General features: G+C 72.2%; 49 protein-coding genes and 2 pseudogenes (1 of these 51 cut by a window edge). 35 read left to right on the plus strand and 16 right to left on the minus strand.

The window, feature by feature from the left end; all coding sequences use genetic code 11:
* Both DVH02_RS04840 and DVH02_RS04845 read right to left on the minus strand, forming a co-directional pair.
* Positions 1–759 (minus strand): TetR/AcrR family transcriptional regulator (locus DVH02_RS04840; RefSeq protein WP_147286000.1); only part of this gene is annotated, 759 nt, incomplete at its 3' end.
* 4 nt (positions 760–763) lie between these two features.
* Entirely contained in the window at positions 764–1,807 is a 1,044-nt protein-coding gene (locus DVH02_RS04845) for a medium chain dehydrogenase/reductase family protein (protein ID WP_114622422.1), read from the minus strand.
* A gap of 111 nt (positions 1,808–1,918) precedes the next feature.
* On the opposite strand from DVH02_RS04845, the gene DVH02_RS04850 reads away from it, so the two are divergent.
* From DVH02_RS04850 to DVH02_RS04860, 3 genes are all read left to right on the plus strand, one after another.
* A complete protein-coding gene (locus DVH02_RS04850; protein ID WP_114622423.1) occupies positions 1,919–2,581 on the plus strand; it encodes a TetR/AcrR family transcriptional regulator in 663 nt (220 codons plus the stop codon).
* A 208-nt stretch (positions 2,582–2,789) separates the two neighbouring features.
* Positions 2,790–3,308, plus strand: coding sequence for an LLM class flavin-dependent oxidoreductase (locus DVH02_RS04855; protein WP_267899046.1), 519 nt, complete (start codon positions 2,790–2,792; stop codon positions 3,306–3,308).
* A gap of 84 nt (positions 3,309–3,392) precedes the next feature.
* Positions 3,393–4,088, plus strand: coding sequence for a GntR family transcriptional regulator (locus DVH02_RS04860; protein ID WP_114622424.1), 696 nt, complete (start codon positions 3,393–3,395; stop codon positions 4,086–4,088).
* Here DVH02_RS04860 and DVH02_RS04865 read toward each other — a convergent pair.
* Entirely contained in the window at positions 4,076–6,862 is a 2,787-nt protein-coding gene (locus DVH02_RS04865) for a glycosyl hydrolase family 65 protein (protein ID WP_114622425.1), read from the minus strand. The two genes, DVH02_RS04860 and DVH02_RS04865, sit on opposite strands and share 13 nt — an antisense overlap.
* A 165-nt stretch (positions 6,863–7,027) precedes the next feature.
* On the minus strand, positions 7,028–8,152 hold the full coding sequence (locus DVH02_RS04870) for a pyridoxal-phosphate dependent enzyme (RefSeq protein WP_114622426.1): 1,125 nt from the start codon (positions 8,150–8,152) through the stop codon (positions 7,028–7,030).
* A gap of 132 nt (positions 8,153–8,284) precedes the next feature.
* Between DVH02_RS04870 and DVH02_RS04875 the strand changes: the two genes are divergently transcribed.
* The 5 genes from DVH02_RS04875 to DVH02_RS04895 all read left to right on the plus strand — a co-directional run bounded on the left by DVH02_RS04875 (position 8,285) and on the right by DVH02_RS04895 (position 13,226).
* On the plus strand, positions 8,285–9,037 hold the full coding sequence (locus tag DVH02_RS04875; protein ID WP_114622427.1) for a GntR family transcriptional regulator: 753 nt from the start codon (positions 8,285–8,287) through the stop codon (positions 9,035–9,037).
* Positions 9,038–9,366: 329 nt separating this feature from the next.
* Positions 9,367–9,546 carry an SPOR domain-containing protein gene (locus DVH02_RS04880; protein ID WP_114622428.1) on the plus strand — a complete coding sequence of 60 codons (180 nt, stop codon included), beginning with the start codon at positions 9,367–9,369 and terminating at the stop codon, positions 9,544–9,546.
* 45 nt (positions 9,547–9,591) lie between these two features.
* On the plus strand, positions 9,592–9,993 hold the full coding sequence (locus tag DVH02_RS04885) for a (deoxy)nucleoside triphosphate pyrophosphohydrolase (RefSeq protein ID WP_114622429.1): 402 nt from the start codon (positions 9,592–9,594) through the stop codon (positions 9,991–9,993).
* A 69-nt stretch (positions 9,994–10,062) separates the two neighbouring features.
* Entirely contained in the window at positions 10,063–10,521 is a 459-nt protein-coding gene (locus DVH02_RS04890) for an ATP-binding protein (RefSeq protein WP_114622430.1), read from the plus strand.
* Positions 10,522–10,667: 146 nt separating this feature from the next.
* Complete coding sequence (locus tag DVH02_RS04895) at positions 10,668–13,226, plus strand: SpoIIE family protein phosphatase (RefSeq protein WP_114622431.1); 2,559 nt, start codon at positions 10,668–10,670, stop codon at positions 13,224–13,226.
* Positions 13,227–13,256: 30 nt separating this feature from the next.
* Here the strand turns inward: DVH02_RS04895 and DVH02_RS04900 are convergent, their stop codons facing one another.
* Positions 13,257–13,688: a hypothetical protein gene (locus DVH02_RS04900; RefSeq protein WP_114622432.1), complete on the minus strand. Its 432-nt coding sequence runs from the start codon at positions 13,686–13,688 to the stop codon at positions 13,257–13,259.
* A gap of 128 nt (positions 13,689–13,816) precedes the next feature.
* Here DVH02_RS04900 and DVH02_RS04905 point away from each other — a divergent pair, with 128 nt between their 5' ends.
* The 3 genes from DVH02_RS04905 to DVH02_RS04915 are packed head-to-tail and all read left to right on the plus strand — an operon-like array spanning position 13,817 to position 16,438.
* Positions 13,817–14,299, plus strand: coding sequence for a MarR family winged helix-turn-helix transcriptional regulator (locus DVH02_RS04905; RefSeq protein WP_114622433.1), 483 nt, complete (start codon positions 13,817–13,819; stop codon positions 14,297–14,299).
* Positions 14,274–15,845: an MFS transporter gene (locus tag DVH02_RS04910; RefSeq protein ID WP_407697591.1), complete on the plus strand. Its 1,572-nt coding sequence runs from the start codon at positions 14,274–14,276 to the stop codon at positions 15,843–15,845. The genes DVH02_RS04905 and DVH02_RS04910 overlap by 26 nt, the downstream gene beginning before the upstream one ends.
* A gap of 38 nt (positions 15,846–15,883) precedes the next feature.
* A complete protein-coding gene (locus DVH02_RS04915; RefSeq protein ID WP_114622434.1) occupies positions 15,884–16,438 on the plus strand; it encodes an isochorismatase family protein in 555 nt (184 codons plus the stop codon).
* Positions 16,439–16,542: 104 nt separating this feature from the next.
* On the opposite strand, the gene DVH02_RS04920 is transcribed toward DVH02_RS04915, so the two are convergent.
* The 4 genes from DVH02_RS04920 to DVH02_RS04935 all read right to left on the minus strand — a co-directional run bounded on the left by DVH02_RS04920 (position 16,543) and on the right by DVH02_RS04935 (position 20,578).
* Positions 16,543–17,328 carry a succinate dehydrogenase/fumarate reductase iron-sulfur subunit gene (locus DVH02_RS04920; RefSeq protein ID WP_114622435.1) on the minus strand — a complete coding sequence of 262 codons (786 nt, stop codon included), beginning with the start codon at positions 17,326–17,328 and terminating at the stop codon, positions 16,543–16,545.
* Positions 17,325–19,274, minus strand: a complete 1,950-nt coding sequence (locus DVH02_RS04925; protein WP_114622436.1) for a fumarate reductase/succinate dehydrogenase flavoprotein subunit — start codon at positions 19,272–19,274, stop codon at positions 17,325–17,327. Before DVH02_RS04925 ends, DVH02_RS04920 begins: the two co-directional genes overlap by 4 nt.
* A 114-nt stretch (positions 19,275–19,388) precedes the next feature.
* Positions 19,389–20,231, minus strand: coding sequence for a hypothetical protein (locus DVH02_RS04930; RefSeq protein WP_114622437.1), 843 nt, complete (start codon positions 20,229–20,231; stop codon positions 19,389–19,391).
* Positions 20,232–20,326: 95 nt separating this feature from the next.
* Positions 20,327–20,578 (minus strand): hypothetical protein, encoded by a 252-nt coding sequence (locus DVH02_RS04935; RefSeq protein ID WP_114622438.1) that lies wholly within the window; start codon positions 20,576–20,578, stop codon positions 20,327–20,329.
* A gap of 319 nt (positions 20,579–20,897) precedes the next feature.
* Between DVH02_RS04935 and DVH02_RS04940 the strand changes: the two genes are divergently transcribed.
* From DVH02_RS04940 to DVH02_RS04995, 12 genes are all read left to right on the plus strand, one after another.
* Positions 20,898–23,351: an ABC transporter family substrate-binding protein gene (locus tag DVH02_RS04940; protein ID WP_114622439.1), complete on the plus strand. Its 2,454-nt coding sequence runs from the start codon at positions 20,898–20,900 to the stop codon at positions 23,349–23,351.
* Positions 23,352–23,693: 342 nt separating this feature from the next.
* Complete coding sequence (typA, locus tag DVH02_RS04945) at positions 23,694–25,568, plus strand: translational GTPase TypA (RefSeq protein ID WP_114622440.1); 1,875 nt, start codon at positions 23,694–23,696, stop codon at positions 25,566–25,568.
* A 476-nt stretch (positions 25,569–26,044) separates the two neighbouring features.
* Positions 26,045–27,664: a peptide ABC transporter substrate-binding protein gene (locus DVH02_RS04950; RefSeq protein WP_114622441.1), complete on the plus strand. Its 1,620-nt coding sequence runs from the start codon at positions 26,045–26,047 to the stop codon at positions 27,662–27,664.
* A gap of 129 nt (positions 27,665–27,793) precedes the next feature.
* Positions 27,794–28,723, plus strand: a complete 930-nt coding sequence (locus DVH02_RS04955; protein WP_114622442.1) for an ABC transporter permease — start codon at positions 27,794–27,796, stop codon at positions 28,721–28,723.
* A complete protein-coding gene (locus tag DVH02_RS04960) occupies positions 28,716–29,678 on the plus strand; it encodes an ABC transporter permease (protein WP_114622443.1) in 963 nt (320 codons plus the stop codon). The genes DVH02_RS04955 and DVH02_RS04960 overlap by 8 nt, the downstream gene beginning before the upstream one ends.
* An 11-nt stretch (positions 29,679–29,689) precedes the next feature.
* Positions 29,690–30,748: an ABC transporter ATP-binding protein gene (locus DVH02_RS04965; protein ID WP_114622444.1), complete on the plus strand. Its 1,059-nt coding sequence runs from the start codon at positions 29,690–29,692 to the stop codon at positions 30,746–30,748.
* Entirely contained in the window at positions 30,741–31,889 is a 1,149-nt protein-coding gene (locus tag DVH02_RS04970) for an ABC transporter ATP-binding protein (protein WP_114622445.1), read from the plus strand. The genes DVH02_RS04965 and DVH02_RS04970 overlap by 8 nt, the downstream gene beginning before the upstream one ends.
* 214 nt (positions 31,890–32,103) lie before the next feature.
* Positions 32,104–33,741, plus strand: coding sequence for a peptide ABC transporter substrate-binding protein (locus tag DVH02_RS04975; RefSeq protein WP_114622446.1), 1,638 nt, complete (start codon positions 32,104–32,106; stop codon positions 33,739–33,741).
* A gap of 64 nt (positions 33,742–33,805) precedes the next feature.
* The gene (locus DVH02_RS04980) at positions 33,806–34,729 is read left to right on the plus strand and encodes an ABC transporter permease (RefSeq protein WP_114622447.1); all 924 of its coding nucleotides are present in this window, start codon (positions 33,806–33,808) and stop codon (positions 34,727–34,729) included.
* Complete coding sequence (locus DVH02_RS04985) at positions 34,722–35,714, plus strand: ABC transporter permease (protein WP_114622448.1); 993 nt, start codon at positions 34,722–34,724, stop codon at positions 35,712–35,714. The genes DVH02_RS04980 and DVH02_RS04985 overlap by 8 nt, the downstream gene beginning before the upstream one ends.
* 11 nt (positions 35,715–35,725) lie before the next feature.
* Entirely contained in the window at positions 35,726–36,700 is a 975-nt protein-coding gene (locus tag DVH02_RS04990; RefSeq protein WP_114622449.1) for an ABC transporter ATP-binding protein, read from the plus strand.
* Positions 36,693–37,784 (plus strand): ABC transporter ATP-binding protein, encoded by a 1,092-nt coding sequence (locus tag DVH02_RS04995; RefSeq protein ID WP_114622450.1) that lies wholly within the window; start codon positions 36,693–36,695, stop codon positions 37,782–37,784. Before DVH02_RS04990 ends, DVH02_RS04995 begins: the two co-directional genes overlap by 8 nt.
* A 242-nt stretch (positions 37,785–38,026) precedes the next feature.
* On the opposite strand, the gene DVH02_RS05000 is transcribed toward DVH02_RS04995, so the two are convergent.
* On the minus strand, positions 38,027–40,165 hold the full coding sequence (locus DVH02_RS05000; RefSeq protein WP_114622451.1) for a prolyl oligopeptidase family serine peptidase: 2,139 nt from the start codon (positions 40,163–40,165) through the stop codon (positions 38,027–38,029).
* A gap of 435 nt (positions 40,166–40,600) precedes the next feature.
* Between DVH02_RS05000 and DVH02_RS05005 the strand changes: the two genes are divergently transcribed.
* From DVH02_RS05005 to DVH02_RS05035, 6 genes and pseudogenes are all read left to right on the plus strand, one after another.
* Positions 40,601–40,795: a DUF2304 family protein gene (locus DVH02_RS05005; RefSeq protein WP_114622452.1), complete on the plus strand. Its 195-nt coding sequence runs from the start codon at positions 40,601–40,603 to the stop codon at positions 40,793–40,795.
* 175 nt (positions 40,796–40,970) lie between these two features.
* Positions 40,971–41,876 (plus strand): N-acetyl-1-D-myo-inositol-2-amino-2-deoxy-alpha-D-glucopyranoside deacetylase, encoded by a 906-nt coding sequence (gene mshB / locus DVH02_RS05010; RefSeq protein ID WP_114622453.1) that lies wholly within the window; start codon positions 40,971–40,973, stop codon positions 41,874–41,876.
* Complete coding sequence (locus DVH02_RS05015) at positions 41,873–42,280, plus strand: DUF6113 family protein (RefSeq protein ID WP_114622454.1); 408 nt, start codon at positions 41,873–41,875, stop codon at positions 42,278–42,280. The genes mshB and DVH02_RS05015 overlap by 4 nt, the downstream gene beginning before the upstream one ends.
* A 266-nt stretch (positions 42,281–42,546) precedes the next feature.
* Positions 42,547–44,631: a peptidoglycan binding domain-containing protein gene (locus tag DVH02_RS05020; RefSeq protein ID WP_199566170.1), complete on the plus strand. Its 2,085-nt coding sequence runs from the start codon at positions 42,547–42,549 to the stop codon at positions 44,629–44,631.
* A 163-nt stretch (positions 44,632–44,794) separates the two neighbouring features.
* Positions 44,795–45,925 (plus strand): annotated as a pseudogene (locus tag DVH02_RS05025) (sensor histidine kinase); the annotation flags it as partial.
* A 179-nt stretch (positions 45,926–46,104) separates the two neighbouring features.
* Positions 46,105–46,729 (plus strand): annotated as a pseudogene (locus DVH02_RS05035) (response regulator transcription factor).
* 36 nt (positions 46,730–46,765) lie between these two features.
* Here DVH02_RS05035 and DVH02_RS05040 read toward each other — a convergent pair.
* Positions 46,766–47,614: a transglutaminase-like domain-containing protein gene (locus tag DVH02_RS05040; RefSeq protein WP_114622455.1), complete on the minus strand. Its 849-nt coding sequence runs from the start codon at positions 47,612–47,614 to the stop codon at positions 46,766–46,768.
* A 17-nt stretch (positions 47,615–47,631) separates the two neighbouring features.
* A complete protein-coding gene (locus tag DVH02_RS05045; protein WP_114622456.1) occupies positions 47,632–48,660 on the minus strand; it encodes a GNAT family N-acetyltransferase in 1,029 nt (342 codons plus the stop codon).
* Between the two features lie 140 nt (positions 48,661–48,800).
* On the opposite strand from DVH02_RS05045, the gene fdxA reads away from it, so the two are divergent.
* Positions 48,801–49,121, plus strand: coding sequence for a ferredoxin (gene fdxA / locus DVH02_RS05050; RefSeq protein ID WP_114622457.1), 321 nt, complete (start codon positions 48,801–48,803; stop codon positions 49,119–49,121).
* Positions 49,122–49,283: 162 nt separating this feature from the next.
* A complete protein-coding gene (gene dapC, locus DVH02_RS05055; protein ID WP_114622458.1) occupies positions 49,284–50,390 on the plus strand; it encodes a succinyldiaminopimelate transaminase in 1,107 nt (368 codons plus the stop codon).
* Positions 50,391–50,564: 174 nt separating this feature from the next.
* Here the strand turns inward: dapC and DVH02_RS05060 are convergent, their stop codons facing one another.
* Positions 50,565–51,005, minus strand: coding sequence for an ATP-binding protein (locus DVH02_RS05060; protein ID WP_114622459.1), 441 nt, complete (start codon positions 51,003–51,005; stop codon positions 50,565–50,567).
* 365 nt (positions 51,006–51,370) lie between these two features.
* Positions 51,371–52,345 carry a hypothetical protein gene (locus DVH02_RS05065; protein ID WP_199566171.1) on the minus strand — a complete coding sequence of 325 codons (975 nt, stop codon included), beginning with the start codon at positions 52,343–52,345 and terminating at the stop codon, positions 51,371–51,373.
* 201 nt (positions 52,346–52,546) lie between these two features.
* Here DVH02_RS05065 and dapE point away from each other — a divergent pair, with 201 nt between their 5' ends.
* Both dapE and DVH02_RS05075 read left to right on the plus strand, forming a co-directional pair.
* Positions 52,547–53,650 carry a succinyl-diaminopimelate desuccinylase gene (gene dapE, locus DVH02_RS05070; protein ID WP_114622460.1) on the plus strand — a complete coding sequence of 368 codons (1,104 nt, stop codon included), beginning with the start codon at positions 52,547–52,549 and terminating at the stop codon, positions 53,648–53,650.
* Positions 53,651–53,975: 325 nt separating this feature from the next.
* A complete protein-coding gene (locus DVH02_RS05075; RefSeq protein ID WP_114622461.1) occupies positions 53,976–54,725 on the plus strand; it encodes an LOG family protein in 750 nt (249 codons plus the stop codon).
* A 101-nt stretch (positions 54,726–54,826) separates the two neighbouring features.
* Here the strand turns inward: DVH02_RS05075 and folP are convergent, their stop codons facing one another.
* Positions 54,827–55,696, minus strand: coding sequence for a dihydropteroate synthase (gene folP / locus DVH02_RS05080; protein ID WP_114622462.1), 870 nt, complete (start codon positions 55,694–55,696; stop codon positions 54,827–54,829).
* Positions 55,697–55,813: 117 nt separating this feature from the next.
* Here folP and DVH02_RS05085 point away from each other — a divergent pair, with 117 nt between their 5' ends.
* Both DVH02_RS05085 and DVH02_RS05090 read left to right on the plus strand, forming a co-directional pair.
* Complete coding sequence (locus tag DVH02_RS05085; protein WP_114622463.1) at positions 55,814–56,167, plus strand: hypothetical protein; 354 nt, start codon at positions 55,814–55,816, stop codon at positions 56,165–56,167.
* Positions 56,164–56,772 carry a DNA-3-methyladenine glycosylase I gene (locus DVH02_RS05090; RefSeq protein WP_114622464.1) on the plus strand — a complete coding sequence of 203 codons (609 nt, stop codon included), beginning with the start codon at positions 56,164–56,166 and terminating at the stop codon, positions 56,770–56,772. Before DVH02_RS05085 ends, DVH02_RS05090 begins: the two co-directional genes overlap by 4 nt.
* Before the next feature lie 40 nt (positions 56,773–56,812).
* Here the strand turns inward: DVH02_RS05090 and chcB are convergent, their stop codons facing one another.
* Positions 56,813–57,478 carry the 3' portion of a 2-cyclohexenylcarbonyl CoA isomerase gene (gene chcB, locus DVH02_RS05095; protein WP_114622465.1) on the minus strand. Its footprint extends 138 nt past the window's final position, so the window shows 666 of its 804 coding nt (coding positions 139–804); its start codon lies off the right edge, out of view; it ends in the stop codon at positions 56,813–56,815.

Here is a 57,478-nt window from a genome sequence, read left to right on the forward strand (position 1 = left end):
GGCGAGGGGCGGGCCGAGGCGCGACAGCGAGGCCACGATGGGCCGTACGAGATCGGCGGGCCATGGGAAGGCGTGGGCCGTGGCGCGCTGGTGGGCGAGTCCGTGCAGGCCGAGCCAGAGCGCGATCGCGTCGGCGCAGGGGTCGGTGCTGGTCGAGTATCCGGCGGTGACGCAGTCGGTGAGGGCGTCGGACAGGACGCGCAGGGCGTCCGCTCCGAGGGCGGTCAGATCGTCGCCGACGCCCGCGTCGCCGCCCATGGGATGCGTCGGCTCGCCGAACATGGCGCGGTAGCGCTCGGGGTGGGCGGTGGCGAAGTCCAGGTAGGCCAGGCAGGCGGCGTACAGACGCCGCGGGGCCCTGGCATCGGCGGCATCGGCATCGGCGGCATCGGCGTCGGCGTCGGCGGCGCCGGTGGTGTCCGTGGTGTCCGTGCTGTCCGTGGCGTACGTGCTGTACGTGGTGTCCGTGCCGTCCACGGCGTCGACTGCTGCCCCGAGGCGGCCGGACAGTTCGGCGAAGGCTTCGCCGACGACGGCGAGCATGATGGCCGATCGGCCGGGGAAGTGCGGGTAGATCGAGGGCGCGGCGATCCCGGCCCGCCGCGCCACAGCCCGCAGGGTGACGGCTCGTTCGTCGCCGTGGTCGAGCAGGTCGGTCGCGGCGGCCAGGATGTCGGCCCGCAGGTGGCCGCCCTCGCCCCGGCGGTTGCGCGACCGTGGGGCGCGGCGGGGCTCGGACGCGGCGGTGGCGCGGGGCATGCCGTCACGTTCCGGGGACGAGGACGACCTTGCCGAGTACGGTGCGGGACTCGGCGAGCGCGAGGGCGGAGGTGGCGTCGGCCAGCGGGATCTCCGCGGCGATCTGCGGGACCACGGCGCCCTCGGCCACCAGCCGCAGCACCTGAGTCAGGTCCTCGCTCAGCCGCTGCTGCCACACCGCGCGGCGCTTGCCCGCCCAGAGGTTGTAGAAGTGCGCGCTCTTGCCGTTGGGCAGGGCGTTCCACGCCGCCAGTCGCGCGAAGACCTTCAGTACCGGAAGCTGCGAGTTGCCTTCCTCGTCCTTCGTCGCCGCCGTGCCGTACGAGACCAGCGTCCCGCCGCGGCGGAGCAGCTGCCACGACTGTTCGAGACCGGCCCCGCCGACGTGGTCGAAGACCGCGTCCACACCGTCCGGTGCCAGCTCCCGGATCTTCGTGTACATGTGCGGGTCGCGGTAGTCGACGGGGGTCGCGCCGAGTGCGCGTACGGCGTCGTGGTGGCGGGGGGACGCCGTGCCGATCACGGTGATGCCCGCGTGCCGGGCCAGTTGGACGAGGAGGGAGCCGACGCCGCCGTTCGCGCCGAGCACGACGACGGTCCCGCCGGTGCGCACCCCGGCCGTCCGGTGCAGCATCTGCCAGGCGGTGATCCCGTTGACGAGGACGGTCTCCGCGGCGGCCGAGGACACCCCGTCGAGCACGGGCACCAGCTCCGCCGCGTCGATCAGCAGATCACTGGCCCACGCGCCGATCTTGGTGACGGCGGCGAACCGGTGTCCGACCAGCCCGGCGTCCACGCCGGGGCCGGTGGCGGTGACGGTGCCCACCACGTCGTAGCCGGGCACGAAGGGGAAGGGAGGCTGGTCGTAGTACTTGCCGCGGCGCATCTGCTGCTCGGCGAAGCAGACCCCGGTCGCCTCCATCCGCAGCGCGACCTGTCCGGGACCCGGCGCCGGAAGGTCCCGGACCCGGACTTCGAGCCCGTCCGGCTCGACCTCGCCGGGCAGGACGATCTCGGTGGCGCGGATGGTGGCGGTGCTGTTGGTCATGGCTGCTCCCTTGGTCTGCACTCGTTCGCTTACGTTCGTAACGCTACAGGTGTAAGTCATGGACGTGCAAGAGGGCTACGCCCATAAACTTCACGGCGTAAGGTGACGGGTATGGAAAACGTCGGAACAACAGCCTCGGCCGCACCGAAGAAGGGCCGCGCGCGCAACCGCCGCGGCGAGGGCGGGCGGCTGCGCGAGGACATCGTCGCCGCCGCGGTGGAACTCCTCGACGAAGCGGGCGACGAACGCGCGATCACGCTGCGTTCGGTCGCCCGCCGGGTCGGCATCGCCGCACCCTCGATCTATCCGCACTTCCCCGACCAGCCGGCCATCATGCTCGCCGTCGTGCAGCGGGAGTTCGCGGAGCTGCGCAACAGCCTGCTCTCCGCCGTGGAGAAGGCCGGGGCCGACCCACGGCGGCGGCTGTACGCCGTCTGTGACACCTATCTGGATTTCGCCCAGGCCCATCCCGAGCGCTACCGCACGATGTTCGGCGGCCTCTGGATGCCGGACCTGGACGCCAGTTCACTGACCGAGGCGGATCTGGCCGCGCTCGGCAACGAGACGATGGGGATCCTCGTCGAGGCCCTTGACGCGTGCGCCGCTGCCGGACAGTCCACCAGCGCCGACCCGCGGGGCGACGCGGTCGCGCTCTGGCTCGGCCTGCACGGACTCGCGCACCAGCGCGCCGTGTCCCCCGCCTTCCCGTGGCCGCAGGACATCGACGGCCGCATCATCGTCGCGCTCGCCCGCTTGACCGAGCCGCCCGCGTGACCGAGCCGCCCGCATGGCCGAGCCGCCCCCGTGAGCGACTCGCCCCCGTGCGCACTTCGGCGGACGACGGGACGAACCGGCCGCCCGGGGGAGCGGGCACCCCGGGCGGTCGCGCTCAGCCCCGCCCGGCCAGGTCGGCCGCGCGGTCGGTGCGGTCGGTGCGGTCGGCCGCGCCGCCCCGGTCGTCCCCGTCACGGGGGAGTGCGCGCTGCTCGACGTGATCAGCGACGGCCGCATGGAGGTCGGGATCGCGCGGGGCGCCTACCAGATCGAGTTCGACCGGCTCGCCGACGGACTCGCCGCCGCCGACGGCGGCAAACACCTGCGCGAGCTGGTGCCCGCCGTCCGCGCGCTCTGGCAGGGCGACTACGCGCACGACGGCGAGATCTGGCGGTTCCCCACCTCCACCAGCGTGCCCAAGCCGGTCCAGCGGCCGACCCCGCCGATGTGGATCGCCGCCCGCGACCCCGCCTCGCACGACTTCGCGGTCTCCCAGGGCTGCAACGTGATGGTCATCCCCCTCATGAAGGGGGACGAGGAAGTGGTCGCGCTGAAGGACAAGTTCGACACCGCGGTGGCGCACCACCCCGAGGTGGCCCGCCCCGACCTCATGGTGCGTCGTCCCGGCCTCCCGGTGACCGGCCCTCCCGGTGACCGGCCCTTCCCCCGACAGCGCCCGGCGTTCGCGGGGATACGCGGGACACCCGGAGTACGGGGGAGTATATGAAGGTCCTTGCATGGCAGATCGAGCCGGTGCGGGCGCTCACGGCCGATTGACGCCCCGCATGCCCCCGCACTAGGTTCACGTGCCATGCAAGAACCCGCTCGACCGTCGCGCAGGCCGCTGGAGCAGACCAGCATGCAGGCCAAAGTCGCCCAGGAACTGCGCCAGATGATCATCAGTGGGGAGCTGCCGCCACGCTCCAGCCTCTCCGAGATGGCCCTTTCGCAGACCTTCGGCGTCAGCCGCACCCCCATCCGCGAAGCCCTCAAGCAACTCCAGATCGAGGGGCTGGTGGAGGTGCGGCCCCGGGTCGGCACGTTCGTCGCCGTCCCGTCCCGCCGCGAGATCACCGAGCTGTTCCAGATGAAGGAGCTGCTGGAGGGCGCGGCGGCCCGGCTGCTCGCCTTCCGCGGCAGCGTTCCCGTGGTGGACCAGCTCTCCGCCACCATGGCGGCGGCCGACGCCGCCGTGCGCGCGGGCGACTCCGAGCGGTACGAGGAGCTGGTCCACGAGTTCCACGACCTCATCGTGGTCGGAGCCGACAACTCCAAGCTGGAGGCCCACTACCGCACCCTCATGAACCAGCTGGCGTACGCGCGTCTGGTCCGTACGTCCCTGGCGCAGCCCGGCCGCCTCAGCGAGTCCGACCGCGAGCACCACCGGGTCCTCGACCTCATCCTCGCCAAGGACGGCGACGGCGCGGAGCGCGTGATGCGCGAACACGTCCGCCGCAGCCACCAGGCCCTCATGGCGGGCATGGACCACGACCGCTACCACGACTGACCCGGGGTCCTCCGTCCGGCAGACCCCGGCCCTTCCTCCTCCCGTACGGTCAGTCCGGTGATCCCCGCCCGGCGCTGCCCGGCGGGCGCGCGGAGCGTCACCCGGACCAGGCGGGCCTCCGCGCCCGGCTTCAGGGGCTGCCAGCGGGCCGCGTCCGCGGCGGTCGACGTGGACGTCTCGATCTCGTACGCCGCCGGGCGCGTCCGCGTCCACCGGGGTGTCACCGAGCCGACCCTCGCCGTGCGGCCCAGATCGACCGTGAGCGCGGCGGTGGCCTCGGCCGGGACCCAGGCCGTCGCCGGGCTGCCGTCCACGGCGGCTGCCGCGTACTGGCCCGGCTCCTCGGAGGTGGCGCTCGCCGGGCGGCAGCGCGCCACGTCGGGCGTCGGGGCGAGATCGGGGCGGCGGGTGGGCAGCGTGAGCGTGCCGGTCAGCGTGCGCGCGCCGCCCGGCGTGTGCACCGTGAACGGCGCGCCCGAGGTGAGCCGTACCGTCGTCTCCCGCGCGCCGAGCGCGACCTCGTACGTACGGCCCTGCCAGCGCAGCCCCCGCAGCGTCACCCCGCGCGCCAGCTGGGGCGGCAGCGTGGGATCGAGCCGTACGCCGTCCTCCCGCAGCCGCAGCCCCGTCAGACCGTGCGTGAAGACCTGCAGGAATCCGCCCTGCCCCGTCAGGAAGTCCTGCGCGGGCGAGCCGGAGAGCGGGTCGTCCGCGCCCGCCTTGTCGCCGCGCGCCTCGGAGAAGAGCGCGAACGGCCCGCGCGTGAAGGGCCGTACGGACCGCTGGAGATACGTGTACGCCGAGCAGCCCGGTTCCCCGATGGCCGCCGCGTCGATCGCGTGGATCGCGTCGGTCATCGCGGGCCCGTCCGGGTCGGTGCGCTCCGCGTAGTAGTCGAGTGTCGCGGCGGCGGCGCCCTCGGGCATCGGCCACTCCAGCGGATAGGTCAGCAGGACGGCGTCCGCCTGTTTGATCCGCGCGCCGTCGTACCCCGCGTACTGGAGGTAGACCTTGCGCCGTGGGTCGTAGGGGATACGGAGCCGGTCGGCGATCCGCGTCCAGGCGGCGGGCGCCTCCTCGCCGACGAGCGCGGCGGCGCGTGCCGCGTGGCGCAGGACGGTCGCGGCGCCCGCGTTGGTGAAGACCCCGTCGGTGACCCCGTTGCTGTACTCGTCGGGGCCCGCCACCTCCTTGACCGAGTAGCCGCCGTCCGCGTCGGCGCTCACCCGCGAGGCCCAGAACTCGGCGATCCCGCGCAGCAGCGGCCAGCCGCGCTCGCGCAGCCACTCCCGGTCGCCGGTGGCCAGGTAGTACTGCCAGACGGCGAGCGCGATATCGCTCTGCAGATGGATCTGCGTGACGCAGTGCGGCGGGTTCCAGCTCTGGCACTCCGACCAGAGACGGCCCTCGCCGCCGCTGGTCCACGGGTAGAACAGCCCCTTGAAGCCGAGCTTCGCGGCGTTGCGCGCCGCCGCCGCGCGGGTGCGGTAGCGGTACTCGACGACGGAGCGCGCCAGCTCCGGCCGGGTCGCCAGCAGCCCCGGGTACAGGAAGACCTCGGCGTCCCAGAAGACGAGCCCCGCGTAGTTGTCGCTGCTCAGTCCGGTCGGCGCGATGCTGTCGGCGGCGCCGGGACGGGTGGCGGTCAGCAGCCCGTACCGCGCGGCGCGCAGCCACGCGCGCAGCTCGGCCTGTTCCCGCCCGGCGCCCGCCACCTCCACCTCGCCCTCCCACAGAGGCGCCCAGGCATCCGCGTTCGCCGCGAAGACCCGCTGCCAGCCGCGCGCGGCGGCGCGCCGGGCCGCCGCGAGGGCCGCGGCGCGCGGGTCGGGGGAGGTGAGGGCGGTGTCGACGCCGACGTACTTCTCGACGGTGTACGTACGGTCCGCGCGCACCGCGAACGCGCCGCCCGCGACGCTGCCGTCCCTGCTGTCCCTGCCGTCCTTGCCATCGCTGCTGTCCTTGCCATCGCTGCCGTCCCTCGCGTCCCTGCCGGCCTTCGCGTCCCTCGGGGACGACCGCAGGACCGAGGCGAGGGCGCCGGTCGTCTCCGTGCCGCGGGTACGGAAGGTGGCGACGGCGCCGTCCCGCGTGCGCGCCTCGCCGGTCCGGGTGATCCGGCGCGCTCCGCGCCAGTCGAGATCCCCCGTCACGGCCGCCTCGCCGCTCCAGCGCGGGGTGAGGCGCAGCCGTACGGCGCCGGTGTGCGGGTCGGAGCGGTCGGTGAGGACCTCGTAGGTCAGATCGGTGACGCGCCCCTCTGACGTGGTCCAGCGCAGGCTGGTGACGACCACCGCGCAGTGCGCCAGCAGGCTCTGGCGGTAGCGGGAGATCCGGCCGCCCTCCCCGTCCCCGAACGTCTCGTCACCCACGCGCAGGCTCAGCGCCGTCCAGCCCGGCAGCGCGGCGAGGACCTGGCGGTCGGCAGTCGTCTCCGGCTCGTGCGCGTACAGCCCGGCCACGAAGGCGCCGTCGTAGCGCGGGGTGAACAGCGGCCAGCCGGTGGCGGCGCCGCTCTCGGCGTATCCGGCGCCGGTGGGCGGCACGCGGGTGCCGAGGTAGCCGTTGCCGGTGTACGCGTGGTGGCTGTCGGCGGGGTCGATCCGGGTCGCGGTGGCGGGCCCGCCGGGGCCGGACTCCGTTCCGCAGGCGGTCGCGTGGGCCGGCCGCTCCGCCGGGTCCTCGCCGCGCCGGTCGTACGGGGGCGGTGGCGCCGCCGCGAGCAGCGTGCCGACGACGAGCGGGGCGAGGAGGCGCGTACACGGGAGGCTCACGCTCAGGACCGTACGAACGGAGGCGCGGCGGTCCGGGCGCGGCGCGCGTGGTGAACGGCTGATTCCGGCGCGGCAGGGACCGGGCGCCCAGGGCCTTAGCCCGCACCGGCGCCCTGATCGGCGCCCGGCCTCCCGCCCGGCCTCCCGCCCGGCCTCCTGAGCGCCTCAGGCGCTCAGCCCGGTCTTCGCGCCCGCGCCGCACAGCGGCACCACCGCGGGTCCGTCCGTCCAGCCGCTCATGGCCGCCCAGCAGGCGACGCCCGTCGGCTCCACGAAGAGCCCGCGGGCGGCCAGGTCCCGCTGCGCGGCGCGCAGTTGGTTCTCGGTCACGGTCAGGAAGGTGCCGCCGGAGTCGCGGACCGCGCGCAGGATCTGGCGGGCGCGCGGCGGGCGCGGGATGGCGATGCCCTCCGCCAGCGTGGGCGCGGTCGCGGTCGCGGTCTCCCGCCGCGGCGGGAGGTCGTCGGCGCCCGCGTGGAAGGCCGTCGCCAGCGGGGAGACGGCCTCCGCCTGGACGGCGACCAGGGCGGGGCGCTCGCCGATGAGCCCGTTTCCGTACAGCTCGGCGACGGCGAGGGCGGCGCCGAGCAGCAGCGTGCCGTTGCCGACCGGTAGGGCGAGCGTCTCGGGGAGCCGGCCCCCGTACTCCTCCCACAGCTCGTAGACGTAGGTCTTCGTACCGTGCAGGAAGTACGGGTTGTGGACATGGCTCGCGTAGAAGGTGCCCGGTTCGTCCGCGGCGGCGCGGGCGGCCAGCGCGGTGGCCTCGCGGTCGCCCGCGACGCGCTCCAGGCGGGCGCCGTGGGCGCGGATCTGCTCGGTCTTCTTCGGGGAGGTGGCCTCCGGCACGTAGACGACGCAGGGCAGCCCGGCCCGCGCGCAGTACGCCGCGACGGCCGTCCCCGCGTTGCCGCTGCTGTCGGCGATCACCCTGCGTACCCGCTCGGGCCCGAGGCGCCGCGCCAGCTCCACGAGCATGACGGCGCCCCGGTCCTTGAAGGAGAGCGTCGGCATGAGGAAGTCGAGCTTCGCGCTCACGGAGGGCGTCAGCGCCACGAGCGGGGTGCGCCCCTCGCCGAGGCCCGCCGACGGGGGGCCGAGCGGCAGCGCCTCCGCGTAGCGCCACAGCGAGTCGACCCGGTGGGGCAGCGCGGCCAGCTGTACAGAACCGGCGTCGAAGTCGAGATCCCAGGGACCGCCGCAGCGGGGGCAGCACCAGGGGGCCGCGTCGACGGGTGCGCGGGCGCCGTCGGCCGGGCATCGATACGTCGTGGTCATGGGCGTCAGCATGGCAGCAGTTACAGCATGGGTGACTGTGTAAACCCATGATCATCACTTCGAGTGAAACCCTGGCCCACGCTTGCGGTGATGAACCCACGGTTGCCAGGCTGTTGCTGTCTGTCAAGCTGATGGGAGTGGCCCGTGGCCTTCGGTGAGCAGCCCGCCTATCTGCGCGTTGCGAGCGACCTTCGCGAGAAGATCGTCAATGGTGCCTTGCCGCCGCACGCCCGGCTGCCCTCGCAGGCCCGTATCCGCGAGGAGTACGGCGTCTCGGACACGGTCGCGCTGGAGGCGCGCAAGGTGCTGATGGCCGAGGGGCTCGTCGAGGGCCGCTCCGGCTCCGGCACCTACGTCCGTGAGCGCCCCGTGCCGCGCCGTATCGCCCGCTCCGGCTACCGGCCGCCGTCCGGCTCCAGCCCGTTCCGCCAGGAGCAGACGGAGGCGGGAGCGCGGGGCACCTGGGAGTCGCGCAGCGAGCAGGAGGAGGCGAGCGCCGAGATCGCCGAGCGGCTCGGGATCGAGCCGGGGGAGCGCGTGATGCGCACGCGCTACGTCTTCCGGGACGGGGGCGAGCCCATGATGCTCTCCACCTCCTGGGAGCCCCTCACGGTCACCGGGCGCACCCCGGTGATGCTCCCCGAGGAGGGGCCCCTCGGCGGCTGCGGGGTGGTCGAGCGGATGGCGGCCATCGACATCGTCGTGGACAACGTCCTGGAGGAGGTCGGGGCGCGTCCGGGGCTGGCGGAGGAGCTGATGGCGCTGGGCGGCGTGCCCGGCCATGTGGTGATGGTCCTGGAGCGGACGTACTTCGCCTCCGGCCGGGCGGTGGAGACGGCGGACGTGGTGATCCCCGCCGACCGGTACCGCATCGCGTACCACCTCTCCGTCAGGTGACGCACGGTCAGGTGACTCGTATCGGACGTTCTGGTCCGCCCATGTGATCCCGAGCCGGTCGTCGGCCGGGCGTGGGATGTCCGTTTTCGCGTCGCTCGTACGGACTTGGCGGGGCGTACGGGACGGCTGATCGCGGGGTGCGACGGTGCCGGGGGGCGTGAACAGCGAGTTTCCGCCCCCCTCTTTTCGGCGCTTTGTTGGCCGGATGCGTACCTCTTCGTGAAAAGACATAACCGCTCCGTAAGGGTCAGGCGTACGCTCGGGCATATGCGTATTGCGGTTTCCTGGGGATCATCGGAGAGATGCGGGCCGGCGGCGGGAGAAGTGCGATGAACGAGAGCGGGACCGCGCTTCCCTGGCTGGTGATACGGCAGGACGACAATGGTGCGCGCTACCGCGTCGGGCGGTACGCGACACAGGACGAGGCACAGAAGATGGCCGACACGCTGCACGGGCGGGGTCACCAGCAGCTCTACTCGGTGGAGCGGGCCGGTCCGTCCGTCCGGTAGGACCCGTCCGGCGGGGGCGCCCGCCGGACGGTTACGCTCCGGCGCATGACTGATCGGGTAGTGGTGGCGGGCGCGGTGTACGACCGGGGGCGGCTGCTGGCCGCCCGCCGGAGCGCGCCGCCCGAGCTGGCGGGGCGCTGGGAGCTGCCCGGCGGAAAGCTGGAGCCGGGCGAACGGCCCGAGCAGGCCCTCGTCCGCGAGCTGCGCGAGGAACTCGGCGTGGAGGCGCGGCCGGTGGAGCGGATCCCCGGCGAGTGGCCGCTGATGCCCGGCCTCGTGCTCCAGGTCTGGACGGTCCGGCTGCTCTCCGGCGAGCCCCGGCCGCTGGAGGACCACGACGAACTGCGCTGGCTCGGCCCCGAGGAGATCCACACGGTGGACTGGCTCGACCAGGACCGCCCGGCGGTCGCCGAGGCCGCCCGTCGGCTGCCCGCCCCGGGGCGGTAATTGTCCCGGTTATCGGGTATGTGACCTTTACCGCCCCATACGGCGCGGGTCCCCCGTCGGTTCCGGGATGTGGTCGGCTTGATCGACACGGAGAGCGGTGCGTGCGCCGAGTGGACCTTCCCCGCCGAGCCCGACGCCGTGCGCACCGCCCGCCATGTCGTGCGCGAGGCGCTGCGCGCCCGTAGCCTGCCCGTCGCGGTGGCGGAGATGGCGGTCCTGCTGGTCAGCGAGTTGATGACCAACTCCCTGCGGTACGCGTCCGGGCCGATCGGAGTGCGGCTGACGATCGGCGGCGGGCCCGCCGCCGCACCGGCCGGTGCGGTCGAGCCGCCCGAGCCGCCCGAACCGCCCGCGCTGCTGGTCGAGGTCTCCGACCCGCTCGCCGACCTTCCCGTCGAACGCACCCCGGGACCCGACGACGAACGGGGCCGTGGGCTGCGCCTCGTGGCCTGTTCCGCACGTCGTTGGGGGACGCGACGTGGGAAGACAGGTAAGACCGTGTGGTTCGAGCTGCCCCTCTCTGGTTAGAAGTGTGAAGGGACAACGATCACGCCCGACTCGGCTCAAAAAGAGCGAGACTGTGCTGTGATCGTGAACGGCGTGCCGGCCGGGGCCGTAGTGCTGAATACTGCGGGCAAGGCCGGTCCGGTGCGTGAGCTGGAGGGGACGGTCGCGTGAGCGAGATATCTGGGGCGGCGGGCGACGTCGTATGGCAGAGCAGTCCGCCCGGCTCGATCTATGACTACATCAAGGCCGCTTCGTTCTCGATCGGCCCCGATGGGCTGGTCGATCAGTGGAGCCAGCGGGCCGCCGAGCTGTTCGGCGTGGCCGCGCACGAGGTCAGGGGCAAGGACCCCGTTGAGGTGCTCATGCCTGCCGACCTGCGGTCGCGCGGGCGCCGCAAGGTGCGCGAGATCCTCGACGGCAAGGAGTGGACGGGGCTGCTCCCCTTCCGGGTGCCCGGCGAGAGCGGGGAGACCGGGCTCGCCGAGGTCTATGTGATGCCCAGCGAGACGGAGAGCGGCGAGCGGGCCGCGCTCTGCATCGTCGTGGACGTCCGCGCGCTGCGCCGGATCGAAACCGACCTGGCCTCTTCGCAGGCCATTTTCGGCCAATCTCCCTTCGGTTTCCTCCTGTTCGGCACCGACCTCAGAGTGCAGCGCGCCAACCAGCGCTTCGCCACCGTCTTCGGCGGCGGGGTCGGCGACCACCGGGGCCGTACGGCCTACGACTACCTCTCCCCCTCCGAGGCCGACCGGCTCACCGCCGCGCTGCGCCGGGTCCTGGAGACGGGGGAGTCCGTCACCGACCTGCCGATCGTCGGCGTCAGGCCGGCCGACGACGAGCGCCGCAACTGGTCGCTGAACCTCTACCGCGTCCACAGCGGCTCCGGGAGCGTCCTCGGTATCGCCGGGGTCGGCACCGATGTGACGCACCGGCACGCCGCCGCCCGGGAGGCCGCCAGCGCCCGGCGCAACCTCGCGCTCCTCAACGAGGCCAGCGCCCGGATCGGCAACTCGCTGGACCTGGAGACCACCGCCCGCGAACTGCTCGACGTCGCCGTGCCCGGCTTCTGCGACCTGGCCTCCGTCGACCTGTACCAGTCGCTGCTCACCGGCGAGGAGGCACCGCCGGGGCGCGGGGAGTCCTCCGGTGCCGGGTCGGGCGGCGGCAGCGCCCGGCTGCGCCGGGTCGGCTTCGCGAGCGCCGTCTCCGACGGGCCGCTGGCGGCCCCCGTCGGCAGCGGCGACGAGGGGTACGTGCCGCCGGACGTCGGCGCCGTCCACCGCTTCCCGTTCAGCTCGCTCAGCGCGAACGCCCTGCGCACCGGACAGGTGCAGACCATTCCGGGCGAGCCGGGCGGCCTGGTCCAGTCCGGCTTCGCGGTCCCGATGGTCGCGCACGACACCGTCATCGGGCTGGTCCAGTTCTCCCGTACGAAGGGCAGCGAGCCGTTCGGCGAGCGGGACCGGTTCCTGGCCGTGGAGCTGGCCGCGCGCGCCGCCGTCTGTATCGACAACGCCCGCCTCTACCGCCGGGAGCACGAGCGCGCGCTGATCCTCCAGCGCAGCCTGCTGCCGCCCGGCGACCCGGAGGCGGCGGGCCTCGACATCGCCTGCCGCTATCTGCCGGGCACCACGGCCACCGAGGTCGGCGGCGACTGGTTCGACGTCATCGAGCTGCCGGGCCACCGCACCGCGCTGGTCGTGGGCGACGTGATGGGGCGCGGTCTGCGCGCCGCGGTCGCCATGGGCGAACTCCGTACGGCCGTACGCACCCTGGCGCTGCTCGACCTGGAGCCCGCCGAGGTGCTCTCCGCGCTGGACGAGATCGCCCGCGGCCTCGGCACCCCCAGCGGGGCGCAGCAGGCGTCGCGCGTCGCCCACAAGTCGCGCGACGCGGACCTCTCCGAGGTCTACCTCGCCACCTGCGTGTACGCGGTCTACGACCCGGTCACCCGGCGTGCCACGTTCGCCAACGCCGGGCATCTGCCGCCCGCCGTGGTGGAACCCGGCGAGGACGCGCTGATGCTCGACGTACCGCCGGGGATGCCGCTCGGGGTCGGCGGGGAGCCCTTCGAGCAGGTCGAGGTGGACCTGGCGGAGGGGGCGCTCCTCGCGCTGTACACCGACGGTCTCGTCGAGTCCAGGGAGCAGCCGCTGGACGAGGGGCTGGGCGCGCTCAGGGCGGCCCTCGCCAACCAGGGCCGGCCCCTGGAGGACGTCTGCGACCACGTGCTGAACACGCTGGAGACCTCGCACGGCGAGGACGACATCGCCCTGCTGATGGCCCGTATCCAGGGACTGCCCGCCGAGGCGGTCGGTGACTGGCGGCTGCCGCGCGAACCGCGCTCGGTCGGCCGGGCCCGGGAGCTGTCCCGGACGCAATTGCTCGCCTGGGATCTCGAACCCCTGGTCGACACCGTCGAACTGCTCGTCAGCGAGCTGGTCACCAACGCCCTGCGCTACGGCGAGGGCGAGATCAGGCTGCGGCTGCTGCGCGACCGCACCCTGGTCTGCGAGGTGTGGGACGCGGGCCTGGTGCAGCCCAGGCGCCGCAGGGCGCGCGACACCGACGAGGGCGGCCGGGGGCTCCAGCTGGTCGGGCTGCTCAGCGCGGCGTGGGGCTCGCGGCGTACGCCGCGCGGCAAGACGGTCTGGTTCGAACTCGCCCTGCCCGACGGGCGGGCGGCGGCGGAGCCGACGGCGGAGCAGCTGCTGAGCATGTTCTGACGGCGCGGAGCCGGCCGGGCGGGCACGCTCTCACCGGGCCCGGCCGTCGCCCCGGCCCCCGCCCCGGCCGCCGCCCGGTGTCGTGCGGCGCGCCATCCGCCGCTTGCGCTTGGTGTACGTGTAGGCGGCGACGCCCGCGGCGCCGAGCACCACGGCGACGGGCAGTACGAGATTGGCCGCCGCGCCCTGGTCGGCCGGGCCCCTGTGCGGACCGCGTACGTCCCCCGCGGACAGCCGGACGCGGTCGCGCGCGTGCGGCCGGTCGAGTGCCCGGCCCGCCCCGGCCCGGTCGTCGCCGAGCGCACCCGCCTTGTCGGTGATCCGCCCCTGCTTGCCGAGCGTCACCGGCCCCTCGGCCCGCGCGCCCTCCGTACCCGGTCCCGCCGGCCAGCACGCCAGGACCAGCAGCGCGAGCAGGGTCCGGCCGGCTATCCGGATCCGGGTGCCGCGCGCGGAAGTCATCACAATCGGGAGATTATGTCCCGATAAGGGGGTGCGCGACCGGACCGTACGGCGGGTACGGGGGTCTTCCGGACGGGAGAAGACAGGCAACCTTGCAAGGTTGCCTGTCCATCTTCTACGGTGACCGGATGACCGAACAGCCCGTGGGCCCGGCGGAGGCGCCCACCGCCGAGCGCCTCGCCGACGACGTCACCGCCGTGGTCGGCAGACTGGCACGGCGCATGCGGGTGGCCGCGGGCCACGACAGCCGCCTCACGCCCACCCAGCGCACCGTTCTGGCGCGACTGGAGGCGGAGGGCCCCGCCACGACGGCGGCCCTGGCCCGCGCCGAGTACGTACGCCCGCAGTCCATGCGGCTGACCCTGGGCGCCCTGGAGGAACAGGGCATGATCGAGCGGACGCCCGACCCCGACGACGGCCGGCAGTCCGTCGTGTCGGCCTCCCGCACCGGCCTGACCACGCTCGCCGAACTGCGCGCCGCCAAGCGGGGCTGGCTGACCGAGGTCATGGCCCGCGAGCTGGACGCCCCGGAGCGCCGTGTGCTGGCCGAGGCCATGGTGCTGCTGGAGCGGCTGGTCGAAGGGGGTGACTCGGACGGAGGCCGGCGATAGCCCGACGGGCCGTGCCACGCGTGGCACGGGCGTCGGAACACAGGCGCCCGCCGACCCCGGCACCGACGCCGCCGGAGAGCCGGTCCAGCTCCCGGCCCCGGCCCCGGCCCCGGCTGCGGCTGCGGCTCCCGAGTCCCCGGCCGTCGGCCCGTCCCCGGCCGTCCCCGGGTTCAGCGCCCGGCTGACCGCGCCGCTGCTCCTCGGCTCGGTCCTCAACCCGCTCAACACCACCATGATCTCCACCGCGCTGGTGGCGATCGGGCACCACTTCGGGATCGGCGCCGCCGACACCGCGTGGCTGATCTCCGTGCTCTATCTCGCCAGCGCCGTCGCCCAGCCCGTCCTCGGCAAGCTCGCCGACACCCTCGGCGCGCGCCGGATATTCCTCGCCGGGCTGGTGATCGTCTTCGCCTCGGGGCTGATCGGCATGGCGGCACCCTCCTTCGGCTGGCTGATCGTCTCCCGGCTGCTCCTCGGTATCGGTACGTCCTCCGCCTATCCGGCCGCCATGTCCGTACTGCGCGACGAGGGCCGCCGGGTCGGACGGCCCGCGCCCCGCCCCGTACTGGCCCGGCTCTCCTTCGCCACGCTCGGCTGCATGGCCGTCGGGCCGACCCTCGGCGGGGTGCTGGTGATGCTGGTCGGCTGGCGCGGCATCTTCGCCGTCAACCTGCCCGTCGCCCTGCTCGCCTTCGTCGTCGGCGTGCTCTGGATCCCCGCCGACCCGGCCAGGAAGCAGACCTCCGGGTCCGCCCCCGACGCCGCCCCCGACTCGCTCGGCACGTCGCTCGACCCGCTCGGCATCGGGCTGTTCGCCACCGCCCTGACGCTCCTCGTCTTCTTCCTCCTCGACCTCGCCCACCCGGCGTGGTGGCTGCTCGCGCCCTTCGCCGCGCTGGCCGCGCTGCTCGCCTGGTGGCAGCTGCGCAGGCCGCGGCCGTTCATCGATCTGCGGATGATCGCGGCCAACGGCCCGCTCGCCCGCACCTATCTGCGGCACGGCACCAGCTATCTGCTGATTTACTGCGTGATGTACGGCTACACCCAGTGGCTGGAGGAGGCCCGCGGCTTCTCCTCCGGCGACACCGGACTGCTGATGCTGCCCATGTCCCTGGCCGCGCTGGTCTGTTCACTGCTCGGCGCCCGCACCAAGGGGATACGCGGCCCGCTGACCCTCGGCTGTCTCTCGCTGACCGGCGGCGCCGTCCTGCTGTTCTTCTTCAGCGGCGCCACCCCGCTGCCCGTCCTGCTGCTCGCCGGTGTCTGCTTCGGCGTGCCCCAGGGGCTGATCGGCACCAGCAACCAGGCCGCCGTACAGGCCCACGCGCCGCCCGACTCCATCGGCTCGGCCGCCGGACTCCAGCGCACCGCGCAGTACATCGGCGCCATCTCCGCCTCCAGTCTGATCGCCCTCGCCTACGGACAGCGGGCGAGCGACAGCGGACTGCGCCTCATGGCGGGCGCCTGCGCCCTCCTCGGGGTGTTCCTCGTCCTCCTGACCCTCACGGACCGGGCCCTGCGCCCCACTCGCGGCGCACGCACCTGAGCGCCCGGCACCGCCCCCTCACCGCAAGGAGCACCACCATGACCGCCACCACACTCGACCCCAGGACCGCCCTGGTCGTCGTCGACCTCCAGAAGGGCATCGTCGGACTGCCCACCGTCCACCCCGCCGACGGCGTCGTGGAGCGCGCGGCCGAACTCGCCGCCGCCTTCCGGGCGAAGGAGCTGCCCGTCGTGCTCGTACGGGTCACCGGCCGGGCACCGGGCCGTACCGAGGAGCCCGTGCGCGGCGGCGGCCGGCCCGCCGCCGACTGGGCCGACTTCGCGCCCGAACTGGGGCAGACGGACAGCGACATCGTCGTCACCAAGCACACGTTCGGCGCCTTCCACGCCACCGACCTCGACCTCCAGCTCCGCCGCAGGGGCGTCACCCAGGTCGTGGTGGTCGGCATCGCCACCAGCAAGGGCGTCGAGGCCACGGCCCGCGCCGCCCACGAGCACGGCTACCACGTCACCATCGCCACCGACGCGGTCACCGACATGGACCAGGGCGTGCACGACAACTCGACGGGGAAGATCTTCCCGGCGCTCGGCGAGACCGACACGACCGAGGCGATCCTCAAGCTCCTCGGCTGACGCGCGGTCCGCGCCCCGGGTCCGCCCGCCGCCGTCCGCCGCCCGCCGCCGCGCGCCGTCCGCGTCCGCGTAGGGGAACGGGGACGGGCGGACCCCCTGGGGTGTCAGCCGCGCCGCCGCCCGATTTTGCTGCCCAGCCACACCAGCGGGTCGTACTTGCGGTCCACCGCCCGCTCCTTGAGCGGGATCAGCGCGTTGTCCGTGATCCTGATGTGCTCGGGGCAGACCTCCGTGCAGCACTTGGTGATGTTGCAGTAGCCGAGCCCGTGCTCGTCCTGCGCGGCCCTCGCGCGGTCGATTCCCGACTCCCCGGCCGCGTCCAGCGGGTGCATGTCCAGCTCGGCCACCCGCATCAGGAAGCGCGGACCGGCGAACGCCGTCTTGTTCTCCTCGTGGTCCCGCACCACATGGCAGGTGTCCTGGCACAGGAAGCACTCGATGCACTTGCGGAACTCCTGCGAGCGCTCCACATCGATCTGCCGCATCCGGTACTCACCCGCCGCCACCCCCGGCGGCGGGACGAAGGACGGGACCTCGCGCGCCTTCGCGTAGTTGAAGGACACGTCCGTCACCAGATCGCGGATCACCGGGAAGGCGCGCAGCGGGGTGACGGTGACGGTCTCCTCACGGGAGAAGACGGACATCCGGGTCATGCACATCAGCCGGGGCCGTCCGTTGACCTCCGCGCTGCACGAACCGCACTTGCCCGCCTTGCAGTTCCAGCGCACCGCCAGATCCGCCGCCTGGGTCGCCTGGATCCGGTGGATGACGTCGAGCACGACCTCGCCGTCGTTCACCTCGACGCCGTAGTCCGTCAGCTCTCCGCCGTCCGCGTCGCCCCGCCAGATCCGGAACGTCGCCTCGTAGGAGGGGGAAGCGCTCGCGTTCAATGCTGAAGCTCCTCTTCGGCGAGGTACTTGACCAGCTCCGCCTTGTCGAACAGGGCGAGCAGGTCCGGACGGATGGGTTCGGCGGTCCGCCGGGTCAGCGCGATCCGGCCGCCCGGACTGTCCCTGAGCCCGCAGTACAGATTGATCCGGCGCCAGTCCGCGGCCATCGCGGGATGGTCCTCCCTGGTGTGGCCGCCGCGGCTCTCCGTGCGCTCCAGGGCCGCGCGCGCCACGCACTCGCTGACCAGCAGCATGTTCCGCAGGTCGAGGGCGAGGTGCCAGCCGGGGTTGAACTGCCGGTGTCCCTCGACCCCGGCGCGCGCGGCCCGCAGCCGCAGCTCGGCCAGCTTCTCCAGCGCCTGGACCATCTCGGCCCCGGTCCTGATGATGCCGACCAGGTCGTTCATCGTGCGCTGCAGGTCCTGATGGACGCTGTACGGGTTCTCAGGACCCGGCCGCGCGGTGCCGGGTCCTGTGCCGGGTCCCGTGCCGGGTCCTGAGTCGGCCGACGCGCGTTCCTCCGCGCCGAACGGCCGCAGCGCCTCGGCCGCCGCCGCGTCGATCTGGCCCTCGTCCGGGACCGGGCGCTCGGCCAGACCGGCCGCGTACGCCGCCGCGTGCAGCCCGGCCCGCCGCCCGAAGACCAGCAGGTCGGAGAGGGAGTTCCCGCCCAGCCGGTTGGAGCCGTGCATACCGCCCGCCACCTCGCCCGCCGCGTACAGCCCCGCGACCCCCGGCGCGGCGGCGCTGTCCGAGTCGACGGCGACACCGCCCATCACGTAGTGGCAGGTCGGGCCGACCTCCATCGCCTCCGCCGTGATGTCGACGTCCGCCAACTCCTTGAACTGGTGGTACATCGACGGCAGCCGCCGCCGGATCACCTCGGCGGGCATCCGCTTCGAGACGTCGAGGAAGACCCCGCCGTGCGGGGAGCCCCGGCCCGCCTTCACCTCGGAGTTGATGGCGCGGGCCACCTCGTCGCGCGGGAGCAGTTCTGGCGGCCTGCGGTTGCGGTCGGGGTCCTCGTACCAGCGGTCGCCCTCCTCCTCGGACTCCGCGTACTTCTCCTTGAAGACATCGGGGATGTAGTCGAACATGAACCGTCGGCCCTCGGCGTTGAGCAGCACCCCGCCGTCCCCGCGCACGGACTCGGTGACGAGGATGCCCTTGACCGAGGGCGGCCAGGCCATCCCGGTCGGGTGGAACTGCACGAACTCCATGTTCAGCAGCGGCGCGCCCGCGAGCAGCGCCAGCGCGTGCCCGTCGCCCGTGTACTCCCAGGAGTTCGACGTCACCTTGAAGGACTTGCCGATGCCCCCGGTGGCGAGCACCACGGCCGGTGCTTCCAGGACGAAGAAGCGGCCGGACTCCCGCTCGTAGCAGAAGGCCCCCGAGATGCGGTCGCCGTCCTTCAGCAGCCGGGTGACGGTGCACTCCTGGTAGATCTTGAGCCGCGCCTCGTGGTCGCCGTACTCCCGGAAGTCCTCCTGCTGGAGCGAGACGATCTTCTGCTGGAGCGTACGGATCAGCTCCAGGCCGGTGCGGTCCCCGACGTGCGCGAGGCGGGGGTACTCGTGTCCGCCGAAGTTGCGCTGGGAGATCCGGCCGTCGGGGGTGCGGTCGAAGAGCGCGCCCCAGGTCTCCAGCTCCCAGACCCGGTCGGGCGCCTCGTGCGCCAGCAGCTCCGCCATCCGCCACTGGTTGAAGAACTTTCCGCCGCGCAGGGTGTCGCGGAAGTGGGTCTGCCAGTCGTCGCCGGAGTGCACGTTGCCCATGGAGGCGGCGATGCCGCCCTCGGCCATCACCGTATGGGCCTTGCCGAAGAGGGACTTGCAGATGACGGCCGTACGGGCGCCCCGCTCGCGGGCCTCGACGGCGGCCCGCAGCCCGGCGCCTCCCGCGCCCACCACCACGACGTCCCAGGGCCGGCGTTCGAGTTGCGTCATGTCGGATGCTCTCCCCGGTGGTCGGAAGCGGCGCGGATCGGATGGGGTACGGATCGTGGAGGTACGGATCGTGGGGGTACGGGTCGGATACGGGGTACGGGTCGCCGGGCCGGGTCAGAACAGGCGCGGATCGGCGAACGCCCCGGTGGCGAGCAGATAGACGTAGAAGTCGCAGGCGGCGACGGAGAGCAGCGAGGCCCAGGCCAGCTGCATATGGCGGCCGTTCAGCCGCCCGGCCCAGCTCCACAGCCGGTAGCGCACCGGATGTTTCGAGAAGTGCCGCAGTCGGCCGCCCACGATGTGCCGACAGGAGTGGCAGGAGACTGTGTACGCCCAGATGAGGACGATGTTGACGAGGAAGATCAGCGAGCCGAGCCCCGCGTGGCCCCAGGCGTACTCCGCGTTCCGGAAGGTCAGCACCGTGTCGTACGTCAGGACGCAGGCGACCAGCAGCGCCGCGTAGAAGAAGTACCGGTGGACGTTCTGGAGGATCAGCGGGAAGCGGGTCTCGCCGGTGTACTTCGCGTGCGGCTCGGCGACGGCGCAGGCGGGCGGCGAGGCCCAGAAGCCCCGGTAGTACGCCTTGCGGTAGTAGTAGCAGGTCAGCCGGAACCCCAGCGGGAAGACCAGGATCAGCAGCGCGGGGGACAGCCCCCACCAGCCGCCGAACAGCTCCCAGTTGGGGCCGTGCCGCATCGGCACGCAGCTCTCCGCCAGACACGGCGAGTAGAACGGCGAGACGTAGGGGGCCGCGTAGTAGTGGCTGCCGGAGAAGGCCCGCCAGGTCGAGTAGACGACGAAGGCGAGCAGTCCGGCGGCGGTCCCGGCGGGCGCCAGCCACCAGCGGTCGGTCCGCAGGTGGCGTGCCGCGATGGCGGCGCGCGAGGCGCCGTGTACACCTGTGCCACCGGACGGCCGGGTCGTGCGGGCCGGTGGGGGTTCGGTTCCGGTGGCCAAAGACGTCTCCTCGGTCCGTAGCGGTCCGTTGCGGTCCCTTGCGGTGCTGCGCGGCGCGGCGCGGTGGGCGCCCGGGGCTGTCCGCCGGACGGGCCCTACGGCGCGCGCCGGTCGCGCACGCCCAGGCCCTCGTCGTCCGAGTCCGTCCACAGCGTGGAGTCGTACGGCGTGTCGGGGATGGTGACCAGCTCCTGCGCGTGAGCGGGGGCACCGGAGCGCGGCTCGCTCCCGGCGCCCGGCGGCTCGCTCCCGGCGGCGCCGGGGAGGTCGCGCTCCAGCCGCTCGACTGTGCGGACCAGATCGTCCAGGCGACGCCTGACCGCTGTCATTTCGTCCTGCAGGGACATGAGTTGCCCTCATTTCCACGATCGGTCGACGGTGGCTTACGGGGGATTCCCAGAGTCATTTCCCGGGCGCTCTCTGCTGCCAGTGAGTGTCGCGCGTCACACCGGCCTTGTGAAGGCCGCGTCGGGAGGTACGGGTGACCCGAGGGGCGCCCGGCGCCCCGCGCGCGCCCGGCGTGAGCGCCGTCGTTGAGCCGCACGGGTGGCGTTCGGCGCCGTACCGCCGTGTCTGCGGCACGGCTCGCGTGCGGTCACCTTCAGTGAGTGGGCAATAGGTGTGATCATCTCTAAATTCCACAAACAGGACGAAGAGGTAACAGCCATGTCCCACGTCGGCCCGCGCGGGAGGACATGCTCCCGAACGCTCCGCTCCGTCGCGCTCCTCACCACCGGTGTCCTCGCCCTGCCCGTCCTGTCCGCGTGCACCTCGGGCAAGGACGACGAAGGCCCCAAGGGCACCGCGACGCCCGATGTCGCGCCCGCCGCGCGGAAGTGGGTCGAGCAGGGGGGCACCGTGCACTGGGCGGTCGACTCCGTGCCCGCCACCCTCAACGCGTTCCAGGCCGACGCGGACGCCACGACCGGCCGGGTCGCCGAAGCCGTACTGCCGTCCCTCTTCACGCTCGACCGCAGAGGCCGGCCCCAGGCCAACCCCGACTACCTGGAGTCGGCGAAGATCGTCGAGCGCGAGCCCAAGCAGGTCGTGCTCTACAAGCTCAACCAGAAGGCGGTCTGGAGCGACGGCCGCGAGATCGGCGCGCCGGACTTCGTCGCCCAGTGGCGCGCGCTGCGCGGCAAGGACTCCGCGTACTGGACGGCGCGCAACGCCGGGTACGAGCGGATCGAGAAGATCGAGCGCGGCGCGAACAACCTGGAGGTCCGGGTCACCTTCAACAAGCCGTACGCGGACTGGAAGTCCCTCTTCAGCCCCCTGTACCCCAAGGACGTGACGGGGACGCCGAACGCCTTCAACGACGGGGCGCGCAAGGCCCTGAAGATCTCGGCCGGCCCCTTCCAGGTCAAGACGGTGGACCGGAAGGCCAAGGAGACGGCGCTCGTCCGCAACCCCCGCTGGTGGGGCGAGCCCGCCAAGCTCGACTCGATCGTGCTCAGGGCGGTCGCCAGGGGCAAGCGCGCGGCGGCGCTCGCCGAGGGCAAGGTCGACATCGCGGATATCGACAGCGGGGCGGCGAAACGTATCGCCCTGGCCCACAAGGACAAGGGGTCGGGCGGTTCGCGGCCGCTCACGCACGGCCCCGGCGCCGAGATCACCCCGGCCTCGGCCCTCCGCTCCTGGGCCGAGGCCAACGGCTCCGACGACGAGAAGGCCGAAGAGGCCCAGGAGGTCAGGGCCCGGAAGGCCGAGGCCGTCGAGAAGTACGCCGGGGAGCAGAAGGGGCTGGCCCGCTTCGCGGTACGCAAGTCGCTGGAGCCCGCCTCCACGCAGCTCGCCCTGAACGGCGAGTCGGGCCCGCTCGCCGATGAGCGGGTACGGCGTGCCGTGGCCCGCGCGCTGGACCGCCAGGAGCTGGCCGACACCGTGCTGGGACCGCTGGGGCTGCCGTCCAAGCCCCCGGGGAGCCATCTGGCGCTGCTCGGGCAGCAGGCGTACGCGGACAGCAGCCGGGCGCTCGGCAAGCAGGACACGCAGGAGGCGCAGGCGCTGCTGGCGGACGCGGGCTGGACGCCCGGCGGCGGGGAGAAGAAGAAGGCGGGCGACGGGACCAAGGCCGGCAGCGCGGGGGAGGGCACGAAGGCCGGGGAGAAGAAGGGGGAGTCCGCGGCGGAGACGGCGGACGGCAAGAAGGACGAGAAGTCGCAGGACAAGAGCGGAGCCTCCGCTTCCGGATCCGGCTCCGCCTCGGGTCCCGACTCGGGATCCCGCCCGGCCTCCGCCGCCCTCTCCGACGCCGCGTCCGACGAGGGCACGTACATCGTCGGCGACGACAAGCCCCGCCAGGCGGGACCGCGCCCCGAGTCCGCCACCCACGTCATCTCCCCCGCCCGTACCGCCGCTGTCCAGGGCATGGCGCTGCTGTACCAGGCGGCCCGCGCCGACGACTCCGAGTCCCGCGGCCAGACGGTGAACGCCGCCCAGGACAGCCACGACAAGAAGCCCGGCGGCATGGCGGGCGCCTACGCCCCGCGCGGCACCGCGGCCCCGGCCTCCGGCGCCCCAAACGCCGTCGCGCAGGGCGGCCCGCTCGGCAAGGACGGCAAACCGCTCACCCTCCGCTTCGTCCTGCCCGCCGGGGAGGGCGGCGAGTCGCTGCGCGCCGTCGGCGAGCGCATCTCGCGGATGCTGCAGCGCATCGGTATCCGTACGGATGTCACCAAGGTCGCCGACGACAGCTACTTCAAGGACCACATCGCCTCGGGCGACTACGACCTGGCCCTCTACTCCTGGCCCGCCACCGCCTACCCGGCCACCGACGGACGGCCGATCTACGCCAAGCCCGTGCCCGCCAGTGACGGATCGCTGCTGGTGGAGCAGAACTACACGCGGGTCGGTACGAACCACATCGACCAGCTCTTCGAGCACGCGGCCTCCGAGCTGGACGAGGGCAAGGCCCGCGACCTGGTCAGGCAGGCCGACGCCCGGATCTGGGCCGCCGCGGGCTCCATCCCCCTCTACCAGCGCCCGCAGCTGGTGGCGACCAGGCCGGCGCTGCGGAACGCGGGAGCCTTCGGCTTCGAGACACCGCGCTACCAGGACATCGGCTACCGGAAGGCCGGCGCCTCCGGCCCGGACCTGCGGGAGCCGGAGAAGAAGTGAGAAGAACGGGCGAAGAGGAAGCGAAGGCTTCGCGGACGGATCCGTAACCGGAGAGGAAAAGGCAGGTCAACCGCGCTTCGCAAGCTCAAAAACCCATCAAGCGACTTGCCCGCCGGCCCGTCCGGCGGGCAAGCTCGTATCTGTCCACGACCCGGGCGTCTCCACCCCACCACCCCACCCACCCGTCACCGCCCCGCACCGCGTGACGCGTGCCTCTCCGATCGGGCCGGGAAGCCCCCGACGCCTCAGCCCCGTACGATGGGACGAGCCGTGGCCGCTCCGCCCGGCGGGCGTACGAGGAAAACAACGCCGCACCCACGATCGAGAGAAGCGCCAGCCAGCATGCCCACGCGCCACGACATCCGTAACGTCGCCATCGTCGCCCACGTCGACCATGGCAAGACCACTCTGGTCGACGCCATGCTGAAGCAGGCCGGCGCCTTCGCCGCGCACGCCGCTGAGCACCTCGACGACCGGATGATGGACTCGAACGACCTGGAGCGTGAGAAGGGCATCACGATCCTGGCCAAGAACACGGCCGTGAAGTACCACCCCAAGACCGGTGGCGACCCGATCACGATCAACATCATCGACACCCCCGGCCACGCCGACTTCGGTGGCGAGGTCGAACGCGGCCTGTCGATGGTGGACGCGGTCGTGCTGCTGGTGGACGCCTCGGAAGGCCCGCTTCCGCAGACCCGCTTCGTGCTCCGCAAGGCGCTCCAGGCGAAGATGCCGGTCATCCTCTGCATCAACAAGACCGACCGCCCCGACTCCCGGATCGCCGAGGTCGTCGACGAGACGTACGACCTCTTCCTGGACCTGGACGCGACCGAGGAGCAGATCGAGTTCCCGATCGTCTACGCCTGCGCCCGGGACGGCATCGCCTCGCTGACCAAGCCGGAGGACGGCACGGTCCCGGCGGACAGCGAGAACCTGGAGCCGTTCTTCAACACGATCCTGAGCCATGTCCCGGCTCCGGAGTTCGACCAGGACGCGCCGCTCCAGGCCCATGTCACCAACCTGGACGCCGACAACTTCCTCGGCCGTATCGCGCTCTGCCGCGTCGAGCAGGGCGAGCTGAAGAAGGGGCAGACCGTCACCTGGATCAAGCGTGACGGCACCAAGTCCAACGTCCGGATCACCGAGCTGCTGATGACCGAGGCGCTCACCCGCAAGCCGGCCGAGAAGGCCGGCCCCGGCGACATCTGCGCCATCGCCGGTATCCCGGACATCATGATCGGCGAGACCCTGGCCGACCCGGAGAACCCGATCGCGCTGCCGCTGATCACTGTCGACGAGCCGGCGATCTCGATGACCATCGGCACCAACACCTCGCCGCTGGTCGGCAAGGGCGGCAAGGGCCACAAGGTCACCGCCCGCCAGGTCAAGGACCGGCTCGACCGTGAGCTGATCGGTAACGTCTCGCTGCGCGTCCTGGACACCGAGCGCCCCGACGCCTGGGAGGTGCAGGGCCGCGGTGAGCTGGCGCTGGCCATCCTGGTCGAGCAGATGCGCCGCGAGGGCTTCGAGCTGACCGTCGGCAAGCCGGAGGTCGTCACCAAGCAGGTCGACGGCAAGACGCACGAGCCGATCGAGCGCATGACCATCGACTCGCCCGAGGAGCACCTCGGCGCCATCACCCAGCTGATGGCGACCCGCAAGGGCCGCATGGAGACGATGACCAACCACGGCTCGGGCTGGATCCGCATGGAGTGGATCGTCCCGTCACGCGGCCTGATCGGTTTCCGTACGGAGTTCCTGACCCAGACCCGCGGCACCGGCATCGCGCACTCCATCTTCGAGGGCCACGAGCCGTGGTTCGGCGAGCTGCGCACCCGCCACAACGGCTCGCTCGTCGCGGACCGGTCGGGCTCGGTCACGCCGTTCGCCATGGTCAACCTGCAGGAGCGCGGTGTCATCTTCACCGAGGCAGGCACCGAGGTCTACGAGGGCATGATCGTCGGCGAGAACTCGCGCGCCGACGACATGGACGTGAACATCACCAAGGAGAAGAAGCTCACCAACATGCGCGCGGCCTCCGCCGACACCACGGAGAACGTGGTGCCGGCCAGGAAGCTGTCGCTGGAGCAGTCCCTGGAGTTCTGCCGCGACGACGAGTGCATCGAGGTGACCCCGGCGACCGTCCGTATCCGCAAGGTCGTCCTCGACCAGAAGCTCCGCGGCCGCGCCGCCTCCCGCGCCAAGCACGGCTGACCCTCCGGCGCCGCCGCGCCGAGGGACCACGGCCCGGCCCGCTCCTCCCCGTACGCGCCGGGGGAGGAGCGGGCCGGGCCTTTCGCGAGGGCGGCGCGGGATGGCCGGAGCGTCTTTCGGTCGAAGTCAATGACTCCGCGCAACCGATTTTTCTCCGCCATGTGTCCGGATTTCGAACACGAGTCTCCGGAACATGTGTTAACGGTCCGTTTCGCGGGTGTCTGTCTGCGCTCGCTTTGTCCGTATTTCGGGCGGGGGCGGCGTGTCATGTTGCCAAAACGAGACACTTTAAGTGTGGTTTACGGCCCGGTCGTACTTAATAGTTGGCCATTGAGCTCGGGTCAATGGGTCATGCGCTGTGGGGCGCGCCGGACTCACGAGCACACTCAGGGCATTGGATCGCGCGCCGACAGGGGTGTCTGCGCGCGTAGATGTGCCCTTCTTGTTGTGACTAGTGGACTCATGAGGAGGAACCCATGCGTGGTGGCAAGAGCGCCAAGTGGGTAGTCGGCGCGATCGTTGTGGCCCTTTCGGCCACAGCCTGTGGCGGCGGGAGCGACAGCGACGACTCGGCTTCGAAGGAGAAGGGTAAGCCCGCGGGCTACATCTCCATGGACAACGGAGAGCCGCAGAAGCCGCTGATCCCGGCCGACACGAACGAGTCGGTGGGCGCCAACGTCATCCGGTCGCTCTTCACCCAGCTGCTGACCTTCGACAAGGACGGCGGCATCGTCTACACGAACGCGGAGTCGGTGACGACCAAGGACTCCAAGACCTGGACGGTCAAGCTCAAGCCGGGCTGGAAGTTCCACGACGGGACCCCGGTCACCGCCGAGACCTACGTCAAGGCGTGGAACTGGTACTCCAACGTCGACAACAAGATGCAGAACTCCTTCTGGTTCTCCGACATCGACGGCTACTCCGAGGTGCACCCGGACAAGGGCGCCGCGAAGGCCGAGACGATGAAGGGTCTGAAGGTCGTCGACGACAACACCTTCACCATCGACCTCACCGCGCCGGTCCCGTACTTCGAGTACAAGCTCGGCTACTACACCTTCGCCCCGCTGCCCGAGGTCTTCTACAAGGACCCCAAGGCGTTCGGCCAGGCCCCGGTCGGCAACGGTCCCTACATCTTCCAGAAGTGGGACCACAAGAAGCTCATCCAGGTCAAGGCCAACCCTGACTACACGGGTCCGGACAAGGCCAAGAACAAGGGCATCCTTTTCAAGAACTACGCGACCGTCGAGGCCGCGTACCAGGACCTGCTCTCCGGCAACCTGGACCTGGTCAAGCAGGTCGGCCCGAAGGACCTGCCGAAGTACAAGCAGGACCTCGGCGACCGGGTGATCGACGAGCCGTGGGCCGGCATCCAGAGCATCGTGCCGGTCTTCTACTCGAAGACGTTCAAGGGCATCAACCCCAAGGTCATCCAGGGCCTGTCGATGGGGATCGACCGCAAGACGATCACCGAGAAGGTCCTCAACGGCACCCGTAACCCGGCCACCAGCTTCACCCCGCCGGGCGTCGCGGGCCACCAGAACCTGAACACGGACGTCTTCACGTTCGACCCCGCGAAGGCGAAGAAGCTCGTCGCCGACAACGGCGGCGTGCCCGGCAACAAGATCTGGATCCAGTACAACGCCGACGGTGGCCACAAGGAGTGGGTGACCGCGGTCTGCGAGTCCATCCGCAACGCCACCGGGGTGGACTGCGTCCCGGACGCCAAGCCGGACTTCCAGACCGACCTGGAGGCGCGTGACGCCAAGCAGGTCAAGTCGATGTACCGCGGCGGATGGGTCGCCGACTACCCGGTGAACGTCAACTTCATGAAGGAGCTGTTCGCCACCGGCGCCGAGGCCAACACCGGCTTCTTCTCCGACAAGGAGGTCGACGCCGACTTCAAGAAGGGCGACAACGCCACGTCGCTGGATGACTCGATCAAGGCGTACCAGGAGGCCGAGAAGGTCCTCCTGGAGAAGATGCCGTCGATCCCGCTGTGGGAGTACAAGACCAACGGCGGCTACTCGAAGGCCGTCGACAACGTGGCCATCGACTTCCACGGTGACTACGTCCTCACCGACGTCACGGTCAAGTAGCGGGCCCCCGGGCCCTCCCCCCCCCCACTCGGTCATCAGCCGCCCCCGACGGGGCGGTAGACCCCGGGGCCGCTTCCCTTCCGTACCGGGGAAGCGGCCTCGGGCTCTGTAGTTCAATCGGAGGCACACATGGGGCGATATGTCGCGAGGCGACTGCTCCAGATGATCCCGGTCTTCATCGGGGCAACCCTGCTGGTCTTCTGCATGATGTACGCGTTGCCCGGTGACCCTGTCCGCGCGCTCGCGGGGGAGCAGGCGGTGGACCCGGCACAGATCGCGGCGATGAAGAAGGACCTCGGTCTCGACCTGCCGCTCTGGCACCAGTACTGGAACTATCTGACCGGCCTGCTGCACGGCGACTTCGGCACCCAGATCGCCAGCGGTCAGCCCGTCGCCGACATCATCGCCGACGCGTTCCCGATCACGGCCCGGCTGACGTTCTTCGCGTTCGCCTTCACGACGGTCGTCGGCATCTCCATGGGTATCTTCGCGGGAATGAAGGCCGACTCGGCCCGGGACCGCGTCCTGCTCATGGTGACGCTCCTGCTGATCTCGGTCCCGTCCTTCGTACTGGGCTTCCTCGGCCAGTACTTCTTCGCCTTCCAGCTCGGCTGGGTGCAGCCGAACGTGAGCGGCGAGGCCAACTGGAACGAACTGTTCCTGCCGGCCGTCGTACTCGGCTCGCTCTCCCTGGCCTATGTCGCCCGGCTGACCCGCACCTCGATCGCGGAGAACCTGCGCGCCGACTACATGCGCACCGCGACCGCCAAGGGGCTGCCGCGCCGCCGCATCATCGGCGTCCACCTGCTGCGCAACTCCATGATCCCTGTGGTGACCTACCTCGGCACCGACATCGGCGCCCTCATGGGCGGCGCGGTCGTGACCGAGGGCATCTTCAACGTCAAGGGCGTCGGCTGGAGCGTGTTCGGCGCGCTCAAGCAGCGCGAGGGTGCCACGGTCGTCGGCATCGTCACCCTGATCGTGGTCGTCTATCTCGTCGCCAGCCTTCTCGTCGACCTGCTGTACGCGGTCCTGGACCCGAGGATCCGTTATGCCTGAGACACTCAAGGACACCGAGACCACCAAGGACGGCACCGCCGCGGTGCCCGGCCCGACCGCCGCCACCATGGCGGCGAGCACGAAGCCGGAGAAGGCCCGCAGCCTCTGGTCCGACGCCTGGCACGACCTGCGGCGCAACCCGCTCTTCGTGGCCTCCGCCATCCTCATCACGATCCTGGTGGTGATGGCGGCCTTCCCGCAGCTGTTCACCGGCGCCGACCCGCGCTACGCGGACCTCGCCAACCACTACCTCCAGAAGCCGAACTGGAGCCATGTCTTCAAGGAGGACTGGTTCGGCTACGACGTCCAGGGGCGCTCGATCTACGCGCGCGTCATCCACGGCGCCCGCAACTCGATCCTCGTCGCCCTCGTCGTCACCGCGCTCGTCACGGTGATCGGCACCGCCACCGGCATGATCGCCGGCTACTTCGGCGGCCTGATCGACACGCTGCTCTCCCGGGTCACGGACATCTTCTTCGCCGTCCCCTTCACCCTGGGCGCGATGGTCGTCCTGACCTCCTTCGAGGAGCGCTCGGTCTGGGTCGTGATCCTCGCGCTGGCCTTCCTCGGCTGGACGCAGATCGCCCGTGTCGCCCGCGGTTCGGTGCTGACCATCAAGCAGGCCGACTACGTGATGGCGGCCAAGGCGCTGGGCGCCTCGACCAGCCGTATCCTGCTCCGCCACATCCTGCCCAACGCGATCGCCCCGGTGATCGTCGTCGCGACCATCTCGCTCGGCGGTTACATCGGCTCCGAGGCCACCCTGTCCTTCCTGGGCATCGGCCTCGCCGAACCGGCGGTCTCGTGGGGTGTCGACATCTCCTCCGGCCAGGAACAGCTGCGCAACGCCGCGTTCGTGCTGATCATCCCGTCCATCATGGTGTCGATCACCGTGCTCGCGTTCATCATGCTCGGCGATGCGGTACGCAACGCCCTCGACCCCAAACTGCGCTGAGGGAGGCTCACATGACCATCACCGACATCACGGCGGACGCCCCCTCGCCGCACGGCGCGAACGAGAACGGCGGCACGCTGCTCGAAGTCCGCGACCTGCACGTGGAGTTCCACACCCGGGACGGCGTGGCCAAGGCGGTCAACGGCGTCAACTACAGCGTCGCCGCCGGGGAGACGCTCGCCGTGCTCGGCGAGTCCGGCTCCGGCAAGTCCGTGACCGCCCAGGCGATCATGGGCATCCTGGACATGCCGCCCGGCCGTATCCCGCAGGGAGAGATCCTCTTCCGCGGGCAGGACATGCTCAAGATGGGCAAGGAGGAGCGCCGGCTCATCCGCGGCCAGAAGATCGCCATGATCTTCCAGGACGCGCTCTCCTCGCTCAACCCCGTGCTCTCCGTCGGCTACCAGCTCGGCGAGATGTTCCGGGTCCACCAGGGCCTCTCCAAGAAGGGCGCCAAGGCCAAGTCCATCGAACTGATGGAGCGGGTGCGCATTCCGGCGGCGAAGGAGCGGGTCAACGACTACCCGCACCAGTTCTCCGGCGGGATGCGCCAGCGCATCATGATCGCCATGGCGCTGGCCCTGGAGCCCGACCTGATCATCGCCGACGAGCCGACCACCGCGCTCGACGTGACGGTCCAGGCCCAGGTCATGGACCTGCTCGCGGAGCTGCAGCGCGAGTACAACATGGGGCTCATCCTGATCACCCACGACCTCGGCGTCGTCGCCGACGTCGCGGACAAGATCGCCGTGATGTACGCGGGCCGGATCGTCGAGACCGCACCCGTCCGCGAGCTGTACAAGCGCCCCTCGCACCCGTACACCCGGGGGCTGCTCGACTCGATCCCGCGCCTGGACCAGAAGGGCCAGGAGCTGTACGCGATCAAGGGCCTGCCGCCCAACCTCACCCGCATCCCGTCCGGCTGCGCCTTCAACCCGCGCTGCCCGGTGGCCCAGGACGTCTGCCGTACGGACACCCCGGTGCTGCACCAGGTCACCGAGGCGGACGGCGCCGCGCTGCCGGGCCGCGGCAGCGCGTGCCACTTCTGGAAGGAGACGATTCATGGCTGAGCCGAGGAAGAGTGGCGAGGCCGTGGACGCCACCCCCAACGTCACCGAGGTCGACGTGGTCGACGCGGGCAGCGAATCCGCCTCCGTCGCCGCGATCGAGGCGCCGGTCGAGCGGGGCGAGCCGATCCTCCAGGTCCGCAACCTCGTCAAGCACTTCCCGCTCACCCAGGGAATCCTCTTCAAGAGGCAGGTGGGCGCGGTCAAGGCCGTGGACGGGATCTCGTTCGACCTCTACCAGGGCGAGACCCTCGGTATCGTCGGCGAGTCCGGCTGTGGCAAGTCCACGGTCGCCAAGCTGCTGATGATGCTGGAGACGGCGACGGCCGGCGAGGTCTTCTTCAAGGGCCAGGACATCACCAAGCTGTCCGGGCGCGCGCTGAAGGCGGTGCGCCGCAACATCCAGATGGTGTTCCAGGACCCGTACACCTCGCTCAACCCCCGGATGACCGTCGGTGACATCATCGGCGAGACCTTCGACATCCACCCGGACTCGGCGCCCAAGGGCGAGCGGCGGCGCAAGGTCCAGGAGCTGCTGGACGTCGTCGGCCTCAACCCGGAGTACATCAACCGCTACCCGCACCAGTTCTCCGGCGGCCAGCGCCAGCGCATCGGCATCGCCCGCGGCCTCGCGCTCAACCCCGAGATCATCATCTGCGACGAGCCGGTCTCCGCCCTGGACGTCTCCGTCCAGGCCCAGGTGATCAACCTGATGGAGAAGCTCCAGGACGAGTTCAACCTCTCGTACATCTTCATCGCGCACGACCTGTCGATCGTCCGGCACATCTCCGACCGGGTCGGCGTGATGTACCTGGGCAAGATGGCCGAGATCGGTACGGACACCCAGATCTACGACCACCCGACGCACCCCTACACACAGGCACTGCTGTCGGCGGTCCCCGTGCCCGACCCGGACGCCCGCGAAGGCCGCGAGCGGATCATCCTCAGCGGCGACGTCCCCTCACCGGCCAATCCGCCGTCCGGCTGCCGCTTCCGCACCCGGTGCTGGAAAGCGCAGGACCGGTGCGCCACGGACGTGCCGCTGCTGGCGATTCCCGAGCGCTTCAAAGGCTCCGACAGCCAGGCCGCGCACGAGTCGGCGTGCCACTTCGCCGAGGAGAAGGACGTCGTCCACGCGGCGTGACCACCGCGTCGGCCGGGCGAGCGGGCGGTGTCGGGACCCCGGGTCCCGGCACCGCCCGTTTCGCTGTGCCGCCGCGCCAGGACCCGCCGGTCGGGTGGCCGCCCGACGGCTGCATATGAGTGAACTTATGGTCGTACCGCTGGGCTGAACGCGCGGACCTTGTCGATCGAATGCATGTTGAGACAGAGCCACATGCACTTCGAGGAGGCACTTCATGCGTGGAGCTACGCACGCCAAGTGGGCCGCATGCGCGGTGGCCGTCGCCCTGGCGGCCACCGGCTGCGGTGGCGGGGGCAGCGGCGGCGGCAGCGGGGGTGGAGGTGCCGATGGTGTGGTGCGTTCGTCGTGGGGCGATCCGCAGAACCCGCTGGAGCCCGCCAACACCAACGAGGTCCAGGGCGGCAAGGTCCTCGACATGATCTTCCGGGGGCTGAAGCGGTACAACCCGAAGACCGGCAAGGCCGAGGACGCGCTCGCCGAGAAGATCGACACCAAGGACTCGACCCACTTCACCGTCACCGTCAAGCAGGGCTGGACCTTCAGCGACGGCGAGAAGGTCACCGCGAAGTCCTTCGTGGACGCGTGGAACTACGGCGCCAACCTGAAGAACAACCAGAAGAACGCCTACTTCTTCCAGTACATCGACGGCTACGACAAGGTCCACCCGGACTCAGGACAGCCCACCGCGCAGACGCTCTCCGGGCTCCGGGTCACCGGCCCCCGGACCTTCACCGTCAAGCTGTCGCAGCGCTTCTCCACCTGGCCCGACACCCTCGGATACGCGGCCTTCGCGCCACTGCCCCGGGCATTCTTCGACCAGCACGCGGCCTGGCTCGCCAAGCCCGTCGGCAACGGCCCGTACACCGTCCGGAGCTACGCCAAGGGCTCGCAGATGTCGCTGCGCACCTGGAAGGCTTACCCCGGGCCCGACAAGGCCGTCAACGGCGGCGTCGACCTGAAGGTCTACACCGACAACAACACCGCGTACACGGATCTGGTCGCGGGCAACCTCGACCTCGTCGACGACGTTCCCGCCGCCCAGCTGAAGAACGCCAAGGCCGACCTGAACGGCCGTTACATCAACACCCCGGCCGGAATCATCCAGACGCTCGCCTTCCCGTACTACGACAAGGCGTGGAACACCCCGCAGGCCGCCAAGGTCCGCACCGGGCTCTCCATGGCGATCAACCGCAAGCAGATCACCGAGACCATCTTCCAGAAGACCCGCACCCCCGCCACCGACTGGACCTCCCCGGTCCTCGGCGCGAGCGGCGGCTACCGGGCGGGGCTCTGCGGCAAGGCGTGCGCATACGACCCGGCCGCCGCGAAGAAGCTGATCAGCGAGGGCGGCGGCATCCCCGGCGGCCGGCTCAAGATCACGTACAACGCCGACACCGGCTCCCACAAGGAGTGGGTCGACGCCGTCTGCAACAGCATCAACAACACGATCGGCAACGACAAGGCGTGCGTGGGCAGCCCCGTGGGCACCTTCGCCGACTTCCGCAACCAGATCGGCCAGAAGAAGCTCACCGGCCCCTTCCGGGCGGGCTGGCAGATGGACTACCCGCTCATCCAGAACTTCCTCCAGCCGCTCTACTACACCAACGCCTCTTCCAACGACGGCAAGTGGAGCGACCCCCGCTTCGACAAGCTGGTCGACGAGGCCAACGCCGACACCGACACCAAGACGGCGATCAGCAAGTTCCAGCAGGCCGAGGAGGTCGTCCGGGACCAGATGGCGGCCATCCCGCTCTGGTACCAGAACGGCAGCGCCGGCTACTCCGACCGGGTCAGCCACGTCGAGCTGAACCCGTTCAGCGTCCCCGTCTACAACGAGATCAAGGTCAGCTGAGGCCCGCGCACCCCAGGGCCCTACGGGTCCGGCGCTCCCGCCACCACGACCCCCGGAGCCGTTCATGGGACGTTATGTGATCCGGCGCCTGCTGCAGATGATCCCGGTCTTCATCGGCGCCACCCTGCTGATCTTCCTCATGGTCAACGTGATGGGCGACCCCATCGCGGGCCTCTGCGGCGACCGGCAGTGCGACCCGGCCACCGAGGCCCAGCTGCGCGGGGACTTCGGCCTCGACAAGCCCGTCTGGCAGCAATACCTCACCTACATGGGTCATGTCTTCTCCGGGGACTTCGGCACCGCCTTCAACGGCCAGAAGGTCATCGACCTGATGGCCACCGCCTTCCCGATCACCATCCGGCTGACGATCGTCGCCATCGTCTTCGAGATCATCGTCGGGATCGTCTTCGGCGTGGTCACGGGGTTGCGCAGGGGCCGCCCCGTCGACACCTCCGTCCTGCTGCTGACCCTGGTGGTCATCGCCGTGCCGACCTTCGTCACCGGCCTGCTCGCGCAGCTGCTGCTCGGCGTCACATGGCATGTCATCGAGCCCTCGGTCTCCTCCGCCGCGCCGTTCGGCGAGCTGATCCTGCCCGGACTGGTACTCGCCTCGGTCTCCCTGGCCTACGTCACCCGGCTGACCCGCTCCTCGATCGCCGAGAACGTCCGCTCCGACTACGTCCGCACGGCCGTCGCCAAGGGCCTGCCGCGCCACCGGGTGATCACCCGGCACCTGCTGCGCAACTCGCTCATCCCGGTGATCACCTTCATCGGAACGGACATCGGCGCGCTGATGGGCGGGGCGATCGTCACCGAGCGGATCTTCAACATCCACGGCGTCGGCTTCCAGCTCTACCAGGGCATCCTGCGCCAGAACACCCAGACCGTCGTCGGCTTCGTGACCGTGCTCGTCATCGTCTTCCTCGTGGCGAACCTGCTGGTCGACCTCCTCTACGCCGTGCTCGACCCGAGGATCCGCTATGCCTGAACCACAGGGGGCCCGCCCCGGCGGCGACCACGAGGCCATCGCGTCGACCGGCGCCGGCGGGGCGATGGACCTCGCCACCAGCGAAGGGATCACCCTGGAACAGGGCCCCGAAGGACCCGGCGGCGGCGGTCCCGCGGGCCGGCCGCGCAGCCTGTGGTCGGACGCCTGGCGGGATCTGCGCCGCAACCCGGTCTTCCTCGTCTCGGGACTGATCATCGTCTTCCTGGTGATCATCTCCATCTGGCCGTCGCTGATCGCGAGCGGCAACCCGCTCTCCTGCGACCTCGCCAAGGCCCAGGAGGGATCCCGGCCCGGCCACCCCTTCGGCTTCAACGGACAGGGCTGCGACGTCTACACCCGCACCGTGTACGGCGCCAGGACCTCGGTGGTGGTCGGTGTGCTGGCCAGCCTCGGCGTCGCCGTCGTCGGCTCCGTCCTCGGCGGCCTCGCCGGGTTCTTCGGCGGGTTCTGGGACGCGATCCTCTCCCGCCTCACCGACATCTTCTTCGGCATCCCGGTGGTCCTCGGCGGTCTGGTGCTGCTCTCCGTGGTCACCAGCGCCACCGTCTGGCCGGTGATCGGCTTCATGGTGCTGCTCGGCTGGCCACAGATCTCCCGCATCGCCCGCGGCTCCGTCATCACCATCAAGCAGAACGACTTCGTGCAGGCCGCGCGGGCCCTCGGCGCCTCCAACCCCCGGATGATGCTGCGGCACGTCCTGCCCAACGCGATCGCGCCGGTGATCGTCGTCGCGACCATCGCGCTCGGCACCTTCATCGCGCTGGAGGCGACCCTCTCGTACCTCGGCGTGGGCCTCAAACCGCCCACCGTCTCCTGGGGGATCGACATCTCGGACGCCTCGCCGTACATCCGCAACGCCCCGCACATGCTGCTCTGGCCGGCCGGCGCGCTGGCCGTGACCGTACTCGCGTTCATCATGCTCGGCGACGCGGTGCGCGACGCCCTCGACCCCAAGCTGCGCTGAGGAGTGCGTCCATGCTGCTCGAAGTACGCGACCTCCAGGTGGAGTTCCACACCCGGGAGGGAGTCGCCAGGGCCGTCAACGGCGTGACGTACTCGGTCGCGGCCGGGGAGACGCTCGCCGTGCTGGGCGAGTCCGGCTCCGGCAAGTCCGTCACCGCCCAGGCGATCATGGGCATCCTCGACTCGCCGCCCGGCCGGATCTCCGGCGGCGAAGTGCTCTTCAAGGGCCGGGACCTGCTCAGGCTCAAGGAGGACCAGCGGCGCAGGATCCGCGGCGCCGAGATGGCGATGATCTTCCAGGACGCGCTCTCCTCGCTCAACCCCGTACTCACCGTGGGCAACCAGCTCGGCGAGATGTTCATCGTCCACCGGGGGATGAACCGCGGACGGGCGCGGTCCGAGGCCGTCGGGCTGATGGACCGGGTACGGATCCCGGCCGCCAAGGAGCGGGTGGACGACTACCCGCACCAGTTCTCCGGCGGGATGCGCCAGCGCATCATGATCGCCATGGCGCTGGCCCTGGAGCCCGACCTGATCATCGCCGACGAGCCGACCACCGCACTCGACGTGACGGTCCAGGCCCAGGTCATGGACCTGCTCGCCGAACTCCGGCGCGAACTGGACATGGGGCTCATCCTGATCACCCACGACCTCGGCGTCGTCGCCGACGTCGCCGACCGGATCGCCGTGATGTACGCGGGCCGGATCGTGGAGAGCGCCCCCGTGCACGACATCTACCGGGCCCCCGCCCACCCGTACACCCGCGGGCTGCTGGAGTCGATCCCGCGGCTGGACCAGAAGGGCCGCGAGCTGTACGCGATCAAGGGCCTGCCGCCGAACCTGCTGCGCATCCCGCCCGGCTGCGCCTTCAACCCCCGCTGCCCGATGGCCCAGGACATCTGCCGCACCGAGGTGCCGCCGCTGTTCGACGCCGGAGAGGGCCGCCGCAGCGCCTGCTTCTTCTGGAAGGAGACCCGCGATGGCTGAGCCCGCGACGGCCGGTGTCGCCCCGGCCGCCCCGGCCGCCGAACCCGTCCTGGAGGTACGGGACCTGGTCAAGCACTTCCCGCTGACCCGGGGCGTCCTGTTCCGCAAGCAGGTCGGCGCGGTCCAGGCGGTCGACGGGGTCTCCTTCGACCTGGCGCCGGGCGAGACCCTGGGCATCGTGGGGGAGTCCGGCTGCGGCAAGTCGACCGTGGCCAAGATGCTGGTCAACCTGGAACGGCCCACCTCCGGCGTGATCCGCTACAAGGGCGAGGACATCACCCGGCTGTCGGGGCGCGCGCTCAAAGCGGTGCGCCGCAACATCCAGATGGTCTTCCAGGACCCGTACACCTCGCTCAACCCCCGGATGACGGTGGGCGACATCATCGGCGAGCCGTACGAGATCCACCCCGAGGTGGCGCCCAAGGGCGACCGGCGGCGCCGGGTACGGGAGCTGCTGGACGTGGTCGGGCTCAACCCGGAGTACATCAACCGCTATCCGCACCAGTTCTCCGGCGGCCAGCGCCAGCGCATCGGCATCGCCCGCGGCCTCGCGCTCCAGCCCGAGATCATCGTCGCGGACGAGCCGGTCTCGGCGCTCGACGTCTCCGTCCAGGCACAGGTCATCAACCTGATGGAGAAGCTGCAGAGCGAGTTCGGACTCTCGTACCTCTTCATCGCGCACGACCTGTCGATCGTCCGGCACATCTCCGACCGGGTCGGCGTGATGTACCTGGGCCGGCTGGCGGAGATCGGCTCGGACGAGGAGATCTACGACCATCCGACGCACCCCTACACACAGGCACTGCTCTCGGCGGTGCCGCTGCCCGACCCCACGGCGCGGGAGCGCCGCGACCGGATCATTCTTTCGGGTGACGTTCCGTCCCCGGCGAACCCGCCGTCCGGCTGCCGGTTCCGTACGCGCTGCTGGAAGGCGCGGGAGCGGTGCGCCGTGGAGGTCCCGGAGCTGGCGGTGCCGGAGGTCTTCCGGGGCGACGGCGGGCCCGCCACGCACCCCTCGGCGTGCCACTTCGCGGCGGAGCGGCGGACCGTACCGACCGCGACGGAGCCGGACGAAGGCGAATAAAACACATCAATTTCGTTAACACGCAGGCAACTTCGCCGACCCGTCTCCGATATACGGACCCGTCAGTCTGAATGACGTACGGCCGTGCGGGTGCCGTGAACCGGCCGGGGCTTCCAGGAGCACCGGCCGGTTGCCCGTATGTCCGGGGTTCTGGACGCCGGGACCCGGACGCGCGGTCCTGGGCGCGGAGTCCTGGACGCGCGGTTCTGGGCGCGCGGTTCTGGGCGCGGCGTCGCCGGGAGCTACTTCATGTTCAACGACCGCTTCAGGAAGTCGACCTGGAGCAGCAGCAGGTTCTCCGCGATCTGCTCCTGCGGTGTCATATGGGTCACCCCGGTCAGCGGCAGCACCTCGTGCGGCCGGCCCGCCGCGAGCAGCGCCGCCGACAGCCGCAGCGAGTGGGCCACCACCACGTTGTCGTCGGCCAGCCCGTGGATGATCATCAGGGGCCTGGCCGGGTTCTCCGGGGCCGACAGGCCGTCGTCCGTCACGAGCGAGTGGGCCGCGTACAGCTCCGGCTCGTCCTGCGGGGTGCCGAGATAGCGCTCCTGGTAGTGGGTGTCGTAGAGCCGCAGATCGGTCACCGGGGCGCCCGCGACCCCCACGTGGAAGACGTCCGGGCGGCGCAGCACCGCGAGCCCGGCGAGATAGCCGCCGTACGACCAGCCGCGGATCGCCACCCGTCCGGTGTCGAACGGGAACCGCCCGGCCAGCTCCTGGACCGCCTCGACCTGGTCGTCCAGGGTGAGCAGCAGATTCCGGTGCACGGCCTTCTCCCAGGCGGGGGAGCGGCCGGGGGTGCCCCGGCCGTCCGCGACGAGGACCGCGAACCCCTGGTCGGCGAACCACTGCGAGGTCAGATGGGCGTTCTGCGCGGCGAGCACCCGCTGCCCGTGCGGACCGCCGTACGGGTCGAGCAGCACCGGCAGCGGACCGTCCGACTCCCGGTGGCCCCGGGGCAGCAGTACGGCGCACGGAATGCGCCGGGCGCCCGCCTCGGTGAACCGCGGGCGCGCCGTGAGCACCGGCGTCTCGGCGTACGAGTCGATCACGACCGGCCGCCGGGCCTCCCTGAGCACCCGCACGGCCGCCCCGGAGGTCTCCGGCCGCGCGGACACCAGCACGGTGACCGCGCCCGTCCGCACGGCCGTGTGCACCCCCGGCCCCTCCGAGAGCCGCTCCACCCCCAGCCCGCCGACCCGGTACACATGGATCTCCCCGGTCTCCGGGGCCTCGGCCTCCTCGCCCGCCGACGCCGTGACCAGCACGTCGTGCGCGCCGATGTCCAGCACCGCGCGCACGTGCAGCCGCGCCCCGGTCAGCGGCCGGTCGCCGACCACCAGGACCCGCGCGCCGCCCTCGTCCGCGATCCGCACCAGCCGCCCGTCCGGCGCCCAGGCGGGCACTCCGGCGAACAGTTCCAGCCACGCCGGATCCTCCTCCCGGTGCACGGGGGTGGTGGCCCCGGTCTCCGTGTCCACCGCCAGGTACACCGCCTCGCGCTGGTCACGGCTCTGCGCCAGCAGCAGCGGCGCGCCCGCCGCCGACCAGTGCACCCGCGCCAGATACGGCAGGCGGGCCCGGTCCCAGACCACCTCGGTACGGGATCCGTCCAGTCCGACGAGGAGGAGCCGCACCTCGGCGTTGGGCGTGCCGGCCGCCGGATACGGGACCTCGGTGGGCCGCCGGTCCGGGTGCGCGGGGTCGGAGATCCACCAGCGCCGCACCTCGGCGGTGTCGGTCCGCGCCACCAGCAGCCGGTCCGACCCGGGGGACCACCAGAAGCCGCGCGAGCGGCTCATCTCCTCGGCCGCGACGAACTCCGCCAGCCCGTAGGCGACATCGGCGCCCTCGCCCTCCTCGCGCCCCGCCAGCTCCCGGTCGCCCTCGCCGTCCGCACCGGTCACCCGGAGCGCTCCACGGGCCACGTACGCGATGTGCCGGCCGTCCGGCGAGGGCCGGGGATCGACCACCGGGCCGGGGACGGCGAGCCTGCGGGGCGTCCCGGCCCGCAGGGCGACCGCGTAGAGGCGCCCTGAGAGCGCGAACGCGGCGAGCCCGGCCTCCGCGTCCACCGCGTAGCCGACGATGCCTCCAGAGCCCTCTCGGGCCCGTTCACGGCGTGCCCGCTCCTCGGCCGGCAGCCGCTCCTGGGCGCCGTTCAGCAGTACGCCGGGATCGGCGGCGATCCGGGCCTCCTCGTCCGGTGCGCCAAGATCCTTGACCCAGAGGCGGTTTACCCGGTCCGTGCCGGATCCGGAACGCAGGAAAACCACTCGTTCGCCGTCCGGCGACACCGTGAAGGAGCGCGGGGCACCGAGGGTGAACCGCTGGGTCCTGGCATGCTGACGTGCGAACGAGAGCTGCTGCGGCGAAGTCATACGCGCGAACCTAGACGAGTAAGTCCGAAGTCCCGTCTGCGGGGAGGCGCCATGCACGCACATCCGCGGCGTTGTCGTCGGTCAACGACTCCCCCACTGCCTTAAGGGCGTGGGAGGTGCCCCCTCCGCGTCGCTTCCCTCCTCCGCCTTGCGGCTGCGCTCGGCATCCGAAGGACGCGTCAAGCGCCGAGGCGGAGGGAGCGCAGCGAGCGCAGCGCACCTGACACCTCCCCGCCCGCCCCAAGAGGCGGACGACGCTACTTCGGACTTACTCGTCCAGCGGGCGCGCGCCAGTCCGTGCGCCCCCTGTGCTGCCGTGCACCGATCGATGCGTACGCACGGATAGTTATGATCCGTAGCGATAGGTGGGTAGGAATCTGCCGGGCACATGCATGCTGCGTTTTCCCGACTGAATATCTATGGAGGTGAACCGCCGTGGCACTCTCGATTTCGGCGGTGGTGCTGCTGGCGATCGTCGTCTTCCTGCTGGTCCGGAAATCCGGGCTCAAAGCGGGACACGCGGTGGTCTGCATGCTGCTGGGGTTCTACATGGCCAGTTCCTCCATCGCCCCCACCATCAGCGAACTCACCACGAACGTGGCGGGGATGATCGGTGGCATCAAGTTCTAGCGGCCCTCCCGGCCGGACCTGCCCCGCCGGGCGGACCCTGCCGGTCGCGGCACCGGTACGCGACGCGTACCGGGACTCTCGAACAGGATCGGCGCCACCCGGCCACCGGCGCCTCGGCCCGCACCATCGCCCACTGGCCGAGGGGCCGGTTCGTCATGCCTCGTAGGCTGTCCCCATGACCGATCTACCCGCCCGCCGTCTGCTGCTCGTGCACGCGCACCCCGACGACGAGTCGATCAACAACGGCGCCACGATGGCCAGGTACGCGGCCGAAGGCGCCCTGGTCACCCTGGTGACCTGCACCCTCGGCGAGGAGGGCGAGGTCATCGGGGAAGGACTCGCCCACCTGGCGGCCGATCGCGACGACCGCCTCGGCCCCCATCGCGTCGGTGAACTCGCCGCCGCCATGGCGGAGCTGGGCGTCACCGACCACCGCTTCCTCGGCGGCCCCGGCCGGTTCCGGGACTCCGGAATGATGGGCCTCCCTCAGAACGACCGGGAGAACGCCTTCTGGCGGGCGGACCTCGACGAGGCCGCCGGGTACCTCGTGGAGGTGATCCGCGAGACGCGCCCCCAGGTCCTGGTCGCCTACGACCCGAACGGCGGCTACGGCCACCCCGACCACATCCAGGCCCACCGCGTCGCGACGCGCGCCGCCGCGCTCGCGGCCGACAGCGCGTTCCGGCCCGCGCTCGGCGCCCCGCACACCATCGACAAGATCTACTGGAACCGGGTGCCGCGCTCGGTCGCCGAGGAGGGCCTCGCCCGGCTGCGCGCCTCGGACGCGGGCTTCCCCGGCGTCGCGGTGGTCGACGACCTGCCGGGCGTGGTCCCCGACGCGCGGATCACGGCGGCGGTCGACGGCGCGTCCCAACGGGAGCGCAAGGCCGCCGCGATGCGCGCCCACGCCACGCAGATCGCCGTGGACGGCCCGTTCTTCGCGCTCTCCAACGACCTCGGACAGCCACTTTTCGCCACCGAGTACTACGAGTTGGCGCACGGCACCTCGGGAGCGGCGCCCGGAGAGCGCGAGAGCGACCTCTTCTCGGGAATCGCCGGGGATTCCGGGGCGAACGCATGAGCGGGCAGCAGCCGGGCGCGTTCCTGGGCGGGCCGGTCGCACCCGGCCGGATCGCCGCGTATCTCGGCCTCGCCGCGCTCGGGGCGCTGGTGGCGATCGCCGGGTCCCTCGTCCAAGGCGGCTGGTTCCCCGGCGGGTTGGTGCTCGCCCTGCTCGCCACCGCCGCGCTCTTCTACGGCGGGCTGCGCGCCACCGGCACCCAGACCGGGGTGGGGGCCCCGGCGGCGGGCTGGCTGATCGCCGTCATCTGGCTGAGTTTCGGCCGCTCCGAGGGCGACGCGGTCTTCTCCGGCGGCGTCGGCCCCCTCGTCTACCTGCTCGGCGGGATGGCGGTGGCTGTGATGTGTGCCACGATGTCGCGGTTGCCGCAACCGGGCACTCAGTCCGGCCGTATGGGGATGTGACGCGCCAGGGCGTGTTTCGATAAGGAGCGTCGTCCGCCCGCAGGCCGGGCAGGCGGGACTTTCGGAACACGCCCTGGGCCGCCGCCGAATTGACCTCGACCGTACGGTCGGCGGACCATCGCTTGCCTCGGTCGTCGGGTCCGCGCCGGCTGAGGCCAGTATGGTGGTGCGCGCTCCGGGCCTTCCCCGCCGCCTCCGGCAATGGGGGACCTGAACAGCTGAGTACCAGTAAGAACGGGCGGCGGAGCCAACCGGGAGAACCTGCTTTGAGTCGTGAAACTGACAGTTCGTCCTCCGGGCCCCAGGGGCGCGGCGCAGCCGCGTACCCCTCGGGGACGCCGCCCTACGGCACCCGCCAGTACCCGTCGCTGCATCCCCAGCAGGACGCTCCGGAGGAGACCGAGACCGCGCCCGCGCCACAGCCGGACGAGCCCAGAACCGAGACCACGCTGACCACGCGGATCCGGATCAACATCCCGGGCTCCCGGCCGATCCCGCCCCTCGTGATGCGCAAGCCCGTGGCCGACGGCGACAGCACCAACGGCCGGGGCGTCCCCGTCGCCGAGCGCACCGCGAGCATCCCCCGGCCCGAGGTCCCCGCCGAGACGGCCGAGACCGGCCAGGCGGACCCCGTGGCCGAGGAGTCCGCCGAGGAGAAGGCGCCGCCCACCAGCGACTGGTTCGCCCCCCGCAAGCCCTCCTCGGGCACGGGCTCGGGAGCCGGTACGGCGGCGGGCATGGGCGCCGGAGCCGCCGCCGTCTCCGGCGGCGCCCGCGCCGAGTCGCCGTACTCCTCGGAGCCGTACCCCTCCCAGGGCCCGGCCAGGGACGGGCTCCCCGGGACCGGCGGTCCGCTGGGCGGGCTCGCCTCGGACGCGGGGGCCTCCGGCGCCGCGTCCAACGGCTTCGCGCCCGGCCCGCTCACCCCGCCGCCCGGCACGGGCCCCGGCCCGGCCGCGGCACCCGCAGGCCCGACCACAGGACCGGTCAGCGGCGGACTCTCGCTGGGCACCCCGCCCGCCTCCCTGGGCACCCCGCCTGCCGGCGGCGCGCCCCGGATGTCCGACGACACCGCCGTGCTGACGCCCCAGCAGCCCGCGCCCGTGCCCGACGGCGGACCCGGTGTCCCCGGCGGCCCCGGCCCGGTCGGCGGCCCCGGCGGCCGGGTCTCCGGAGACACCCTCACCAGCGGCATCCCCGTGGTGCCGCCGGAGCACCACGGAGGCTTCCCCGGCCCCGGCGGGCCCGGCGCCCGCCCCGGATCGGGCGGAGCCGGTGCGCCCGACCCGCACCAGGGCTTCTCCGCGCCCGACTTCCCCGGCCCCGTGGGCTCCGCCCAGGGCGCCCCGCCCGCCGGGACCGCGCCGCGCGCGGCGGCCCCGGCTCCGGCGGCGCCCGCCAAGAAGAAGGGCCGCTCCAAGCTGACGCTCCTCGGCGTGGCCGTCATCGTCCTCGGCGGCGGCGTCTACGGCGCGGGCCTGCTGATGAACCACTCCGAGGTGCCCAAGGGCACCGCCGTCCTCGGCGTCGACATCGGCGGCGGCACCCGCGAGGAGGCCGTCGCCAAGCTCGACGCCACCCTCGGCGGGCGCGCCACCCAACCCCTGCGGCTCGCCATCGGCGGCAAGACCGAGAAACTCTCCCCGGACAAGGCGGGACTCAGCTTCGACAGCCAGGCCACCGTGCGCCGCGCCGCGGGCAGCGACTACAACCCGGTCTCGGTCGTCGGCTCCCTGTTCGGCGCCGCCCGGATCGCCGAACCGGTGATCCCCGTCGACGAGGAGAAGCTCAGCGCCGCCCTCACCGACCTCGCGGGCACCTCCGGCTCCGCCACCGAGGGCACGATCGAGTTCGAGCCGGACAAGGCCGTCGCCGTACCCGGCAAGGCGGGCAAGGCGCTGGACGTCAACCACTCGATCATCTCGACCCGGGACGCCTACCGCACCCAGGTACAGACCGGCCGCACGAACCCCGTCGAGCTGCCCGTCGTCACCCGCGAGCCCACCATCGGCCAGGCGGAGCTGGACCGGGCCATGAACGAGTTCGCCAAGCCCGCCATGTCCGGTCTGATCACCATCCAGGCCGGCGGCAAACAGATCCAGTTCGGACCCGCCAAGTCCCTGCCGCAGATCCTCTCCATGAAGCCGATCGACGGAAAGCTCGTCGAGGTCTACGACCGCGACGCCATCGAGCAGCTCCTCGACGGCGTCTTCGAGGGCATCACGATCACCAAGGGCAACGGCAAGCAGTACCCCGTCTCCTCCACCGACGTGGCACAGGCGATGCAGAAGGCGCTGCGCGGCAAGACCCCCGCCGAGCGCACGCAGACGATCGACCTCGACCCCAGCTGACGTACCCCGCCCTGACCGTGCCCCCGCCCCACCGGCGGGGGCACCGTCATGTCCGCCGGATGACGGATGTCATGCCCGGCCCACGACGCGCGGCACTGCCGGGGCGGGCCCCGCCCGGGGGAGGCTCTCCGTATGACGACAACGGCAGTGCGCGCCACCGACGTGGTGCGGTTCGACGCGGTCACCAGGAGCTACGGGGACGTCCGCGCGGTCGACGGTCGGGGCCGATGCGCTCGGCGGGATCGGGCTGGCCGTCTTCGTGGCCGCCTATCTGGTGATGGTCTTCCGGCACACCGCCGAGGCGTTCCAGCCGCGCGTGGTCTGCACCATGCTGCTCCTGCTGTGCGGGCTGGCGGTCCTGCTCTCGCTCACCATGGGGCCCGCGTGGCTGGTGCTGTTCGTGTATGTCTCCGTGACGGCGGGGGCGGCCCTTCCCGGGCCGGTCTCCTGGGGTCTGATCGTCGCCGTCACCGGGGTGATGGCCCTGATCGGCCCGCACCAGGAGGACGCGACCGACCTCGTCACCGGCCTGCTGGTCCCGGCGCTGCTCGGCGGCTTCGCCATGTCGGGCATCCGGCAGCTGATCCGGACGACGGTGGAGCTGCGCGAGGCGCGGGCGACGGTCGCCGAACTCGCCGCCGACGAGGAGCGGCTGCGGCTCGCCCGCGATCTGCACGACCTCCTCGGCCACTCCCTCTCGCTGATCACCCTCAAGAGTGAACTCGCCGGACGGATGCTCCCCGGCCTGCCGGACCGGGCCGCCGAACAGGTCGCGGACATCGAACGCGTCAGCCGCCAGGCGCTCAAGGAGGTACGGGAAGCGGTCACCGGCTACCGCAAGCCCACGCTCCCGGGCGAACTGGCCGGTGCCAGGACCGCGCTGGCGGCGGCCGGGGTCGCCGCCGGCCTCCCGGCGGACCCGCCCGAAGCGCCGCCCGGCGGCCCGCTCGCCGAGGAGAACGAGGCGGCGCTCGCCTGGTCGCTGCGCGAGGCCGTCACCAACGTCGTACGGCACAGCGGCGCCCGCCGCCGCGTCATCGCCCTCACCCCGCGCCGGACCCTGGCGGGCCCCGTCCTCGAACTCACCGTGGAGGACGACGGCGACGGCGCGTCCGCCGCCCCGTACGGCAACGGCCTCACCGGCCTCGGCGAGCGCCTCGCCGCGGTGGGCGGCACCCTGGAGACCCGGGCGTCCCGCAAGGGCTTCGCGCTGGTGGCGAGGGTGCCGGCCGGGCCGCGGGGAACACCGGGGGACCCGTGGGCCGGGACCCGGCGCATGAGCCTAGACGAGTGAGTCCGAAGTAGCGTCGTCCGCCCCTTGGGGCGGGCGGGGAGGTGTCAGGTGCGTGCAGCCGCAAGGCGGAGGAGGGAAGCGACGCGGAGCGTCGTTGACCGACGACAACGCCGCGGATGTGCGTGCATGGCGCCTCCCCGCAGACGGGACTTCGGACTTACTCGTCTAGGATTTTGTGCATGAGCGGCACGAACGGAGCGACGGTCCGGGTTCTCCTCGCCGAGGACCAGTCCATGGTCCGGGAGGCGCTCGCGGCGCTCCTCGGGCTCGAACCCGACATCGAGGTGGTCGCCCAGGTCGCGCGGCGACGAGGTGGTGGCCGCGGCGCTCGCCGCGCGGGTGGATGTCGCGCTGCTCGACATCGAGATGCCGGGCATGACGGGCATCGAGGCCGCCGCCGCGCTGCGCGAGGCGCTTCCGTGGCTCAAGGTCGTCGTCCGCACCACCTTCGGGCGCCCCGGCTATCTGCGCCGCGCCATGGAGGCGGGGGCCGCCGCCTTCCTGGTGAAGGACGCCCCGGCCGCGCAACTCGCCGACGCGGTACGGCGGGTCCTCGCCGGTGAACGCGTCATCGGCCCGACGCTGGCCGCCGCCGCGCTCGCCGAGGGCGCCGATCCGCTCACCGAGCGGGAGCGCGAGGTCCTGCGGGCGGCGGCCGACGGCTCCACCAACGCGGAGCCGGCCCTCGTACCGCACCTCTCGCAGGGCACCGTGCGCAACTACCTCTCGACGGCGATCCAGAAGCTGACGGCCCGCAACAGGGCGGAGGCGGTACGGATCGCGCGCGAGAAGGGCCGGCTGTAGCGGCGGCCCGCCCGCCCTCCGGCACGGCCCCCGCCGTCAGTTCAGCCGGGCCCGTGCCGCCCGTGCGCGGCGCCGGATCGCCTCCGCCGTGGACGGCTCGACCGGGGCCACCACCCGCGCGTACTCGTCCAGCTCCGCCGCGCCGCGCAGGAAATCCCCGCGCCGCACGAGCAGTTGCGCGCGGTCGTAGCGCAGCCGCGCCGGGTGGGCGGGCAGCAGGAGGGCGAGTTCGACCGCCCACAGCGCCACATCGCCTTGTTCGGGCCTGGCCGCCGCCCAGGCGCGGACGTTGTTCAGTACGCGCTGGACGATGTCGAGCGGACCGGCCGGGGTGAACGCCGGGCTCCGCGGCGCCGCGCCGCCCGGCCCGGCCGCCCCCGCCATCAGCGCGTCCGCCTCGGCGCCCGTCAGGAGCCGCCCCGCCGCGAACGGGTCGGCGAGCACCCGCTCGCCGGGGCCGCCCGGGTCGCCGAAGCCCACGACGAAGTGGCCGGGCAGCGCCACCCCGTACACCCGCCCACCGGCCCGGCGGGCGACCTCGATCCACACCACGCAGAGCAGGATGGGCAGCCCCCGGCGGCGGCGCAGCACGGCGGGCAGCAGCGAGGACTCCAGCCGCGCGTAGTCGGCCGGTCCGCCGTGGAAACCGCAGCGGGAGCCGAGCAGTTCGGCCAGCGCCGCCGCCCAGGCGCGCGGCCCGGACAGCCCGTGCGGCAGCAGCCCGGCCAGCCGGTCCAGCTCCTCCTCGGCCGCGTCCAGCCCGGCCTCGCCGAGGGACGGCTCGCCCTGCGCGCCCACCAGCAGGCAGAGCGTCGCCAGGTCGGGCCGCTCCGCGCGGGCCTCTTCGGCGAAACGGCGGCGCTGGTCGGCGGATTCGGGGTGCATACCGGCCTCGTACCCGTTCAGGGCGATCGGAAGTGGTGGTAGCGGTGGTGGGCCGTGAAGCCCAGGCCCGCGTACAGGGCGCGCGCCGCCTCGTTGTCCGTCTCGACCTGGAGCCAGGCGGCGGACGCGCCCTCCTCCAGGGCCCGGCGGGCGAGCGCGGTCATCACCGTGGTGGCCAGGCCCCCGCGGCGGTGCTCGGGGCCGACCTCGACCGCCATGAACCCCGCCCAGCGGCCGTCGGTCACACACCGGCCGATCGCCGCCGGGAGGCCGCCCTCGCCCGGCACGGTGGCGAACCAGACGGAGGGACCGGCGGCCAGCACCTGACGCACGTGCGGCCCCGGTGTCCCGGTCCGCTGATAGCGGCGCAGCCAGCTCTCCCCGACGGTCCGCTCCAGCCGCACCCGCGCCACGTCCGCGTCACGGTCCCCGAGCGCCGCGAGCGCCCCGGTCAGCACCTCGGCCGACACCTCAGGGCGCCAGCCGCGCCGCTCCAGCTCCGCGCGCAGCGGCTCCTGGGTGTCCGGCGCGCCGGTCGCGACCTGCGCGTACGCGGGCAGCCCCCGCTCCCCGTACCAGCGGCGGACCCGGGTCAGCGCCGCGTCCAGCTCCATCCCGGGGTCGCCGAGCGGGAGCACGGAGTTGGCCCGGCGGGTGAAGCCCACCCGCCCGGGTCCGCCGCCGGGCGCCGGGCCCGCCGCCGCTCGCAGCGTCCACGCGCCCAGCGGCTCGCTCTCCACCGGCTGCCAGGCCCGCGCGGCGGCCCGCGCCAGCTCGGCGAAGGTCGCGGCCGGTCCCCGGCGCCTGGCCGGCGCGGCCGGGACCACCTTGCCCGCGACCAGTGAGGCCGCCGGAACGGCGACGGACTCACCCGTACGTCGTGTGATGAGCAACACATCGCCGTCCCAGGATGTGAGAACGCCCACCGTGTCGGTGAACTTCTCCGCGCCGGGACCAGCGCCGGTCAGCTGTCTGACTGATACCCGTTTGCCCACGTCAGCGGGGGTTACGCGGACCTCAAGCCGTCCGCCCGCAGTGAATTCCACAGCTCTGTCCGCCCCTCCTGTTCGGATCGCGCCCAAGAACGGAGATACTAGATGCGGGCATCGACGACGCCGCGCTCCCGCGCGCCCGTGGACGGAGCCGCAGATCGGCCCGCCGCGCCCTATCGAGGAGGAACGACAGCGTGACCTACGTCATCGCGCAGCCTTGTGTCGACGTCAAGGACAAGGCGTGCATCGAGGAGTGCCCGGTCGACTGCATCTACGAGGGCTCGCGGTCCTTGTACATCCACCCGGACGAATGCGTCGACTGCGGAGCCTGTGAGCCGGTCTGCCCGGTCGAGGCGATCTTCTACGAGGACGACACCCCGGAGGAGTGGAAGGACTACTACAAGGCGAACGTCGAGTTCTTCGACGAGCTGGGCTCGCCCGGTGGTGCTTCCAAGCTCGGTCTGATCGAGCGCGACCACCCCTTCGTCGCCGCGTTGCCACCCCAGAACGGCTGACAGTGCGCCCCCGGTCCCGTACGGCTCGCCGCTGTGCGGGACCGAGGTGTTTCCCGGCCCACGGTGTCCGGCCCCGACGCCTCCGCGCCCGGCCGGGCCGGTGACCTGCCCGGTACAGGCCGGGCCGGGCGAGGCCGTACGAGTACGAGAAAGAGTGAGCACGTGTCCGCAGTCTCCCCGCGAGTCTCCTCGCGCCTTCCCGTCTTTCCCTGGGACAAGCTGGAGCCGTACAGAGCGACGGCGGCGGCCCACCCGGACGGGATCGTGGACCTGTCCATCGGCACGCCCGTCGACCCGGTCCCCGCGCTGATCCAGCGGGCCCTGACCGGGGCCGCCGACTCGCCCGGGTATCCGACGGTGTGGGGCACGGCGGAGCTGCGGGACGCGCTGACCGGCTGGGTGGAGCGGCGGCTCGGCGCGCGCGGGGTGGCGCACACGAACGTGCTGCCGGTGGTCGGCTCCAAGGAACTGGTGGCCTGGCTGCCGACGCAGCTGGGGCTGGGCGCGGGCGACAAGGTCGCGTTCCCCCGGCTCGCGTACCCGACGTACGAGGTGGGGGCGCGGCTCTGCGGCGCCGAGCCCGTCCCGTACACCGACCCCACCGAGCTGGACCCGGCCGGGCTGAGGCTGCTCTGGCTCAACTCGCCGTCGAACCCGACGGGCGCCGTGCTGCCGCGCGAGGAGCTGGCCCGCGTCGTGGCCTGGGCGCGCGCGCACGACGTGCTGGTCGTCAGCGACGAGTGCTACCTGGAGCTGGGCTGGGAGGCCGAGCCCAGCTCCGTGCTCCACCCGGACGTCTGCGGCGGCACGTACGAGGGCGTGGTGGCCGTCCACTCGCTCTCCAAGCGCTCCAACCTGGCCGGATACCGCGCGGCCTTCGCCGCGGGCGACGCGGACGTCCTGGGCGAGCTGCTGCGGATCCGCAAGCACGGCGGGATGATGACCCCCGCGCCGGTACAGGCGGCGACCGTCGCGGCGCTCGGCGACGACACGCACGTACGGGAGCAGCGGCAGCGCTACGCGGCCCGGCGCACCGCCCTGCGCGGAGCGCTGGAGGCGCACGGCTTCCGGATCGACCACAGCGAGGCGAGCCTCTACCTGTGGTCGACCCGCGACGAGCCGTGCTGGGACACCGTGGCGCACCTCGCCGGGCTGGGGATCCTCGTCGCACCCGGCGATTTCTACGGCCCGGCCGGGGAGCGGCACGTACGGGTGGCGCTGACGGCCACGGACGAGCGGGTCGGGGCGGCGGTCAAGCGGCTCGGCTGACCGGCCGCACACCTGCGGAGGGGCCCGGGGAGCGCGCGCTCCCCGGGCCCCTCCGCGTACCCGGGTGGGGGGACCCGGCCGCGTACCGGGTGTGGGGACCCGGCGCCGTCCGCGCGGTGGTGTGCCCGTCCGCCCGCGCGTCGGCCGTCGGCGGTCGCCGTCGGGTAGCGGCCGTCAGCCGATCGGCAGGCCCTGGACCGGCAGCCCGCCGAGGGTGCCGCCGGCCGGTGCCTTGGCCGCGCCGGCGCCCTGGGTGGCCGTCGAGGCGGTCTCGCCCAGCAGCGTGCCGGCGCCGCCCGCCGTGTCACCTGCCGCCTTCTGGACGGCGGGGGTGGCGGTCTTGGCGACATCGCCGACGGCCTTGCCCGCGGCCGGCACGCCCTGCTGGACGGCCTTGCCGCCCGCGGCGCCGACGGTCTTGGTCGCCTGCTGCGCGCCGCTGTCGACGGTGCTGCCCACGGCGGCGCCGTCGAGCGCGCTCACCGAACCCAGATCGGCCTGCGGCAGCTCCGCCGCGCTCGCGGAGCCGGCCGCACCGATCACCGGGGCCGCGCCCGCGGCGATGAGCAGTGCGGCACGGGCGATCCGACGGGTGAGGGGGAGATTCGCGGACATGATGCTCCTTCGTGGGGAGAGAACAGCGCTTGTCGCTTGTCGTGTGTGGTGCGCCCGTGGACCGGACACACCGTCACAACCCCTCGAAGGGCGCCCGAGGATGCGGTGGGCGCGGGTAAAGAATCCGTAACGCATCGCATGATCGGCTGTGGATAAAAAAGGGCAAACGATCCCGTACGGCCGACCGCGCCGAACCGTCACTTCCCCGCGTACGCAGCGGGTTCGCCGTCCCCGGCGACCGCCGCCCGTCCCCGGTCGGCCACGCCTCCCCGGCGGCGCCCGCCCCACCCGCACGGGTGACAGGCCGTACTAGTGCCGCGATTGGCAATGTTTGCCCGACGGGGCAAAGCTTGCCGGGAGGGGCACTAGCGCGCGGTGTGGATCCTGACGTCGTCCGTGCCGGTCGCCGCCGAACCGTCCACCGTGCGCCAGCCCTTGGCCGCGTCCTTCGCGCTCCACACCCGGCCCGCGAAGGAGACCTCGTCGATCCCCAGCGCCGTCGACTGCGCCACCGCCCAGTGCGCCAGCTCCCAGCCGTGCCGCGAACGCGCCGACGTGTCCACCGACTTGCCGCGCCGACCGGCGGACCCGGCTGTCGCCGTCACCGGTACGGACAGCTCGCGCCCGGCGTCCCCGGTGTCCCCCGCGCCCGGCGCGGACCTCCCGGCGGACCGCCCGGCAGGCAGCACGTCCGCGCCGAAGGCACGCACCAGCCCCGCCCGTACCTTCGCCGGATCGCCGCTCACCCCGCTGCTCGGCGCCGAGCAGGTCAGCGCGGCGGCCGACCTGCCGGTGAGCGCGGAGGCCAGCAGCGCGGCGTCCGGCTCGTGCTTCGCGTACGCCTGGGGGAAGCCGCTGCGCTGCACGCGCTGCGCGGCCTCGGTGAGCGGCAGCCGCGAGTACCCCGGGACCTTGACGAGATGGTCGTAGAACTCGCCCGCCGAGTAGACGGGATCCTGGATCTGCGCCTCGGTGCCCCAGCCCTTCGAGGGACGCTGCTGGAAGAGACCGAGCGAATCACGGTCCCCGTAGTCGAGATTGCGCAGCGCCGACTCCTGGAGCGCGGTCGCCAGCGCGATCGTCACGGCCCGCTCCGGCAGCCCTCTGCTGGTTCCGACGGCCGAGATCGTCGCCGCGTTCATCGCCTGATCCGGGGTCATCGTGTACGAGGGGGCGTCCTCGTCCTGACCGCCCGCGGCCCGCACCACACAGCGCGGGGAGCTGTCACGGCTGCTGGTGTACTGCGCGTACACGTACCCGGCCAGGGCCACGAGCACGGTGAACGCGGCGATGAGGCGCAAGGGGCGTCCGCGACGGGAGGGAGAGGCGGTCTCGGGCACGCGCCCACCGTACTGGAGTCCGACGCCGCCCACGGCATCCCCGGCGAGCCCGCGAGCGGGCGACAGGGCGCCGCGCACGGCCGCCGTACGAGACGAGCAGAGCCTAAGTCCCGCCTTGCCCGATCGCACGCACCAGACGCCGCGAGCCCCGCCCTACGGGCGGACGGCGCTATTTGTCAGACACGGCCTAGGCTCGGGGCCATGGACCGCACCAGCTCGCAGCACGCGCTCGACCTCACCCTCGACCTCACTCTCGACGGCCCCGCCCTCACCGCGGCGCTCGTGGACTTCGCGTCGGTCAGCGGAGAGGAGAAGCCGCTCGCCGACGCCGTCGAGCAGGCCCTGCGCACCCTGCCGCACCTCACCGTCGACCGGCACGGCAACAACGTCGTGGCGCGTACCCGGCTCGGGCGTGGCGAGCGGGTCGTCCTCGCCGGGCACATCGACACCGTCCCGATCGCCGACAACGTTCCCTCGCGGCTGGACGACGACGGCGTCCTGTGGGGCTGCGGCACCAGCGACATGAAGGCGGGCGTCGCCGTCCAGCTGCGGATCGCCGCGACGGTTCCCGAGCCCAACCGCGACCTCACCTTCGTCTTCTACGACAACGAGGAGGTCGCCGCCGACCTCAATGGCCTCGGCCACGTCGCCGAGGCCCATCCCGACTGGCTGGAGGGCGACTTCGCCGTCCTGCTCGAACCCTCCGACGGCGAGGTCGAGGGCGGCTGCCAGGGCACGCTGCGGGTCCTGCTGCACACGGAGGGGGAGCGGGCGCACTCCGCGCGCAGCTGGATGGGGTCCAACGCCATCCACGCCGCCACGCCGATCCTGGCCCGGCTCGCCGCGTACGAGCCGCGCCGCCCGGTCATCGACGGGCTGGAGTTCCACGAGGGCCTCAACGCCGTACGGATCGAGGGGGGCGTCGCCAACAACGTCATCCCCGACGCGTGCGTCGTCACCGTCAACTACCGCTACGCCCCCGACCTGAGCGAGGCGCAGGCGCTCGCCCACGTCCACGAGGTCTTCGCGGAGTGCGGAGTGACGGAGTTCACCGTCGACGACCACTCCGGCGCCGCCCTGCCCGGCCTCGGGCACCCGGCCGCCGCCGCGTTCATGGCAGCCGTCGGCGGGAGCGCGCGGCCCAAGTTCGGCTGGACCGACGTCTCACGCTTCGGCGCGCTCGGCGTCCCCGCGGTCAATTACGGCCCCGGCGACCCGCTGCTCGCCCACAAGCGCGACGAGCGGGTGGCCGTGGAGCGGATCACCCACTGCGAGAACCGGCTGCGCGACTGGCTCACCCGGTAGGGTCTTTCGTTTGGATCAGGCTGGATGAGGGAGCGGGGTCTGGTGCCGTGGATCGCGAGGCGGAGGAGGGAGCCCACGCGGAGCGGATGGGGTCTCCCCTGGTCGAGCGAAGCCGAGACCTTGGGGATGAGTGACGACAACGCGGCGAGGCGCGGTGCCAGGGCTCGCGAGCCCAGCATGATCCAAACGAGAGGCCCTAGCCGCGGGGGCCCCGTCGGAGCGCTCACCGGCCGGGGACCTGATCGACCGCCGGAATTTCGCCGTTTGTCACGTGCTTCGTTCTACCCTTGCCCAGAACGACGCACAGCAGCGGAAGGAGCGGCTCATGGGCTTGCCCGACGGAACGCGCAGGCCGGAGGAACAGCGGCTCGGTCCGGTGATCCGCCGACGGGAACAGGTGCAGCCCGGAACGACCGATCAGCGGCTGCTGGACACCGAGGGCGACTCCGAGTGGGTGCACACCGACCCCTGGCGGGTGATGCGCATCCAGTCCGAGTTCGTGGAGGGCTTCGGCGCCCTCGCCGAACTGCCGGGCGCCATCGCCGTCTTCGGCTCGGCGCGCACCCCGGCCGGATCCGCGGAGTACGAGGCGGGCGTACGGCTCGGCGGCGCGCTGGTCGACGCCGGGTTCGCGGTGATCACCGGCGGCGGCCCCGGCGCGATGGAGGCGGCCAACAAGGGCGCGCGGGAGGCCCGGGGCATCTCCGTCGGCCTGGGCATCGAGCTGCCCTTCGAACAGGGGCTCAACCCGCACGTCGACATCGGGGTGAACTTCCGCTACTTCTTCGTCCGCAAGACGATGTTCGTGAAGTACGCGCAGGGCTTCGTGGTCCTCCCCGGCGGCCTCGGCACGCTGGACGAGCTGTTCGAGGCGCTCACCCTGGTGCAGACCCGCAAGGTCACCCGCTTCCCGATCGTCCTGTTCGGTACGGAGTACTGGGGCGGGCTCGTCGACTGGCTGCGGAACACCGTCGTGGCCCAGGGCAAGGCGTCCGAGAAGGACCTGCTGCTCTTCCATGTCACGGACGACGTGGAGGAGGCCGTCGCCCTGGTCACGAAGGAGACCGGCAACTGACACGCGCGGCGCGGGCCGGGTCGGGCGGACAGCCGTCCGGCGGGCCCGTGCCGCTCTGCCCGTGCCGCTCGGGCCGGGTCGCGCCGCTCGGATCTCGCCGCTCAGGCCAGGCCGCGCCGGGCGACCGCCGGCGGCCGGTGGCCCGCGATCGACGCCACCATGTCCAGCACCTGCCGGGTCTCCGCGACCTCGTGCACCCGGTAGATCCGGGCGCCCAGCCACGCCGACACCGCCGTCGTCGCGAGCGTCCCCGTCAGCCGCTCCTTGACGGGCCGGTCGAGCGTCTCGCCGACGAAGTCCTTGTTCGACAGGGACACCAGCACCGGCCACCCGGTCTCCGCCATCTCGCCCAGCCTGCGCGTCGCCTCCAGCGAGTGCCGGGTGTTCTTCCCGAAGTCGTGACCGGGGTCGATCATGATCCCGTCCCGCCGCACGCCCAGCGCGAGCGCCCGCTCCGCGAGACCGAGCGTCACCCGCAGGATGTCGGCCATCACATCGTCGTACGCGACCCGGTGCGGCCGGGTCCGCGGCTCGGCGCCGCCCGCGTGGGTGCACACCAGCCCCGCCCCGTACCGCGCGGCCACCTCGGCGAGGAGCGGATCGACCCCGCCCCACGCGTCGTTGAGCAGGTCGGCGCCCGCCTCGCAGACCGCCTCGCCCACGTCGTGGCGCCAGGTGTCGACGCTGATCACCACGTCCGGGTGGCGCCGCCGCACCTCGGCGACGAAGCCGACCGTACGGCGGGCCTCCTCCTCGGCCGTGACCTCCTCGCCCGGCCCCGCCTTGACCCCGCCGATGTCGATGATCGCCGCGCCCTCGGACACCGCGCTCTCGACGCGCTCCAGGGCCGGCTCGTCGCGGAAGGTCGCGCCCCGGTCGTAGAAGGAGTCCGGCGTCCGGTTGACGATCGCCATGATCACCGGCTCGTGCGCGCCGAATTCCCGACGTCCCAGCCGCAGCGTGCCGCGCATCCCTTGGATCCTTCCAACGTTCGGTTCGTCTGCGACCTTAACGGGCTTCGGCCGCGCCCACTGTCGGCGGCTCATGGCACGATCGGCATCGGACGTTTCCTGCCCCGGGAGAAGCACGTGTTCTTGTTCTTGCTCATCGCGATGGTCATCGTCGTGGCCGCCGTCACGCTCGCGGTCGTCGGCGGCGGCGACAGCACCGTCCTGCCGGACGTGCCTCCGGAGCAGCTGGTCGACCCGCTGCCCGTGAGCCGTCCGGTCGGCCGCGCGGACGTCGAGGCGCTGCGGCTGCCGGTCGGCGCGCGCGGCTACCGGATGGCCGACGTGGACGAGGTGCTCGGCCGGCTCGGCGCCGAACTGGCCGAGCGCGACGCCCGGATCGCGGAGCTGGAGGCGGCGCTGGCCGGGGCGCAGGCCACGGCCGTCTCCTCGCCCGACCTCTTCAAGAAGCCGGGGGAGGAGAGCGGACGATGAGCGACGGTACGGCGGTGGCCGGTCCCGACGGGCGGTCGCGCTGCCCCTGGGGCGTGTCGAGCGAGGACTATCTCGCCTACCACGACGAGGAGTGGGGGCGCCCGGTCCACGGCGACGACGCCCTCTTCGAGAGGCTCTGCCTGGAGGCGTTCCAGTCCGGGCTGTCCTGGATCACGATCCTGCGCCGCCGCGAAGGGTTCCGTGCCGCCTTCTCCTCCTTCGAGATCGCGTCCGTCGCGGAGTTCACCGACGCGGACCGGGAGCGGCTCCTCGCCGACCCCGGGATCATCCGCAACCGCGCCAAGGTCGACGCGACCCTCGCCAACGCCAGGACCCTGGCCCAGTGGCCCGCCGGTGAACTCGACCGCCTGATCTGGTCGTACGCCCCCACCGGTGCCCGGCCCGCGCCCGTGACGACCGCCGACGTCCCGGCGGTCACCGACGCGTCCACGGCGCTGGCCAAGGCCCTCAAGAAGAGCGGCATCCGCTTTGTGGGCCCGACCACCGCGTACGCCCTGATGCAGGCGTGCGGGCTGGTCGACGACCATCTGGCGGACTGCGTGGCCCGGCGGGACCGAGAGCCGCGCGCGGGTGCGCCGCGCTGAGCCGCGCGCGGCCGGGCCCCGGCCCCGGGCCCCCGGGGGCTCAGCGCCCCACGTACCGGGGCTTCTCCTTGGCCAGGAAGGCGGCCACCGCGATGGCGTGGTCCTCCGACATACCGGCCCGCGACTGGAGTTCGTCCTCCTTCACCAGGGTCTCGGCCAGCGAGTGCCCCGCGCCGTACGCCAGCGACTCCTTCAGCGCCGCCAGCGCGAGCGTGGGGCCCGAGGCCAGCGCGCGGGCGACGGCCCTCGCCTCGGCCGCCAGCTCCGCCGCCGGGACCACCCTGTCCACCAGCCCCCACGCGTGCGCCTCCGCCGCCGGGACCGACCGCGGGAACAGCAGCAGATCGGTGGCGCGGCCGTGCCCGACCAGGCGGGGGAGCGTCCAGGACACCCCGGAGTCGGCCGTCAGCGCCACCCCCGCGAACGAGGTGTTGAACGACGCGGTGTCCGCCACCACCCGGTGGTCGGCCGCCAGCGCGAAACCGAGACCCGCGCCCGCCGCGACCCCGTTGACCCCCGCCACCACCGGCTTCGCCATCTCGGTGATCGCCCGCAGGATCGGGTTGTAGTGCTCGCGCACGGTGCTCATGGCGTCACCCGTGCCGTCCCGCCTGGCCGCTTCGAGCAGCGCCGTGTGCTCCTTGAGGTCCTGGCCCACGCAGAACGCGCGATCGCCGGAGCCGGTCAGCAGCACACCCCGTACGGC

The organism is Streptomyces corynorhini, assembly GCF_003346515.1.
GTDB lineage: Bacteria > Actinomycetota > Actinomycetes > Streptomycetales > Streptomycetaceae > Streptomyces > Streptomyces corynorhini.

Coding starts and splice junctions, on each gene's coding strand:
- DVH02_RS04850 (WP_114622423.1), top strand. CDS start 1,919: ATGGAAAACGTCGGAACAACAGCCTCGGCCGCACCGAAGAAGGGCCGC.
- DVH02_RS05090 (WP_114622464.1), top strand. CDS start 56,164: ATGAGCGACGGTACGGCGGTGGCCGGTCCCGACGGGCGGTCGCGCTGC.
- DVH02_RS04995 (WP_114622450.1), top strand. CDS start 36,693: ATGGCTGAGCCCGCGACGGCCGGTGTCGCCCCGGCCGCCCCGGCCGCC.
- DVH02_RS04950 (WP_114622441.1), top strand. CDS start 26,045: ATGCGTGGTGGCAAGAGCGCCAAGTGGGTAGTCGGCGCGATCGTTGTG.
- DVH02_RS04860 (WP_114622424.1), top strand. CDS start 3,393: ATGCAAGAACCCGCTCGACCGTCGCGCAGGCCGCTGGAGCAGACCAGC.
- DVH02_RS04900 (WP_114622432.1), bottom strand. CDS start 13,688: ATGACTTCCGCGCGCGGCACCCGGATCCGGATAGCCGGCCGGACCCTG.
- DVH02_RS04885 (WP_114622429.1), top strand. CDS start 9,592: ATGACTGATCGGGTAGTGGTGGCGGGCGCGGTGTACGACCGGGGGCGG.
- dapE (WP_114622460.1), top strand. CDS start 52,547: ATGGACCGCACCAGCTCGCAGCACGCGCTCGACCTCACCCTCGACCTC.
- DVH02_RS04925 (WP_114622436.1), bottom strand. CDS start 19,274: ATGACGCAACTCGAACGCCGGCCCTGGGACGTCGTGGTGGTGGGCGCG.
- DVH02_RS05075 (WP_114622461.1), top strand. CDS start 53,976: ATGGGCTTGCCCGACGGAACGCGCAGGCCGGAGGAACAGCGGCTCGGT.
- DVH02_RS04965 (WP_114622444.1), top strand. CDS start 29,690: ATGACCATCACCGACATCACGGCGGACGCCCCCTCGCCGCACGGCGCG.
- folP (WP_114622462.1), bottom strand. CDS start 55,696: ATGCGCGGCACGCTGCGGCTGGGACGTCGGGAATTCGGCGCGCACGAG.
- DVH02_RS04935 (WP_114622438.1), bottom strand. CDS start 20,578: ATGTCCCTGCAGGACGAAATGACAGCGGTCAGGCGTCGCCTGGACGAT.
- DVH02_RS05000 (WP_114622451.1), bottom strand. CDS start 40,165: ATGACTTCGCCGCAGCAGCTCTCGTTCGCACGTCAGCATGCCAGGACC.
- DVH02_RS04980 (WP_114622447.1), top strand. CDS start 33,806: ATGGGACGTTATGTGATCCGGCGCCTGCTGCAGATGATCCCGGTCTTC.
- DVH02_RS04870 (WP_114622426.1), bottom strand. CDS start 8,152: ATGCTGACGCCCATGACCACGACGTATCGATGCCCGGCCGACGGCGCC.
- typA (WP_114622440.1), top strand. CDS start 23,694: ATGCCCACGCGCCACGACATCCGTAACGTCGCCATCGTCGCCCACGTC.
- DVH02_RS04905 (WP_114622433.1), top strand. CDS start 13,817: ATGACCGAACAGCCCGTGGGCCCGGCGGAGGCGCCCACCGCCGAGCGC.
- DVH02_RS04845 (WP_114622422.1), bottom strand. CDS start 1,807: ATGACCAACAGCACCGCCACCATCCGCGCCACCGAGATCGTCCTGCCC.
- DVH02_RS04970 (WP_114622445.1), top strand. CDS start 30,741: ATGGCTGAGCCGAGGAAGAGTGGCGAGGCCGTGGACGCCACCCCCAAC.
- DVH02_RS04990 (WP_114622449.1), top strand. CDS start 35,726: ATGCTGCTCGAAGTACGCGACCTCCAGGTGGAGTTCCACACCCGGGAG.
- DVH02_RS04960 (WP_114622443.1), top strand. CDS start 28,716: ATGCCTGAGACACTCAAGGACACCGAGACCACCAAGGACGGCACCGCC.
- DVH02_RS04940 (WP_114622439.1), top strand. CDS start 20,898: ATGTCCCACGTCGGCCCGCGCGGGAGGACATGCTCCCGAACGCTCCGC.
- DVH02_RS04985 (WP_114622448.1), top strand. CDS start 34,722: ATGCCTGAACCACAGGGGGCCCGCCCCGGCGGCGACCACGAGGCCATC.
- mshB (WP_114622453.1), top strand. CDS start 40,971: ATGACCGATCTACCCGCCCGCCGTCTGCTGCTCGTGCACGCGCACCCC.
- DVH02_RS04915 (WP_114622434.1), top strand. CDS start 15,884: ATGACCGCCACCACACTCGACCCCAGGACCGCCCTGGTCGTCGTCGAC.
- DVH02_RS04975 (WP_114622446.1), top strand. CDS start 32,104: ATGCGTGGAGCTACGCACGCCAAGTGGGCCGCATGCGCGGTGGCCGTC.
- DVH02_RS04880 (WP_114622428.1), top strand. CDS start 9,367: ATGAACGAGAGCGGGACCGCGCTTCCCTGGCTGGTGATACGGCAGGAC.
- DVH02_RS05060 (WP_114622459.1), bottom strand. CDS start 51,005: ATGTCCGCGAATCTCCCCCTCACCCGTCGGATCGCCCGTGCCGCACTG.
- DVH02_RS05040 (WP_114622455.1), bottom strand. CDS start 47,614: ATGCACCCCGAATCCGCCGACCAGCGCCGCCGTTTCGCCGAAGAGGCC.
- DVH02_RS05015 (WP_114622454.1), top strand. CDS start 41,873: ATGAGCGGGCAGCAGCCGGGCGCGTTCCTGGGCGGGCCGGTCGCACCC.
- DVH02_RS04955 (WP_114622442.1), top strand. CDS start 27,794: ATGGGGCGATATGTCGCGAGGCGACTGCTCCAGATGATCCCGGTCTTC.